This window comes from Streptomyces sp. NBC_01166, from assembly GCF_045039765.1.
Lineage (GTDB): Bacteria > Actinomycetota > Actinomycetes > Streptomycetales > Streptomycetaceae > Streptomyces.
On the sequence record NZ_CP108613.1, the window covers coordinates 2903686 to 2961356 of the forward strand.

Below are 57671 nucleotides of genomic sequence, written 5' to 3' on the forward strand. Positions count from 1 at the left end.
CGTACACGACCGCGTACCGCCGTGCGGCGGCGTCCCAGGAGACCCAGCCCTGGCGTGGCGTGACGGGGACGAACACCAGCTCCGCGCCGACGAGTTCACGCGGCGGGTAGTCGCGCGGGTTGACCTGGAGGCGGCTGCCGCCCAGCCAGCGCATGCCGGGGTTCAGCGTGTCCAGCGCGGCCGCCCAGCCGCCCTGGCTGAGCTGCCCCGCGCGCGCCACGACGTCCGCCTCGACGATCCGGCGGCGACGCGGCCAGTCCGGGAGCACGATCCGCTCCCATACCCATTCCAGCAGGTCGGCCGCCTTCCGCGGCAGGTCCTCCCGGTGGAGCCCCGCCGGGAGCGGGCCGCCCCGGGACACCTCCAGGTCGGCGCGGGCCTCCTCCGGGGAGGTCTCGCGCACCCGGGCCAGATCCTGGGCGAACGTGGTCCCGCCGGTGGGTGCGGGGGTGAGGAAGTCCGCGATCCAGTGGCCGCCGAGCCCGGTCCGTACGAGCTCCGCCGTGACCGGGTCCTCGGCCAGCCGCTCCCGGTAGGCGGGCCGGTGGGTGTCGGACCAGGCGCGTTCGGCCGGGTTCGTGGCCGCTCCGCTCTCCAGGAACTGGAGGGTCGCGGTGGCCTCGGCCAGTTCCGACACGACGAAGCGCCCGGCGGCCAGGGTGTCCGCGTTGACCTGCCACCACCCCATGGTTTCGCCTCCTCGCGAAACAGTAACGGCTGTGCGGAACCCCGGCCGAGACTTCCCGGCATGCTCACCTACCGGGAAGTGTTCCGTGTGCCGCAGTTCGGGCCCCTCTTCGCGACGAGCGCACTGCAGGGTGCCGCCTCGACGACGAGCGGGCTGGCCCTGGGTGTCCTCGTGTTCACCACGACCGGGTCGCCGCTGCTCTCCGCGCTCTCCATGTTCGGGGCCTCACTGGCCCAGTTGATCGGCGCGACCCTGCTGATGTCGGCGGCCGACCGGCTCCCGCCGCGTGGAGCGCTGAGCGGCGCGGCGCTCGCCTTCGGCGTCGGGACCGCCGTCCTGGCCGTACCCGGGCTGCCGCTGCCCGTGGTGTTCGCCGTCGTCCTCGGCGAGGGGGTCGTCGCGGCGGTGACCGGCGGGGTGCGGTACGGACTGCTCAACGAGGTACTACCCAAGGACGCCTTCCTGCTGGGGCGTTCGGTGCTCAACATGTGCTCCGGCACCATGCAGGTCTGCGGGTACGCGGCCGGCGGTGTCCTGGTGGCCGTGCTGTCGCCCCGCGGCACGCTCCTCGTCGCGGCCGCTCTGTACGCCGCCGGCGCCGCGGCGGCCTGGTCCGGTCTGGCGCGCCGCCCGCCCCGGGCGGCCGGCCGGCCCTCGGTGGGCGAGACCTGGCGGACCAACGCCCTGCTGTGGTCCTCGGCGCCCCGACGGCGTGTGTACCTCTCGCTCTGGCTGCCCAACGGACTGGTCGTCGGCTGCGAATCGCTCTTCGTGCCCTACCGGCCGGACCGGGCGGGGCTGCTCTTCGCCTGCGCCGCGCTGGGGATGCTGGCCGGGGACACGGTGACGGGCCGCTTCGTGCCCGCACGGTGGCGCGGACGGCTGGGCACACCGCTGCTCCTGCTGCTGGCCGCGCCCTATCTGCTGTTCGCCCTGCGCCCCGCGCTGCCCCTGGCCCTGGTCCTCGCGGCGGTCGCCTCCACCGCCTTCTCCGCGAGCCTGGTGTTCCAGGAGCGTCTGATGGCGCTGACCCCGGACGCGATGACGGGTCAGGCCCTCGGCCTGCACTCCTCCGGAATGCTCGCCGTGCAGGGGGTGGCGGCCACGCTCGCGGGCGCCCTCGCCCAGCGGTCCTCCCCCGCGACGGCGATCACCGTGATGGCGGCGGCCTCCCTCATGGTGACGCTGGCCCTGGCGCCGGGGCTGCGGCGGGACCGCGTACGGGCCGCGCCGCCCCACGTGACCGTCATCCGAGAGCGAGCTCCAGCAGCGGCAGTTCGCGCCCCGGGATCGAGCCGGAAGGGGTGGCGCCGATCCGCACCGCGCCCATAGCCGTGTAGAAGGGCTCGGCGTTCGGGTCGGCGTCGATGGTGAGCCGTACGAAGCCCAGCCGGCGGGCGTGCGCCATGGTGTGCCCGAACAGGAGCCGGCCCACGCCCCGGCCGATGGTGTCCGGCTCGACGAACATCATGGTGAGTGCGCCCTCGGGCGGTTCCCCGGCCAGGGTGGTGAAGCCCAGCACACGGCCGTCCTCCTCCGCGACCACCACGCGACCGCCGGCCGTGTCGCCGGGGCGGACCGTCAGTTCGTCGCGGCAGGCCGCCATGAACGCCTCGTCGTAACCCCAGTGGGCCTTGGACCGCAGGGCCAGCCCGGTCAGCGCCGCGGCTTCCCCGGGCCGCCCCGGTCGTAGCTCCATGCCTTCCTCCTGTCTCGGCTGCCGAGTACCGTACGCGTGGCCGTACATGAGGCAGCAAGGTTCCGTCCGTCCCGGCGTGACCCCGTGTGGCTTCGGTGGTCGCTCCGCGCCCACCGAGGAGCCCGCATGGCTTTCCAGCACCCGCGCCGCCGCTCGATCCTTCTGGCGACAGCCGCCGTCTCCGCCGCCGCCGCGGCACCCGCCGCCGCCTCCGAACCGCAGGGGGGCCGGAGAGGCCCGCTCGTCATCGGCCACCGGGGCGCCGCCGGGTGGCGGCCCGAACACACCGCTTCCGCCTACACCTTCGCGGTGCGGGCCGGGGCCGACTGGATCGAGCCCGACCTGGTCCCCACGAAGGACCACGTCCTGGTGGTGCGCCACGAGAACGAGATCTCCGGCACCACGGACGTGGCCCGGCACCCGGAGTTCGCCGGCCGCCGCACCACCAGGACGGTGGACGGCCGCGCCGTCACCGGCTGGTTCACCGAGGACTTCACCCTCGCCGAGCTGAGGACGCTGCGCGCGGTGGAGCGGCTCCCCCTGGTCCGTAACCGCAACACGGTCTTCGACGGCCGCGACCGGATCATGACCTTCCAGGAGGTCGTCGACCTGGCCCGCGCCCTGTCCAAGGAGCACGGCCGCCGCATCGCGGTCTTCCCGGAGACGAAGCACCCGACGTACTTCCGCTCGGCCGGCCTGCCCCTGGAGCCCGAACTCATCAGGATCGTGCGCCGCAACCGGCTGACCGCACGCGACTGCGTCGTCCAGTCCTTCGAGCCGTCCAGCCTCCGCGAGGTGGCCGCCGCGCGCCTCGGTCTCCCGCTGTGGCAGGCCCTGGGGACGAGCGGCGGACCGTACGGCCACCCGGTGACGTACGAGGAGATGAGGACGCCGGCCGGGTTGCGCGAGATCGCCTCGTACGCCGGGTGGATCGGCCCTGACAAGTCCTCGCTGGTCCCTCCGCTCACCCTGCTGGAGGACGCGCACGCCGCCGGGCTCAAGGTCGGGGCCTACACCTTCCGCGCCGAGAACCAGTACCTCCCGGCCGAGTACCGGAAGGGCACCGCGCCGAACGACTTCGGTGACGCGTTCGCCGAGTACGCCTTCCACTTCGGCCGGGGCGTGGACGCCGTCGTGACGGACTTCCCCGATCTGGCGGCGATCGCCCGCGACGCCCTCCGGTCCTAGGACGAACGGCTGATCACCTTCGGGCCCTCCTCCTGCTAGCCTGCAATTGCGAACGACTTGCAATAACCACCAGGTAGCAGTTGGAGGGTTCGAACCCATGGCCACGTACACGCTTCCGGAACTCCCGTACGACTACGCGGCGCTCGAACCGGTCATCAATCCGCAGATCATCGAGCTCCATCACGACAAGCACCACGCCGCGTACGTCAAGGGTGCGAACGACACCCTGGAGCAGCTGGAAGAGGCCCGCGACAAGGAGGCCTGGGGTGCGATCAACGGCCTCCAGAAGAACCTCGCCTTCCACCTCTCCGGCCACATCCTGCACTCGATCTACTGGCACAACATGACCGGCGACGGCGGTGGCGAGCCCCTCGCGGCGGACGGTGTGGGGGACCTGGCCGACGCGATCGCGGACTCCTTCGGTTCGTACGCCGGCTTCAAGTCCCAGCTGACGAAGGCCGCGGCGACCACGCAGGGCTCCGGCTGGGGCGTCCTCGCGTACGAGCCGGTCAGCGGCAAGCTGATCGTCGAGCAGGTCTACGACCACCAGGGCAACGTCGGTCAGGGCTCGGTGCCGATCCTGGTCTTCGACGCCTGGGAGCACGCCTTCTACCTGCAGTACAAGAACCAGAAGGTGGACTTCATCGAGGCCATGTGGCGCGTCGTCAACTGGCAGGACGTGGCGAAGCGCTACGCCGCCGCCAAGGAGCGCGCGGACGTGCTGCTGCTCGCTCCCTGACCTGACGGAGCGAACCGAGCGTCCTGCCTCGTGATCGTCTTCTCAACCTTCACCCGGCAGGCGGATCAACGGAGAACCCCCGCGAGGACATGACTCGCGGGGGTTCTCCCATGCCCGCCACCGTGCGGGTCCCGGCGGTCTCAGATCCGGAAGACGGAACCGATGAACTCGGAGAGCAGCCGCTCCTTGAGGGGTCCCGGCAGCGCGTCCAGCAGGACGAGCACGGGCGCCATCCGGCCGGGCAGTCCCGCACCCTCGCCGAGGCCGGCGAAGGCGAGGACGGCCGCGACCTCGTCCGGACCGAGCGTCTGCGGGTCCAGCCCGGCCGCGAGTCCGGCGAGACCCGGGTCCACCGTCACCGGTTCCAGGGCGCGGGCCTTCGCCAGGGCGGCCCCGAGGTCGTCGAGCAGGGCGTCGACCTGGCCGACCGTCGCCGGGGTGAGGGTGAGGTGGAGGTTTGGCGGGAGGCCGTCGAAGGAGAGCTGCGGCTGGAGGTACCAGCCGAGCTCGCGCATCTCGTCGGCGAGATGGAGGAGCAGACTGAGGTCGGGGGTGCCCCCGTCGTCCCGGCCCACGGTGAAGGCGACGAGCCCGGCGGCGGGTTCGCCGAGCACCCGTACGCCCTCGCGCGCCCGCAGCCCCGCGAGCAGCCGGTCCGACGCCTCGGCGACCCGGCCGGCCAGCGCGGTGTAGCCCTCCTCGCCCACGTACTGGAGGACCGCCCAGGCCTGGGCCAGCAGCCCGCCGGACTTGGTGCCCTGCACGGTCGGATTGACGACCGGGTAGCCGGGCCAGCCGGCGTGCGCGAAGTACTGGTGGCGGCGGAGCTCGGCATCGCAGTAGAGGACCACGGAGGCGCCCTTGTCGGCGTACGCGTACTTGTGCAGGTCGACCGAGAGGGAGGTGACGCCGGGCACGGAGAGGTCGAAGGGTTCCACCTCGCGCCCGGCGCGCCGCAGATAGGGCAGGAGCCAGCCGCCGATGCAGGCGTCGACATGGCAGAGCACCCCGCGTGCGGCGGCCGCCGCGGCGATCCCGGCGACCGGGTCGACGACTCCGTGGGCGTACGAGGGCGCGGAGGCGACCACCAGCGCGGTGCGGTCGGTCAAGGCGGCGGCCATGGCGGTCGCGTCGGCGCGGAAGGTGACGGGGTCGACGGGCACGACCACCGGTTCCAGGCCCAGGTAGGCGGCGGCCTTGTGGAAGGCGGCGTGGGCGGTGGACGGCAGCACCAGCTGGGGTTCGGTGATCCCCCGTACCGTCCGGGCGTGGTCGCGGGCGGTCTTGACGGCGAGCAGGATGCTTTCCGTGCCGCCGCTGGTGAACGTCCCCTGGGCGCCGGGGGCGCCGAGCAGGGCGGCGACCGCGCCGACCACGTCGTTCTCCAGCCGGGCCACGCTCGGGAAGACCGTGGGGTCGAGCCCGTTGACCGTCGCGAACGCGGTGTACGCCTCGGCGGCCAGCTCGTCGAGGCCGTCGAGGCCCGCGTCGTAGACGTAGGCGAAGGTGCGGCCCCCACGGGTGGGCGCGTCCGCCCCGCGCAGGGCGCGCAGCTCGGCGAGCACCTCGGCCGCGGGGCGGCCGTCGGGCAGGGCGGGATCAGTCGGCACGGGCGGGCTCTTCCTGGAGGGGACGGGACGCGACGGGTGCCGCGCCGTAGCGGTGCAGCAGCAGGAGGCTCGCGGCGGCGAGCACGGCGGGCAGCACGCTCATCCCGGCGGTGATCCCGGTCAGCGCCGCGTCCGGCTGGTCCGCCTGGTGCGCGGCGTCGGAGGAGCGGAAGCCGGTGACGGCGAGGACAAGGGCGAACACCCCCGCGCCCAGGGCGAAGGCGAGGGTCTCGGCCGCCGTCCACAGCCCGGTGAAGGTCGCCGCTCTGCGTCTGCCGGTGGTGACGGCGTCCGCGGCCAGGGTGTCCGCCAGCATCGTCAGGGGCAGCAACTGCAGCCCGGCGTAGGCGATCCCGACGAGGGCGACCGCCGCGTAGCCGACGGTGGGGCCCGCGACGCCGGTGAAGGCGAGGAGCACCGCGCCCGCCGTGTAGAGCAGCGACGCGCACCACTGGGCGTACGTCACGCCCTTGCGGCGGGCCAGCCGGTTCCACAGCGGCATGAAGAGGGCCAGTGGGCCGATCAGGCAGGCGAACAGCGGGGTGATCGCGCCCGCCGAGCCGAGGGTGTACGTCGCGAAGTACTGGACGCCTGCGAGCATCACACCGATCGCGAGCGCCTGGAGCGTCCACATCCCGGCCAGGTGGAGGAACGGCGTGCTGGAGCGGGCGGCGGCGAGCTGGGCGCGGAGGGTGGGTTCGGCCTCGCTGCGGGCGACCGCCGGGGCGCGGCGGGTGGCCGCCCACGCCCCGAACATTCCGACGCCGAGCAGCACGGCAACGACCACGCCCATCAGCCGGTAGCTCTCGGGCGTGTCGCCGTCGGCGTGCGCGATCGCGGGGGCCAGCGCCCCGGAGAGCAGGATGGCGACGCCGAGGAACCCCACGCGCCAGCCGAGGACGCGGCCGCGTTCGTGCGGGTCATCGGTCATCTCGGCGGGCATGGTCACGTACGGCACCTGGAAGACGGCGTACGCGGTCGCGGCGAGCAGGAACAGTACGGCGACGTAACCGGCCGCCGGGGCGCCCCGCAGCGGCGGCGCGGCGAAGATCAGCGCGAAGAGCGGCGGCAGGGTGCAGGCGCCGGTCAGCAGGAACGGCCTGCGCGGCCCCCCGCGCAGGCGGCTGCGGTCGGAGACCGCGCCGACCAGCGGATTGATCAGGACGTCCCAGGCCTTGGGCAGGAAGACAGCGGCGCCGGCGACGGCGGCGGGCACGGCGAGGACGTTGGTGAGGTAGTAGAGCAGGATCAGGCCCGGCACGGTCGCGAAGGTGCCGGTGCACAGGGAGCCGAGACCGTAGCCGATCCGCACGGTGCGCGGCAGGAGCGGGGCCGCGTGGTGATCCGAACCGGCAGCTGGCATGGGCAGATCATGAACGACGGTTCACGCGGTCGGCAATACCCGGGGGCCTGCGCTCTGCTCCCCTCCGCCGCCGGTGCGAGACTGGCAGGGTGACGGACCTCGGCCGGCGGACGGACCGGCGCTTGGAGCGAGCCATTCTGGAGCTGCTGGAGCGCCGTGGACCGACCGCGACGATCTGCCCCTCCGATGCCGCGCGAGCGGTGTACGAAGGGGATGGCGACGGCTGGCGCGCGCTCATGGAGCCGGCCCGCCGCGCGGCGCGGCGGCTGGTCACGGCCGGCGAGGTGGAGATCACCCAGGGCGGCCACCCCGTCCGGCCTGAGGAGGCCCGCGGTCCGATCCGTATCCGCCGCGTCGGCTGACCCGCCCGGTGCGGGCCTGGAGCCCGCACCGGCAGACGGGATCAGTCGAAGACCGGGCCCTGCGTGCGGGTCCGCTTGATCTCGTAGAAGCCGGGGATCGAGGCCACCAGCAGCGTGCCGTCCCAGAGCTTCGCGGCCTCCTCGCCCTTCGGGGCGGGGGTGACGACCGGACCGAAGAAGGCGATCTGCTCACCGTCTGCGCCGGGCACGGCGATGACCGGGGTGCCGACGTCCTGGCCGACCTTGTCGATGCCCTCCTGGTGGGAGGCGCGCAGCTCCTTGTCGTACGCGTCGGAGTCGGCGTACTCGAGGAGCTCGGCCGGCAGGCCGACGTCGGCGAGCGCGCCCGCGATCGCCTCACGGGTGGGGCCCTCGCCGTTGTTGTGGATGCGGGTGCCGAGGGCCGTGTACAGCGGGCCGACGATCTCGTCGCCGTGCTTCTGCTGGGCGGCGACGACGACGCGGACCGGCGCCCAGGCCTGGGTGCGCATCATGTCCTGGTACTCCTCGGGCAGCTCGTCGAGCCGGGGCTCGTTGAGCACGGCCAGGCTCATCACGTGCCAGCGCACCTCGACGTCGCGGACCTTCTCGACCTCCAGCATCCAGCGGGAGGTCATCCAGGCCCAGGGACAGAGCGGGTCGAACCAGAAGTCGGCCGGTACCTTGCCGGTGGCCGTGCTGTTCTCGGGCATGTCTCTCCTCATGAGGTCGGTTCTGCACCTGTGAGCCGGAACACCACGGGGCCCTCGCGCCATTCCCGCGCGCGGGCGCCGGAGGCCGCATGGGAGGATCAAAGGTCTTCGATCGAGACACAAAGGAGTGTTCCGTGCCCGGTGAGAACCTGTCCCGCGACGAGGCCCGCGAGAGGGCCGAGCTGCTGACCGTCGACGGTTACGAGGTCGCCCTCGACCTCCGCTCCGCCGTCGGTGAGCCCGACGGGGGCGACGACGCCGGTCCGCGCACCTTCCGCTCGCAGACCACGATCCGCTTCCGCGCCGGCCGTGCGGGGGCCTCGACCTTCGCCGACCTGATCGCCCCGTCCGTGGACGCGGTGAGCCTGAACGGCAAGGACCTCGACCCCGCGGCCGTCTTCGACGGCGTCCGTATCGCTCTGGAGGACCTCGCCGAGGGCGAGAACGTCCTGGTGGTCGACGCGCGGTGCGCGTACAGCCGGACCGGCGAGGGCATGCACCGCTTCGTCGACCCGGAGGACGGCGAGGTCTACCTCTACACGCAGTACGAGCCGGCGGACGCGCGGCGTGTCTTCGCCAACTTCGAGCAGCCGGACCTCAAGGCGCCCTACCGCTTCGAGGTGACGGCGCCCGAGGGCTGGCGGGTCTGGAGCAACGGTGCCGAGGAGTCGCAGGAGGGGGAGGTCCACCGGTTCGCGGAGACGCTGCCGATCTCGACGTACATCACGGTGGTCGTGGCCGGGCCCTACCACTACGTGAGCGACCTCTACACCCGTACGTTCGACGACGGTTCGAAGCTGGAGATCCCGCTCGGCGCGATGTGCCGCAAGGGTCTCGCGCGCTACTTCGACGCCAACGACGTCTTCCTGATCACCAAGCAGGGCCTGGACTTCTTCCACGACAACTTCGACTACCCGTACCCCTTCGGGAAGTACGACCAGGCGTTCGTGCCGGAGTACAACCTCGGCGCGATGGAGAACCCGGGCCTCGTCACCTTCCGCGAGGAGTACATCTACCGCGGAAAGGTCACCTCGGCCTCCTACGAGCGCCGCGCCAACGTCATCCTGCACGAGATGGCCCACATGTGGTTCGGCGACCTGGTCACCATGCAGTGGTGGGACGACCTGTGGCTGAAGGAGTCCTTCGCCGACTTCATGGGGACGTTCTCGATGGTCGAGGCGACCCGCTTCGCCAACGGCTGGATCACCTTCGCCAACAACCGCAAGGCATGGGCCTACCGCGCCGACCAGCTGCCGTCCACGCACCCGATCACGGCCGACATCCGTGACCTGGAGGACGCCAAGCTGAACTTCGACGGCATCACGTACGCCAAGGGCGCGTCGGTGCTCAAGCAGCTCGTGGCCTACGTCGGACGGGACGCGTTCCTGGAGGGGGCGCGCCGCTACTTCAAGCAGCACGCGTACGGCAACACGCAGCTGGGCGACCTGCTCTCGGTGCTGGCCGAGACGTCCGGGCGCGACATGAGTGCCTGGTCGCGCGCGTGGCTGCAGACGGCGGGGGTCAACGTCCTGACGCCGGCCGTGACGTACGACGGGGAAGGCCGGATCGCGGAGCTCTCCGTGACCCAGGAGGCCGCCGCCTCCCACCCGGAGCTGCGGCCCCACCGGGTCGCGGTGGGCCTCTACCGGCTCTCCCCGGAGGGCACGCTGGTGCGGTACGCCCGCGCGGAGACCGATGTCGCCGGCGAGCGGACCGTGGTCGCGGAGCTGGCCGGGAGCGAGAGGCCCGACCTGGTCCTGGTCAACGACGACGACCTCACGTACTGCAAGGTCCGCTTCGACGAGGGGTCCCTGGCGACCCTGCGTGAGCACCTCGGTGACATCACCGACCCCCTGGCGCGGGCGCTGTGCTGGTCCGCGCTGTGGAACCTGACGCGGGACGCGCTGCTTCCGGCACGGGACTTCGTCGCCCTGGTGCTGGCGCATGCCGGCCGGGAGAGCGACATCGGTGTCCTCCAGATGCTGCACGCCTGGGCACAGTCGGCACTGGTGCACTACGCCGCGCCGGCCTGGCGTGAGGAGGGCGGCCGGGCCCTGGCCGAGGGCGCGCTGGCGGAGCTGCGGCGCGCGGAGCCGGGCAGCGAGCACCAGCTGACGTGGGCGCGGTTCTTCGCCGCCGTCGCCGCGTCGGACGCGGACTTCCGGCTGCTGGGCGAACTGCTCGACGGTTCGGCCGTGATCGACGGCCTGGACGTCGACCAGGAGCTGCGGTGGGCGTTCCTGTCTCCGCTGGCCTCGCACGGCAAGGCCGACGAGGCCGCCGTTGACGCCGAACTCGTCCGGGACGACACGGCGTCCGGCAAGCGGCACCACGTGCGGTGCCTGGCCTCCCGCCCCTCGGCGGCGGTCAAGGCGCAGGCGTGGGCGACGGTCGTGGAGTCGGACAAGCTGTCCAACGCTCTCGTCGGCGCGACGATCGCGGGCTTCGGGCAGCCGTCGCAGCGGGAGCTGCTGGCGCCGTACACGGCCTCGTACTTCGAGGCGATCGAGCGGGTCTGGGCCGACCGCTCCATCCAGATCGGCATGGACGTGGTCAAGGGCCTGTTCCCCGGGCTGCAGGACGACCCGGCGACCCTCACCGCGACGGACGCGTGGCTGGCCTCGCACTCGGACGCGGCACCGGCGCTCCGGCGGCTGGTCCTGGAGGCGCGGGACGATCTGGCACGGGCGCTGCGGGGTCAGGAGCGCGACGCGGCGGCGTGAGATTCCGGCGCGCGCCCCGCACACGTGTGTGGGGCGTGCGCCGCACAATCCCCGTCGTGACCACCCTTTTCGGCATTCGAACTGCCGTACTTTAGGACGGCGTTGTCCTGGAATGTCGACGGGCGTGTAACACGGGTTATCGCGGCGCGAGGCTGCGGGAACCTCCCCGGCATGAACCGGAACACCCCACTCTCCTCCCGCCCCGTCCATGAAGTGACCCACCGCGTGCAGTCCGCCGCGCAGCTGCGCTCCCAGGGAGTGACCGCCGCGCGGACCGCGGCCCAGTGCCTGCCCGGCGGTCCGTGGCAGCAGCTGCTCCCCGGCGTGTACCTCCTGCACCCGGGACCGCCCACGAACGACGACCGGGTGCGCGGCGCCCTCCTGTACGCCGGGCGGCCCCCGGCCGGCGCCCGCCGGACCGAGCCGGACCGGTCGGGGCCCGGCTACGGCGAGGCCATGGTGACGGGCCTGGCGGCGCTGGCGCTGTACGGCTTCACGTCGGCTCCCCCGGTGATCGCGCTGCACCGGATCGACGTGCTGGTGCCGCGCACCAGGAGGCTGCGCTCCACCCGCTTCGTCCAGGTCACCAGGGCCACCGTCCTGCCCCGGCCGCAGCGCCGGCTCGGAGTGCCGCTGGCTCCGGTGGAGCGGGCGCTCGCGGACGCGGTGGCCTCGCTCGCGGACGCCTCGACGGTGCGCCGGATCCTGACGGAGGCGGTGCGTGGCGGGTACTGCGAACCGGCGTCCGTCGTACGGGAGCTGAACGACGCCAAGCTGCTGGGCCGCGCGCACGTGGTGGACGCCGTGGACGCGCTGCTCGTCGAGGGCCGGGCGATGGCGGAGAGCCGGCTGTACGAGATGGTGCGCGCCCACCGTCTGCCCCAGCCGCTCTGGAACGTGGAACTGTCGCTGCCGGGCGGCAGCTTCCTGGGAGGGGTGGACGCGTACTGGCCGGATCAGGCGGTCGCGCTCGAACTGGGCACCCGCTCGCCCCGGGAGGAGCATGTCGCCTTCGCCGCGGAGCGGGAACACCTGGAGCGCCTCGGGGTGACGGTGGTGCGGGTGACCCCGAAGCAGCTGCGTGACTCGACGGAGCAGCTGTCGGTGGTGCTGCGTACGGCGATGATGGCGGCCGAGGACCGTGAACCGGCCGCCTACGTGGTGGTCCTGCCCCGGTGAGCCCGGGCCGGTGGCGCAATGGCTCCGGTGGCGGATCTACGCCATGTCACTTTCTCGTCCACGCCAACTCTCCACAAACCCCTGTCATTTACGAAAGGCTGAGCGGTCATCGGGTACCGAATTCCGGACTCTCTCTTTCTTTCACAAAACAGGGATGCTGATGACCAAGGAATCCCCCAGCTCCATACCCGGGGCGAGACGCGCGGCACGCATAGCGGCCGCAGCCGGTCTGGCGGCCGCGCTGGCCGCCTCCGGCGCCGCGCCGGTCTTCGCCGCCGACGACCCGGCGGCTTCCCCCGTGAAGCCCGCCGCCGCGAGTGCGAACGGCGACAAGCTGGGCGAGGCCGACGCCGATGTGCTGGCGAAGGCCGAGGCCAAGGGCGAGAAGAACATCACGATGATGGTCGCCACCACCCCTGGTGCGACCGAGAAGGTCGCCGACCAGCTGGACGCCGTCAAGGGGTCCGTGCTGGGGCAGACGTACGACAAGCTCGGCTATGTCCGGGCGACGGTGCCGACCGCGACCGCCGAGGCCACCATCAAGGCGGCGCAGAAGCTGTCGTCGGTCCAGGGCATCGATCTCAAGCAGGAGATCAAGCTCGACGACCCGACGCCCTCGGGCGACCGGGCCGCCGGCGCGAAGCAGACGAAGTCCACGGGAAGTTACCCGGCGCCCGGCAAGAACACGCCGGCGAAGAACCCGTACAACCCGTCCTTCGAGACGGGGGCGGTCGACTTCGTCAAGCAGCACCCGAAGGCCGACGGTCGCGGGATCACCATCGGCGTCCTGGACTCCGGTGTCGACCTCGGCCACCCCGCGCTCCAGAAGACCACCACCGGCGAGCGCAAGATCGTCGACTGGGTGACGGCGACCGACCCCGTCAGCGACGGCGACGGCACCTGGCTGCGGATGGACCAGGCCGTGTCCGGCCCGACGTTCACGAGCGGCGGCACCACGTACTCCGCACCGGTGGGCTCGTACGGCTTCAAGGTGTTCAAGGAGTCCGCCACCCGTGGCGGCGACATGGCGGGCGACCTCAACCGTGACGGTGACACCACCGACGAGTGGGGCGTGCTCTACGACCCCGTGGCCGGCACCGCCCGCGTGGACCTGAACAGCGACGCCGACTTCCGCAACGACGCCGTGCTCAAGCCGTACAAGGACAAGCACCAGGTCGCCTACTTCGGCACGGACAACCCGGCGACGCAGATCGTCGAGCGCATCCCGTTCGTCGTCGAGACCCGCAAGGATGTCGTCTACAACGCGGCCGGCGCCAAGGCCGACTTCGTCAACATCGGCGTCATCGAGAGCGAGCACGGCACGCACGTCGCGGGCATCACCGCGGCCAACGGCCTGTTCGGCGGCAAGATGAACGGCGCGGCGCCCGGCGCCAAGGTCGTCTCCTCGCGTGCCTGCACCTGGTCCGGCGGCTGCACCAACATCGCGCTGACCGAGGGCATGATCGACCTCGTCGTCAACCGCGGTGTCGACGTCGTCAACATGTCGATCGGCGGCCTGCCGCCCCTCAACGACGGCAACAACGCGCGCGCCGAGCTCTACAAGCGGCTCATCGACATCTACGGCGTCCAGCTGGTCATCTCGGCCGGCAACGACGGCCCGGGCGTCAACACCATCGGTGACCCCGGCCTCGCCGACCACGTCATCTCGGTCGGCGCGTCCATCTCCAAGGAGACCTGGGCGGCCAACTACGGTTCGAACGTCACCAAGAAGTACGACATGCTGCCCTTCTCCTCGCGCGGTCCGCGTGAGGACGGCGGCTTCGCGCCGATCCTGACGGCGCCGGGTGCGTCCATCAACACCACCCAGACCTGGTTCCCCGGCGGTCCGGTCAAGGAGGCGGGCTACTCGCTCCCCGCCGGCTACTCCATGCTGCAGGGCACCTCGATGTCCTCGCCGCAGGCCGCCGGTGCGACCGCGCTGCTGCTGTCCGCCGCGAAGCAGAAGAACATCGAGCTGCCTCCGGCCGACCTGCGGACCGCTCTGACCAGCACCGCCACCCACATCGACGGTGTGCCCGCGCACGCCCAAGGTTCCGGGCTGATCAACATCGTCGGCGCCTGGAAGCAGATCGAGAAGAAGGGCGCCGCGGCGCACGAGTACGCCGTGAAGGCCCCGGTCGACACCGCGATCGACTTCGCGCTGAAGACCCCGGGCTTCGGCACCGGCCTGTACGACCGTGAGGGCGGCCTGAAGGCCGGCCAGAAGAAGTCGTACGACGTCACCGTCACCCGCACCACGGGCCCGGACAAGGCCGTGAAGCACAAGCTGTCCTGGAAGAACAACGACGGCACCTTCTCGCTGACCGGTTCGAGCACCGTCTCGCTGCCGCTCGGCAAGCCGGTGACCGTCAAGGTCCAGGCGAAGCCCCGCACGGCGGGCGTCCACAGCGGGATCCTCGTGGTGGACGACGCGAAGACCACCGGCGTGGACCAGCAGATCCTCTCCACGGTGGTCGTCGCCAAGGACCTGGTGAAGCCGGGCTACGCGTTCTCGACGACCGGCTCGGTGCAGCGCAACGGCACCACGTCGTACTTCGTGAACGTCCCCGAGGGCGCCGAGACCCTCGAGGTCGCGCTGAGCGCCCTGCGCTCGGGCAGCCAGACGCGGTTCATCTCCCTGCACCCCTACGGGGTCGCGGTGGAGGACAGCTCCACGGTCTACTGCTACCCGAACTACGAGAACCCGGCCAACACCTGCCGCCCGGACACGCGCTCCTACAAGGACCCGCAGCCCGGCGTCTGGGAGATCGAGGTCGAGTCCCGCCGTACGTCGCCGCTGCTGGACAACCCGTACAAGCTGGATGTCTCGCTGCTCGGCGCCACCTTCGACCCGGCGGTGCAGACCATCGCCGAGGCGAAGATCGGCACCCCGGCCGCGGTGGACTGGACGGTCACCAACAACGCGGGCGACCTGGAGGGCTCCCTGAAGGGCGGCTCGCTGGGCTCGGCCGACGTCGAGCGGCCGTCGATCGCCACGGGTGGCAAGTACACCAAGACGGTCACCATCGGTGAGGGCGTCGAGAAGCTGGACGTCGCCATCGGGAACACCTCGGACGCCAACGCCGACATCGACCTGCGTGTCCTCAAGGGCACGACCGAGGTCGGTGCCTCCACGTCGGCCGGTTCGGAGGAATCGGTCAGCCTGGTGAAGCCGGCGGCCGGTACGTACACCATCGTCATCGAGGGTTACTCGGTCCCGGCCGGGACCACCGAGTACGACTACCGCGACGTGTACTACGCGCCGTCGCTCGGCGAGATCAAGGTCGACGAGTCCAAGGCCGTGAACCTGGCCAACGGCGCGTCCGCCCAGGTCGGGGCCGAGGTCGTGGTCGCCGGAGCGGCTCCCGAGGGCCGGCAGTTCTTCGGCGAGGTCCAGCTGGTGAACGCCCGCGGCACCGCGGCGGGCACCGGCAGCGTCGTGATCGAGAAGGTCACGCCGTAGCCGTAGCGACGGTGTGATCCGCACGACACCGGAACACCGTGGGGCGGGGGCTCGCAAGGGCACCCGCCCCACAGTGCTGCGCGCGGCCTGTCCGCCTGCCGGACAATGGATTGGACATGGGGGCCATGGACATAAGCATCATGGACCGGCAACCGTGCCCGTTCGCACATCCGTGAGGGAGTCCCAGTGAAGGTCGGAATCGTCGGCGCCACCGGTCAGGTCGGCACAGTCATGCGCAGGATCCTGGCCGAGCGGAAGTTCCCCGTCGCCGAGCTGCGGCTCTTCGCCTCCGCGCGTTCCGCGGGCTCCACCCTCGCGTACGAGGGCACGGACATCACCGTGGAGGACGCCTCCACGGCGGACTACACCGGGCTGGACATCGTGCTGTTCTCCGCGGGCGGCGCGACCTCGAAGGCGCTGGCCGAGAAGGTCGCCTCCCAGGGTGCCGTCGTGATCGACAACTCCTCCGCCTGGCGCAAGGACCCCGAGGTCCCGCTGGTGGTCTCCGAGGTCAACGCGCACGCGATCAAGAACCGGCCCAAGGGCATCATCGCCAACCCGAACTGCACCACGATGGCCGCCATGCCCGTGCTGCGTCCCCTGCACCAGGAAGCGCAGCTCGACGCGCTGACCGTCGCCACGTACCAGGCGGTGTCCGGCTCCGGTGTCGCCGGTGTCGCGGAGCTGCACGGCCAGGCGTCCAAGGTCGTCGCCGACGCGGACAAGCTGACGCACGACGGCGACGCGGTCGACTTCCCTGAGCCGGGCGTCTACAAGCGTCCGATCGCCTTCAACGTGCTGCCGCTCGCCGGCTCGATCGTGGACGACGGTTCCTTCGAGACGGACGAGGAGCAGAAGCTCCGCAACGAGTCCCGCAAGATCCTGGAGATCCCGGAGCTCAAGGTATCCGGCACCTGCGTCCGGGTCCCGGTCTTCTCGGGCCACTCCCTCCAGATCAACGCCCGTTTCGCCCGCCCGATCAGCGTCGAGCGCGCCTACGAGCTGCTGAAGGACGCCGAGGGCGTGGAGCTCTCGGAGATCCCCACCCCGCTCCAGGCGGCCGGCAAGGACGCCTCCTACGTGGGCCGCATCCGGGCCGACGAGACCGTCGAGCACGGCCTCGCGCTGTTCGTCTCCAACGACAACCTGCGCAAGGGCGCCGCGCTGAACGCGGTCCAGATCGCGGAGCTGGTGGCGGCGGAGCTCAAGGGCTGAGCCCCTTCACTCCCGTAAAGGGCGGCCACCGGTTTCCGGCGGCCGTCCTTTCGCGTGCTCCTGCCCGCCTCAGAGCGCGAGGTGCCTACGCAGGGCGGCGTCGATCTCACCCATGCGCTGACGCGGCACGGTGCCGACGCGCCGGAGGAACCGCTCATGAGCCATGGCACGCACCTGCTCGCACTGCACTTTGGAGTCCTTGGGCAGACCGGACTCATCCGCCTGCAACAACACCTGGAAGGGATAGACCCGGGAAGTGTTGGAGGTCAGCGGCACCACCGTGACCACGCCCCGCCCGGTCCGGTCCACCACGGCGTTCGCGCCGTCGTTCGAGACGATCACCGAGGGGCGGGCATTGTTCGCTTCACTGCCTCGCACCGGTTCGTACTCGACCAGGTAGATCTCACCGCGCTTCATCGGTCAACCCATCCCCGGAGAACTGGTCCCAGAACGTGGCATCCTCACTCGCGTCCCACTCCGCGAAAGCCGCCTCGTAGTCGGCCTCCAGGTTGGAGGCGCGCAGCAACTCGATGGCGGCGTGTATGACCGCCGACCTTGAATCCGCCTCGGTCTTCGCTGCGTACTCGTCGACGAAGGCGACATCCTCCTGCGGCAAGCTCACACTGATCTTCATGCCACCCATGCTACCGCGAGTAGGAAGATGTTGGCTACCGGAGTCCTACCGTTGCGGCCGACCGGCCCGCACCTCGAAGTGGAAGCACCCGTACTCCACGGCCCGCACGTGCACCAGCGCCACCTCCGGGTCCGCGAAGGCTTCTGCGAACGCCTCGCCGTACCCCCTCTCCTCGTCGGCCGGGATCTCCAGCAGCCGGCCGCCCACGATCTCGCCCTCCGCGTTGTAGCGCCGGACCGTGCGCAGGGCGCCTGCCCGCGAGAACGGGTAGCCGGCCCGGTCATCCGACGGGCCCTCGCAGTCGTCGGCGTGGATGAACACCGGCCCCTGCTCGTCGTACGCCCCCGGGCGCGCCCAGGTCTCGGCCGCCCAGCGCCGCAGCGGCGCGTAGGAGACCAGGGCGATCCGCTCCCCCGGCTCGGCGCCGCGCAGGCAGCAGCGCAGGGGGTCGCCGCCTTCCACGGCCGTGTACGGGACGCAGGGGCGTCCGGCGTCGTCGGCTGTGCGGAGCTCTTTCAGGGTCCCGGGCCCGATGGCCCGTGCCTCGTAGATGGTCATGGTCCGAGGGTGGCCCGGATGCCTGCGCCGGTCCGGCGGAAAACGGACATCGCGCTGCGCCTGCCCCACGTGGAAGGATGACCAAAAACGTCGCATATCAAGGAGATGACCGCGTGCCTGGCACGAATCTGACCCGCGAAGAGGCACAGGAGCGGGCGCGCCTGCTGACCGTGGACGCGTACGAGATCGATCTCGACCTCTCCGGCGCGCAGGAGGGCGGCACCTACCGGTCCGTCACCACCGTGCGCTTCGACTCCGCCGAGGCCGGTGCGGAGACCTTCATCGACCTGGTCGCGCCGGCCGTGCACGACATCGTGCTGAACGGCAAGGACCTGGACATCGCCGCCGTGTTCCGGGACTCCCGGATCGCGCTGAAGCATCTCCGGGCCGGCGCCAACGAGCTGAAGGTCGTCGCCGACTGCTCGTACACGAACACCGGCGAGGGCCTGCACCGGTTCGTCGACCCGGTGGACGAACAGGCCTATCTGTACACCCAGTTCGAGGTGCCTGATGCCCGCAGGGTGTTCGCCAGCTTCGAGCAGCCCGACCTCAAGGCGACCTTCCGGTTCACCGTGAAGGCTCCGTCCGGGTGGACCGTGATCTCCAACTCGCCGACCCCGGAACCCGAGGGCGACGTCTGGTCCTTCGAGCCGACGCCGCGCATCTCCACGTACATCACGGCCCTGATCGCCGGCCCGTACCACGCGGTGCACAGCAGCTACGAGAAGGACGGCCAGTCGGTGCCGCTCGGCATCTACTGCCGGCCGTCGCTCGCCGAGTACCTCGACGCGGACGAGATCTTCGCGGTCACCCGGCAGGGCTTCGAGTGGTTCCAGGAGAAGTTCGACTACGCGTACCCCTTCGCCAAGTACGACCAGCTCTTCGTACCGGAGTTCAACGCCGGCGCGATGGAGAACGCGGGCGCGGTCACCATCCGCGACCAGTACGTGTTCCGTTCGAAGGTCACCGACGCGGCGTACGAGACGCGCGCCGAGACCATCCTCCACGAGCTGGCCCACATGTGGTTCGGCGACCTGGTCACCATGGAGTGGTGGAACGACCTGTGGCTGAACGAGTCGTTCGCCACGTACACCTCCATCGCGTGCCAGGCGGACGCCGCGGGCTCGAAGTGGCCGCACTCCTGGACCACGTTCGCCAACTCCATGAAGACGTGGGCCTACCGCCAGGACCAGCTGCCCTCGACGCACCCGATCATGGCGGACATCCAGGACCTCGACGACGTCCTGGTGAACTTCGACGGGATCACGTACGCGAAGGGCGCCTCGGTCCTGAAGCAGCTCGTGGCGTACGTCGGCAAGGACGCGTTCTTCCAGGGTGTCCAGGCGTACTTCAAGGCGCACGCCTTCGGGAACACGCGTCTGTCGGACCTGCTGGGCGCACTGGAGGAGACCTCCGGCCGTGACCTGAAGACCTGGTCGAAGGCGTGGCTGGAGACGGCCGGCATCAACATCCTGCGTCCGGAGATCGAGACCGACGAGAACGGCCACGTCACCTCGTTCACCGTCCTCCAGGAGGCCCCCGCGCTCCCCGCAGGGGCGAAGGGCGAGCCCACACTGCGCCCGCACCGGATCGCCATCGGCTGCTACGACCTCGACGCGGCCGGGAAGCTGGTCCGCACGGACCGGATCGAGCTGGACGTCGACGGTGAGCGCACCACCGTGCCGTTCCCGTCCGGCACGGCGCGCCCGGCGGTCGTCCTGCTCAACGACGACGACCTGTCGTACGCGAAGGTCCGCCTCGACGAGGAGTCGCTGCGGGTCGTCACCGCGCACCTGGGTGACTTCGCCGAGTCCCTGCCCCGCGCCCTGAGCTGGGCCTCGGCCTGGGACATGACGCGCGACGGCGAGCTGGCGACGCGCGACTACCTGGCGCTGGTCCTCTCCGGCATCGGCAAGGAGACGGACATCGGCGTCGTGCAGTCGCTGCACCGCCAGGTGAAGCTGGCCCTGGACCTCTACGCCGCCCCGGAGTGGCGCGAGGCGGGTCTGAACCAGTGGACCGAGGCGACGCTCGCGCACCTGCGCGCGGCGGAGCCGGCCAGTGACCACCAGCTGGCGTGGGCCCGCGCCTTCGCCGCGACGGCGCGCAGCCCGCTCCACCTGGACGTGCTGCAGTCGCTGCTGGACGGCACCCAGGAGATCGAGGGTCTGGCCGTCGACACGGAGCTGCGCTGGGCGTTCGTGCAGCGCCTGGCCGCGACGGGCCTCATCGACGAGGAGGAGATCGCCGCCGAGTACGAGCGTGACAGGACGGCCGCGGGTGAGCGCCACGCGGCGTCCGCACGCGCTGCCCAGCCCACCGAGGAGGCGAAGGCCGAGGCGTGGGCGTCGGTCGTCGAGTCGGACAAGCTGCCGAACTCCCTGCAGGAGTCGGTCATCGGCGGCTTCGTCCAGACCGAGCAGCGTGAGCTGCTGGCTCCGTACACGGAGAGGTTCTTCGCGGCGGTCAAGGACGTCTGGGACTCGCGCAGCCACGAGATGGCCCAGCAGATCGCGGTCGGCCTGTACCCGTCCCTCCAGGTCTCGCAGGAGACCCTGGACGCCACGGACGCCTGGCTGGAGTCGGCGCAGCCGAGCGCGGCCCTGCGCCGGCTGATGTCGGAGTCCCGGTCGGGCGTGGAGCGTGCGCTGAAGGCCCAGGCCGCGGACGCGGCGGCGGCCACCGCGTAGCGGGACCCGCACAGCGAGGGGGCGTCTCCGCCGGGAGGCGCCCCCTTCCGTACCGGCTAGGTGAGCGGTTCCTCGGCCCGGCGCTCCTCCGCGTCCTGCGGATACCAGCGCAGCTCGACGGTGTTGCCGTCCGGATCCTGTACGTAGACCGACTGCGCCCGGCCCCGGGCGCCGAACCGCTCCCCCGGGCCGTCGAGCACGGTGAAGACACCGGAGTCGATGACCTGCTGCCAGTCCAGGGGCTCGACGACCAGGCAGATGTGGTCCACGTTGGACTCGCCGCGGGGACCGCTGAGCAGGTCGATGATGGTGGTCGGGCTGACCCGTACCGAGGGGAACGGGACCTCGCCGGAGCGCCACTCGTCCACCCGGACCGGCTCCAGGCCGAGAGGCCCGCAGTAGAACTCCAGCGCCCGCTCGACGTCCCGCACATTGAGCACCAGATGGTCGAAGGCCTTGACGCGCAGCATGGGCCGCCCTTTCGGTGTTGACGCCGCCGGTTCTCGCTCGTTGCCGGACATCCTCCCCCGAGGGGCCCTCGCGCCGCTGCCCGAATGAGAACCGCCCGGCGGACGGGCGCCTGATGCGCAGCCGTCCGCCGGGCGGGAGTTGTGGGCGTCCGGGCGTCAGCCCCTGGACTGCTCGTAGCGGCGGGCCAGTTCGGCCGTGCCCGCCTCCGTCGGCGAGCCGTGGAGGCGCATCCTGGCCACGCCCCCGTCGGGGTAGGCGTCCAGGCGTACGTGGGTGACCACGGCCTCGGTGTCGAGGACGAAGCGGTGCAGGGTGTCGGGCTGGAGCCGGGTGCGCGGGAGGATCTCGAACCACTCGCCGCTCTCGCCGTCGCGGCCCTGGAGGCCGATCCAGCCGGCCGCGTTCCCCTTGAGATAGGCGGTGTCGATCTCGACGGCGCGCACCGCGCCCTGGGCGGGCAGCCGGAAGCGCACCCAGTCGTTCGTGCCGCGGACCCGGCGGCGGCGGTTCTCCCAGCCGTCGTCCATCTTGCGGGAGGTGCCGGGCAGGATGATCTGCGCCGGCGACGAGTAGAAGCGGTCCGAGGCGTCCTCGTACATGCCGCCGTTCAGGATCGAGATCAGGTCGATCGTGCCCAGCGCCGCGAGCCAGGCCGGGTCGGGGACGACCTCGCCGTGGACGCGGAGGCGGGCGATGCCGCCGTCGGGGTGCTGGCAGATCCGCAGGTGGGTGTAGCGGCGGCCGCCCGTGACCTCGAAGCCGTTGGCCGCGTGGCCGCGTACGGGGGTCGGCGGGACGAGCTCCTCCCACTTCACGTCGTCGGCGAGGAGCTCCTCCGGCCCGGGGGCGCCTTCCACGGCCGTCGCCTGGACGGAGACGCGCTGCGGGTAGTTGCCGCGGAAGTGTGCGGTGTCGACGACGATGCCGCGGATGATTCCGGGTGTGCCCAGCCGGACGATCGCCCAGTCGTGGTCCTCGGGGGCGGGGAAGGGGTGGTCCGCGTCCACGCCCCGGCGGCGGCGGGTCTCCCAGCCGTCCATGATCTTGCCCTTGTGGCCGAAGCGCTCGGGGTCGAAGACGGCGGGTTCGCGGATCAGGAGGTTCTCGCGCTCGGCGAAGAACTCGTCGTTGGCCGCGATCACCCCCGCGCCGAGGCGACGGTCCGCGAGGTCGACCAGTTCGGTGAAGGGGAAGTCACCGGTCCGGTAGTCGGCGTAGGGGTCGCCGCCGCCGTAGGGGGCCGCGTCGTTGGCGTGCGGGTCGGTGGAATGGGGCTCCGTCTGGATCTTGTCGGTGGGCATGCCCCCACTGTGCTGCCGCGACACCGATCAGGTCCATCGAAAGTTTTCGCACGGTTCTTTCAGTTCTTCTGAACGTTCTGCTGGACGATCCGCTCCGCCGCCCGCTGGAGCGCCCCCAGCACCCGCGCGACCGCCGGCCCGCGCTCCGCCCCCTGCCGCACCGCCGCGACGACATGGCGGTAGGGCCGGTCCTCCCCCAGGACCCGCATCACCACGCCGTCGCGCGGCCGGTCGGAGGCCGACACCATCCGGGGGACCAGAGCGACGCCCATGCCGGCTCGGACCATGGCCAGGATCGCCGTCCAGCCGGCCGCGCTGTGGGCCTGCTCGGGGACGAATCCCGCGGCCTCGCACGCGGCGGTGGTGATCTCCGACCACGGGCCGGACCCGCCGAAGATCCAGGCCTCCCGGGAGAGGTCGGCCAGCCGCAGGGCGGGCACCCCGGCAAGGCGGTGACCGGCGGGCAGCGCCACGTCCAGCGGGTCGGCGAGGAGCGGCAGCAGGGCGAAGCGGGGGTCCCGGGCCGTGGGGGCGTGTGCCGCCAGGGACAGCGCCAGGTCCACCTCGCCGGCCGACAGCAGCTCGTACGCCTGGGCCGCCTCCGCCTCCCGTACGCGCACCTGGGGGCCGGGCCGGTCCCCGGCCTCCAGCAGCCGCACGGCCGGTACGACGAGGGCGGGAACGGCGGTCGAGAAGGCACCGACCCGCACCTGGCCCGCCTCTCCCCGCAGGTAGCCGGTCAGCTCGGCGTCTGCCCGCTCCAACTGGGCGAAGACGGCCTCGGCATGGCGCAGCACGAGATGGGCGGCGTCGGTGAGCCGGACGCGGCGGCCCTGTGCCTCCAGCAGCGGTACGCCGAGCTGCCTGGAGAGGTTGGTGAGCTGCTGCGAGACGGCCGACGGGGTCATGAGAAGCGCTTCGGCCGTGGCGGTGACCGTGCCCCGGTCACGCAGGGTGCGCAGGATGCGGAGCTTCTTGACGTCCCACTCGGTCATGGCCGAAACCTACCCGTCGCCCGGACATGCCGATGCGCCGCGCGGTACGTCGTACCGGGCGGCGCACTCGGAAGAGCTAGGCCTGCTTCTTGGACTTGTCGAGGACCATGACGAGTCCCGCGATCACCAGGAACAGGACGATCGGGAGTGCGACGTAGAGGCCGAGGGTCTCCAGCACGTTCAGCCCCGGGCCCGGGTCGTCACCGTCGTCGCGGGTCAGCGCGAGCGCCGGGGACGACATGAGCAGCATCATCAGCGTCGTACCGGCCGCGACGGCGCCGGCGCGCATAGCGTTCTTCTTGTCCACGGTGCAAACGTAGCGAACGCCTACGAGGGGCGCGCGCCCGGGGGTGCCGTACGGGACTCGTGGCCATCCGTCAGGACGGCCATGAGCCGGTGCAGCCGGGGCGAGGCGGTGATCTCCTCCAGCGTGACGGGGTGGCCCTCCGCGTCGGCGATGGGCAGGCGCCAGTTGGGGTACTGGTCCCAGGTCCCGGGGAGGTTCTGCGGCCGGCGGTCGCCCACGGTGTCCGGGAGCCAGACCCCGGCCATCCGGGCGGGGGTGCGCCGCAGGAAGCGGTGTACGGCGCGGACGGCCGCCTCCTCGTCGCCGTCGCCCTCGGGCAGCAGCCGGAGCCGGGCCAGGTAGGCCAGCCACTCGGCGGTGTCGGCGGCGTCCTCGGCCAGCTCCTGCTCCAGGCTCCGGGTGAGCAGCCCCAGCCGGTGCCGGAGCGTCACATGATCACCGGTCAGGCGGGCGGCGGTGGACGGCAGATCGTGGGTGGTCGCCGTGGCCACGCAGTCCTCGCGCCACTTCTCGGGGGCCAGCGGGCGCCCCGTGCCGTCCCAGTCGCGCTCGAACCAGAGCACGGAGGTGCCGAGCACCCCGCGCCGGGCGAGCGCCTCGCGTACGCCGGGCTCGACGGTGCCGAGGTCCTCCCCTATGACGACGGCACCGGCCCGGTGCGCCTCCAGGACCAGGACGGCGAGCATCGCCTCGGCGTCCTGGCTGACGTAGGCGCCCTCGGTGGGCGGGCGCCCCTCGGGCACCCACCAGAGCCGGAAGAGGCCCATGACGTGGTCGATGCGCAGCGCCCCGGCGTGGGCGAGGAGGCCGCGCAGGAGGTCGCGGTAGGGGGCGTAGCCGGACGCCGCGAGGGCGTCGGGGCGCCAGGGGGGAAGCCCCCAGTCCTGGCCGTGGGCGTTGAAGGCGTCGGGGGGCGCGCCGACGGACATGCCGTGCGCGTAGGCGTCCTGCTGGGCCCAGGTGTCGGCGCCGTCGGGGTGGACGCCGACCGCGAGGTCGTGGACGATCCCGACGGTCATCCCGGACTCCCGTGCGGCGCTCTGGGCCGTGGCGAGCTGGGTGTCGGTGAGCCAGGCGAGCCGGCAGTGGAAGTCGACCCGGTCCAGCAGTTCGGTGCGGGCGCGGGCGCTCTGCGGGGAGCGGGGGTCCCGCAGCCCTTCGGGCCAGGCACGCCACAGGGGGCCGTGCACCTCTGCCAGGGCGCACCACAGGGCGTGGTCCTCCAGGGCCTGTCCCTGCCCGGCGAGGAAGTCGCAGTAGGCGGCGCGGCGGCCAGGGGTCAGGGGGACCTCGTGGACGATCTCCAGGGCCTGCTTCTTGAGCGCCCAGACGGCGTCCCGGTCGATCAGCGCGCCCTTGTTCAGCACGGCCTCGCGCAGGGCCGCGGCCTCCTGGCGCAGGTCGTCCAGGGCCGCCCTGCCGGGCTCGGCGACGTGGCCGTACTCCGGGATCGACTCGATGTGCAGATGCACGGGGTCGGGGAAGCGGCGGGAGGAGGGGCGGTACGGGGACGGGTCGGTCGGGCTGCCCGGTACGGCTGCGTGCAGCGGGTTGACCTGGACGAAGTCACTGCCCAGGGTCCGCCCCGCCCAGGCGGCGAGGTCGGCCAGGTCCGAGAGGTCACCCATGCCCCAGGAATGGGCGGACAGCATCGAGTAGAGCTGGACGAGGAATCCGTGCGTGCCGGCGGGCGGCTGGGGTACGCGGTCCGGAGCGACGACGAGCGTGGCGGTGGCGTAGCGGCGGTCCGCGGTACGGACGGTCAGCCGGTGGACGCCCAGGGGCGGTTCGGTCCACCAGGTGGGCGTCGTCGGTGTGTTCGCGTCGGGGGCGGGGGCGGGGAGCACCCGCATGCGCAGGGGCGACCGTGTGTCGGTGGCGCCCGGCTCGGGGGCGACCGTCAGGAGCGCGCCGGGCGGCAGCGCGGTGAGCGCGGCCGGCAGCGGCTCTCCCGACCAGGCCACCACCGTCGGCGGGAGCAGTCGGGAGGCCGCTGCCGATTCGGCTGCGGTGAGTGATCTCCGTACCTCCGCGGGAGTGTCGGCGTCGACGCCCAGGGCGGCGAGCACGGCCGTGACCGTGTCGTCGGGGACGGACACCGTGACATCCGCGGACGGGGAGAAGGAGGTGGCGACGCCGTGCAGTGCGGCGAGCCGGGACAAGCCCATTCAGACTCCTGGGGACTCCATGCCCCCTGCGGTGCCGGGTGCTGTCGGCTCGCTGGTCAGAGGGGCGACGGCGGCGAGCGGTGGCTCGCTCGTGAGGGGTGTGGCGTCGGCGAGCGGAGGCTCGCTGGTGAGCGGGGGTTCGCTGAGGAGCGGGGCGCTGTCGGCGGACGCGGGTTCACCGATCAGGTGGGAGACATCGGCGAGCGGCAGCTCACTGATCATCGGAGGGGCGGTGAAGGTCGGGGACTTCTTGCCCGCCGGCGGATCGGAACCCATGGGGCTAGGCACCTGTTTGGAGAGGGCGGGGAGCAGAAGCTGCGCAGAAGCAGGCATGTTGGCCTCCTGGCCGTGGACAACAGGACACAGCAGACCTACCCAGCGGGCGCGGGAGCAGACGTGGACGTGACATACGCGTTATGACAACGATTCCAACGTGCCGTAGGTCACACTTCGTTCCCCGGCGCGTCAGGTATGGGCCGTTTTCAGCCACTCGGCCGCGCCTTCCCTCGCGGCAAGGGCGTCCCACACCGTTGCCCGGCCGCGCCCGCCGGGCCGTCACCGCGCTCACCCGGCCGGGTGACGCGGCGCCTCCGATACGTCGATGGCCCGGTTCCTCAGGCGGAAACGCCGTCGATCCGGGCCATCACGTCGTCCGCGCCGAACGGCTGCAGATAGGGCAGCCAGCGCGGGTCCCGGTGCCCGGTCCCGATGATCCGCCAGGCGAGACCGCTGGGCGGCGCCGGCTGGTGGCGCAGCCGCCAGCCGAGCTCCGGCAGATGGCGGTCCGCCTTGACGTGGTTGCAGCGGCGGCAGGCCGCCACCACGTTGTCCCAGGCGTGCTGCCCGCCGCGGCTGCGCGGGATGACGTGGTCGACGCTGGTCGCGGCGGCCCCGCAGTACATGCAGCGGCCACCGTCCCTCGCGAAGAGCGCCCGGCGTGTGAGCGGGACGGGCCCCCGGTACGGGACCCGCACGAACCGCTTGAGGCGGACCACGCTGGGCGCCGGCACGGCACGGGTGGCACTGTGCATGAAGGCGCCGGACTCCTCGAGGCAGATGGCCTTGTTCTCGAGGACGAGGACGAGCGCGCGGCGGAGAGGTACGACGCCGAGCGGCTCGTACGAAGCGTTGAGAACCAGGACGTGCGGCACGGTGGATGCCTCCTTGTACGCCGGCGACGCGTGGCTCGCGCCGGGACGATCCGATCTCAGTCTCTCCTCATGCCTGGTCCGAGCGCCACCACGTGCGGGTAACGGGCCGGAGGGATTTTTCTCACCGTTCGGCCGTACGCACGCCCCGGGCACATCGGAACAGGTGTTTGAACGGGGCCGCGGGCCCCCTGTGGAATCGGCCACACCCCTCGTGACCCCGGGTGAGACGTGTCTCTCCCCCCTCGACGGCAACGAACCGGCCCCCCGCCTTCGTTAGTGTGGTTGGTCTGCTGTCGCCCCATATGGAGGTCCCCGTCGTGTCCCTGTCCGCCCTCCTGGCCGCGGCTCCGTCCCCCGGGGCCGCGGGCTCGCTGGACGAAGCCGCCGAGCGGGCCGGGAACGCCGCAGGCTGGGTCGAGGAGAACTGGTCCACCTGGCTGAACACCGGCCTCCGGATCATCCTCATCGCCGCCATCGCGATCGTGCTGCGCTACCTGATCCGGCGCGCCCTGACCAACCTCATCGACCGGATGAACCGCAGCGCCCAGGCGGTGGAGGGCACGGCCCTCGGCGGCCTGCTGGTCAACGCGGAACGCCGCCGCCAGCGCTCCGAGGCCATCGGCTCCGTACTCCGCTCGGTGACGTCGTTCCTGATCCTCGGCACCGCGGCCCTGATGATCCTGGGTGCCTTCCAGATCAATCTGGCCCCCTTGCTGGCCTCCGCGGGAGTCGCCGGTGTGGCACTGGGCTTCGGCGCGCGCAACCTCGTCACCGACTTCCTCTCCGGCGTCTTCATGATCCTGGAGGACCAGTACGGCGTCGGGGACCAGATCGACGCGGGTGTGGCCTCCGGCGAGGTGATCGAGGTCGGTCTGCGGGTCACCAAGCTGCGGGGCGACAACGGCGAGATCTGGTACGTGCGCAACGGCGAGGTGAAGCGGATCGGCAACCTCAGCCAGGGCTGGTCCACGGCCGGTATCGACGTCACGGTCCGCCCGACGGAGGACCTGGAGTCGGTCCGCAAGGCGATCGCCGGCGCCGGCGAGACCATGACCAAGGAAGAGCCCTGGTCGGAGCGGCTGTGGGGCCCGGTGGAGGTCCTCGGCCTGGACGCGGTGCTGCTCGACTCGATGACCCTGCGGGTCACGGCGAAGACCATGCCCGGCAAGTCGCTGGGCGTCGAGCGCGAGCTGCGCTGGCGCATCAAGCAGGCCCTGGACGCCGCCGGGATCATGATGATCGGCACCATCCCGCTCCAGACGGACGGGGAGGCAGCCGCCGACCCGACCGCGGCCGTGGCGGCCCCCTCGGCGTACGCGTCGGCGACGTCCCCGCAGTCCCTGGCGGCGACCCCGATACCGCCCGCCAACCTCACGAAGTAACCGGCTACGGACGTCCGGTGCGCGCAGCGCCCCCGCAGGTAACGCTTTGGTTGCCTCGGGGGCGCTTCCCATTGACGCCCCGGTGACGCCGCCATACCTTCCTCTCACCGATAGGAAAGTTTCCTAACAGAGGCAGGCGCGTCGCTCATGGCCGGAACCACCCCAGGCACCCCCAGCGTTCTGCGTGCCATGAACGACCGGGCGGCGCTCGATCTCCTCGTCACCCAGGGGCCCCTCACCCGCACGCGCATCGGCGAGCTGACCGGGCTCTCCAAGCCCACCGCCTCCCAGCTGCTGGCGCGTCTGGAGGAGGCGGGCCTCGTCCGCTCGACGGGCAGCCAGAGCGGGCGCCCCGGACCGAACGCCGTGCTCTACGAGATCGACCCGGCCTCGGCCCACGTGGCGGCGCTCTCCGTCGGGCCCACCGGGATCGACGCCGTGATCGCCGACATCACCGGCGCGGTGGTCGGCTCCTGCCGTGTGGAGGCCGAGGCGGTCGCGGAGGACGTACGGCACCGCACCGCCCAGCTCGTCGCCGAGGCCGTGGACGGGGCCCTGCGGCCGACCGGTCTCGGCCACGACGACCTCGCCGCCGTGGTGGTGGGCACTCCGGGCGCGATCGACCCGCACACCGGGCAGCTGCGCTACGCGCCCCATCTGCCCGGCTGGCACTCCCGCACCCTGCTCGCCGACCTCGCCGAGGTGGTCGGCAGGCCGGTCGTCATCGAGAACGACGTGAATCTCGCCGCCGTCGCCGAGCAGTACGAGGGTGCCGCGCAGGACCACGACCACTTCGTGCTCGCCTGGGTCGACGAGGGCGTGGGCGCCGCGATCGTGCTGGGCGGCACCCTCCTGCGCGGCGCCACCGGCGGCGCGGGGGAGATCGGCTACATGCCGCTGCCCGGCGCCCCGCTCGCCCGGGGCGGCGCCGCCGACTGGGCGGGTCCCGACGCGGGGGGCGGCTTCCAGAGCCAGGTCTCCTCCCCCGCCGTACGCGATCTGGCCGGAGGCAGGCCGCTGGCCGAAGCCCTCGCCGACGAGGCCGTGTCCGCCGAGGTCGCCCGCAGACTCGCCACCGGCCTCGCCTCCGTGGTCGCCGTGGTCGACCCGGAGCTGGTCGTGCTCTCCGGCTCCGTGGCCCAGGCCGGCGGGGACGACCTGCGCAGGCGGGTCGAGGCCGAGATGACCGGACTGGCACTGCCCAGGCCGCTGCTCCGCATCAGCGACATCGAGGGCGACCCGATACTGACCGGCGCACTGCGCACCGCCCTCGCCCAGGCGCGCGACAGCACCTTCGACACCGCCTGACCCCTTCCGACGACCCGCCGTACCGCCCGTGCCCGGTGGTCCGTACGGCACCCCCTTGCCCGGTGAGCTCCTGCGCGCCGCGGTTCCGAGCCGTACCTCCACGCTTCACCGCCCGTCCCCTCTCCCCCGCGAAGGAAGTCCGCCATGGCGCTACGGCGCATTCGTACCCGCGTGCCCCTGGCGCTCGGCGCAGCGGCCCTGCTGCTGTCCGGCTGCGCGAATCCGAGCACCGGCAGCAACACCGACGACCCCACGAAACCGGTCACGCTGAAGTTCTGGCACGGCTGGTCGGCGCCCGGCGAGGTCAAGGCGATCAACGAGAACATCGCCCGGTTCGAGAAGCTCCACCCCAACATCGACGTCGTCTCCACCGGCAACGTCAGCGACGAGACGATCAACCAGGCGCTGCGGGCCGGCGGCGGCGACGCACCCGACGTCGTCACCTCGTTCACCACCAACAACGTCGGCCAGTACTGCTCCTCCGGCATGTGGGCGGATCTCGACCCCTTCCTGAAGAAGAGCGGGATCGACAAGGCGAAGGTCTTCCCGAAGACCCTGCTGGACTACACGCGGTACGAGGGCGTCCAGTGCGCGACGCCCCTGCTCGCCGACGCGTTCGGCATGTACTACAACAAGGACGCCTTCGAGGAGGCGGGCATCAGCCGGCCTCCTCGCACCATGTCCGAGATGAAGGCCGACGCGGTCAAGCTGACGCGGAAGAAGAAGGACGGCTCGCTCGAGCGCGCCGGCTTCATGCCGAACTTCCAGCTCTACCAGAACTCCCCCGACCGGATGTTCGCGCAGTGGGGCCCCGAGTACTTCGACGGCGAGGGCAAGGCGAAGCTCGCCGACGAGCCCAGGACCGAGCAGTTCTTCACCACCATGCGCGGGATCTCCGACGCGCAGGGCGGCTACAAGGCCATGGAGCGGCTGCGCGCGACCTTCGGTGACGAGATGTCGTCCCAGAACGGCTTCCTGACCGGAAAGCTCGCCATGCACCTGGACGGCGAGTGGCGCGGCCTGATGCTCGACGAGGCCAAGGCGAAGTTCGACTGGGGGGTCGCCCCTCTGCCGGTCCCCGACGACCAGGCCGACACCTACGGGCGCGGCTATCTGACGGGCACCGTCGCCGGCATCGCGCACAGCAGCCGGCACCAGAACGCGGCGTGGGAGCTGGTGAAGTACCTGACGACCGACACCGGGGCGGTCGTCCACTTCGCCAACGCGATCCACAACGTGCCGTCCACCTTCGACGCGCTCGAGTCGCCCGACCTGGACGCCGACCCGGCCTTCCGCGCCTTCATCAAGATCGCGCAGAACCCGCACAGCCAGGCCGTCCCGCCCTCGAACAACGGCGGTCAGTACATCACCTCGTTCCGCGACTTCTCGCAGTCCGTCGAAGCGGGCCGGACCAAGGACCTGCACCGGGCCTTGAAGGAACTCGACGAGCAGATCGACGCCGACAACCTCCAGTCGGAAAACTGAGGAGCCGAGTCATGGCACTTTCCCTCTCCACCCCGGCGAAGTCCGCCGGACAGGGGACCGAACCGGCCCCCCGCAACTCCCCACTGCGGCGCAAGCGGAACCGCGAGCGGCTGCGCACCCTGGGGTTCCTCTCGCCCTGGCTGGTCGGCTTCTCGGTCTTCTTCGGCTACCCGCTGATCGCCACCGTCTACTTCTCGTTCATGCACTACAACCAGATCAAGGCGCCGACCTTCGTCGGGCTGAAGAACTGGAAGTACGTGCTGGAGCAGATGCCGCTGTTCGGCCCGGCCCTGTGGAACACGCTGTGGCTGGTCGTGGTGATGGTCGCGCTGCGCGTGGTGTTCGGTCTCGGTATCGGCCTGCTGATCACGAAGATCAAGACGGGGGTCGGGCTGTTCCGCACGGCCTTCTACATCCCGTACCTGGCACCGCCGGTCGCGGCCACGGTCGCCTTCGTCTTCCTGCTCAACCCGTCCACCGGACCGGTCAACGAGGTCCTCTCGTGGATCGGCCTGCACGGCCCGAGCTGGTTCAACGACCCGAACTGGTCGAAGCCCTCGCTGGTGCTGCTCTCCCTGTGGGGCATCGGCGACCTGATGGTCATCTTCATGGCCTCGCTGCTGGACGTGCCGAAGGAGCAGTACGAGGCCGCGGACCTGGACGGCGCGGGATCCTGGGCGAAGTTCCGCTACGTCACCTGGCCCGCCATCACGCCGATCGTGCTGTTCGCCGTCGTCACGGGCGTCGTGCAGACGATGCAGTACTACACGCAGGCCCTCGTCGCGGGGAAGCTCGCCTCCGGCGTCTCCATCGGCCCCGGCACCGTGATCCAGCCCGGCTACCCGGACCACTCCACCCTGACGGTGCCGCAGCTCGTCTACTCGATGGGCTTCCAGAACTTCAACACCGGGGCCGCGTGCGTCCTCTCGCTCGTGCTCTTCGCCATCGCCATGACCGTCACCCTTCTGCTGATGCGCAAGAGCGTCGGCCTCATCCCGGCGGAGGACTGAGATGACCACCACCACCCTGACCAGGCCGGACACCGCCGTGGCGCGCCGCCCGAGCGGCCCCGACGCCGCCAGGCACCGCCGTAAGCGCATCCTGAACTGGATCGCGGTCCACTCCGTGGCCGTCGCGCTCGCCCTGTTCTTCGTCCTGCCGTTCGTCTTCGTCCTCCTCACCTCGGTGATGAGCGACGACCAGGCGATGAGCGGCGATCTGTGGCCCGACTCCTGGAACTGGTCGAACTACTCGACGGTCTTCCACACCCCGGGATTCCTCAGCTGGTGGCGCAACTCGCTGATGTACGCGCTCCTGGGCACGGTGTTCACGGTGTGCTCGTCGGTGCCGGTCGCCTACGCGCTGGCCAAGTTCCGCTTCCGCGGCCGGCGTACGGCGATGATCCTCGTCATCTCCACGATGATGCTTCCGCCGCAGGTCATCATCATCCCGATGTACCTGGTGTGGGCCCAGCAGTTCCACCTGTCGGGCTCGCTGTGGCCGCTGATCATCCCCATGGCGTTCGGCGACGCCTACTCGATCTTCCTGCTGCGGCAGTTCCTGCTCACCATTCCGCAGGAGTACATCGAGTCGGCGAAGGTCGACGGATGCGGTGAGTTCCGCACGCTCCTCAAGATCGTCGTGCCGATGGCCAAGCCCGGCATCGCGGCCATCGCGCTCTTCCAGTTCTTCTACTGCTGGAACGACTACTTCGGACCGCAGATCTACGCCGCGCAGAACCCGGGCGCCTGGACCCTGAGCTACGGCCTGGAGTCCTTCAAGAGCGCCCACGCGGTCAACTGGAACCTGACGATGGCCGCGACCCTGCTCGTCATGGCGCCGGTCATCATCGTGTTCTTCTTCGCACAGAAGGCCTTCGTCGAAGGCGTCACCCTCACCGGAGTAAAGGGCTGAGAAGCATGAAGCTCGCAGTAGTTGGCGGCGGGTCCACCTACACCCCCGAACTGATAGACGGTTTCGCGCGGCTGCGGGACACCCTGCCGGTCGAGGAGCTCGTGCTCGTCGACCCGGCGGCCGACCGGCTGGAGCTGGTCGGCGGCCTGGCGCGGCGGATCTTCGCCAAGCAGGGCCACCCGGGGCGGATCGTCACCACATCCGACCTGGACGCCGGGGTCGCCGGCGCCGACGCGGTGCTGCTCCAGCTCCGCGTCGGCGGGCAGGCCGCCCGCAACCAGGACGAGACGTGGCCGCTCGAATGCGGCTGCGTCGGCCAGGAGACCACCGGGGCGGGGGGTCTCGCCAAGGCGCTGCGCACCGTCCCGGTCGTCCTCGACATCGCCGAGCGGGTACGCCGCGCCAACCCCGACGCCTGGATCATCGACTTCACCAACCCGGTGGGGATCGTCACCCGGGCGCTGCTCCAGGCCGGGCACAAGGCCGTCGGTCTGTGCAACGTGGCGATCGGCTTCCAGCGGAAGTTCGCCGCGCTGCTCGACGTGACGCCGGGCGAGGTCCACCTCGACCATGTCGGGCTCAACCACCTGACGTGGGAGCTCGGGGTGCGCCTGGGCGGCCCGGACGGCGAGGACGTCCTGCCGAAGCTCCTCGCGGAACACGGTGACGCGATCGCCGGCGACCTGCGCATGCCCCGGCAGATCGTCGACCGCCTCGGCGTGGTCCCCTCGTACTACCTGCGGTACTTCTACGCGCACGACGAGGTCGTACGGGAACTCGGCACGAAGCCGTCCCGCGCGGCCGAGGTCGCAGCGATGGAGAAGGAGCTCCTGGAGATGTACGGCGACCCGGCCCTGGACGAGAAGCCCGCACTGCTGGGCAAGCGGGGCGGTGCCTTCTACTCGGAGGCGGCAGTCGACCTGGCGTCCGCGCTGCTCGGCGGGGGCGGCTCCGCGGTGCAGGTGGTCAACACGTACAACAAGGGGACGCTGCCCTTCCTGCCGGACGACGCGGTGATCGAGGTCCAGGCCCGGGTCGACGGCACGGGCGCGACACCGCTCGCGGTGCCCTCCCTGGACCCGCTGTTCGCCGGGCTGATCGGTCACGTCACCGCGTACGAGGACCTGGCCCTGGACGCCGCGCTCCGCGGCGGCCGCGACCGGGTGTTCAAGGCCCTGATGGCCCACCCCCTGATCGGGCAGTTCGAGTACGCCGAGGCGCTCACCGACAAGCTGATCGCGCACAACCGGGAGCACCTGGCGTGGGCCTGACCGCACATGTGCTCGCGATCGACGCGGGCAACAGCAAGACCGACGTGGCCGTGATCGGCGCCGACGGGACCGTCCTCGGCACCGGGCGCGGGGGTGGCTTCCAGCCGCCGGTCGTCGGGATCGGCACGGCCGTCGACGGGCTGGCGGAGGCGGTCGGGCCGGCCCTCGCGCAGGCGGGGGTCGACGGCGTCGACCATGTGTCGGCCTGCCTGGCCAACGCCGACCTCCCGGTCGAGGAACGGGAGTTGGCCGAGGCGCTGGAGGGCCGCGGCTGGGGCGGCACCGTGGAGGTGCGCAACGACACCTTCGCGATCCTGCGCGCGGGGGTCGACGAGCCCCGTGGCGTCGCCGTGGTGTGCGGTGCGGGGATCAACTGCGTCGGCATGCGGCCGGACGGAGCGACCGCCCGCTTCCCCGCGATCGGCCGGATATCCGGTGACTGGGGCGGCGGTTCGGGGCTGGCCGAGGAGGCGCTGTGGTTCGCGGCGAGGGCCGAGGACGGCCGCGGCGAGCCGACCGAGCTGGCGCGGACCCTGCCGGGGCACTTCGGGCTCGACTCGATGTACGCGCTGATCGAGGGGCTGCACCGGGGGCGCATACCGTACGCCCGCCGGCACGAGCTGACACCGGTGCTGTTCTCCACCGGTGCGGCCGGCGACCGGGTCGCGCGCGACCTCGTGGACCGGCTGGGCGACGAGGTGGTGGCGATGGCCGCCGTCTCGCTGGCCCGGCTCGGCCTGCTGGAGGAAGAGGTGCCGGTGGTGCTGGGCGGCAGCGTGCTGGCGGCCCGCCACCCCGCTCTGGACGCCCGGATCGGCGAACTCCTCGCCGTGCGCGCGCCGAAGGCGGTGGTCCGGGTCGTCTCGGCTCCGCCGGTGCTGGGCGCCGGGCTGCTGGGTCTCGACCACACGGGGGCCGCCACCGCGGCGTACGACAGGCTGCGGACGCAGTACGCCTGAGAGGGCCGGAGGCGTCGGGCGTCCCGTGGCTGTGCCGCGCGGGGCGCCCTTCGCGTACGGGAACCGATCAGCTGTCCCGGACGTGTTCATGGTAGGGAGATCAGTCTGCTCGGAGGCCCGCCCGGCGGATCGCCTTGATCGCTCGCGCTCGGCCTGATCGAATACGGGGGGCGGGGGCGGGATCCGGGCATTCCTGGTGGACTGCGGCCCCTGGGGCCATACTTCTGGCCAGGACGAGTCGTCCCCCGATCGGCCGGGGGGCCGGGCCGTCGTCATGACCGAGGGGGAGGTCAAGTGACATACCCGCCGAGCGGGGCCGCACTGCGGGAGCCCGAGCCGGATGTGCCGTCCGCGCCCGTGACCGTACCCGCGCAGCGCCGTGGTGCCCCGTCCGTGGCCGTCGACCGGCTGCGCGCCGCTGCGACGACCGAGCCGGGCAGGCTGCAGATCTTCGGCGCCGTACTGGCCCTGCTGGTCGTGGTGTTCGGCGCGGTCACCGTCACGGAGATCTCCGGACGGTCCTCGTCCGCCGACGACGTGGTGAACCGCAGTCAGCCGCTGAGCGCGGCCGCGGCGAGCATCTACCGTTCGCTGGCCGACGCGGACACGATGGCCGCAAGCGGCTTCCTGGCGGGGGCTCAGGAGCCCAAGGACGTGCTCGCGCAGTACGACGCGGACATCAAGGAGGCCTCCCGGCTGCTGGTGAAGGCCGCGGCGAACACCGACGCCTCGACGTCGTCGCACCGGGAGATCACCACGCTGGGCGAGCTGCTTCCCGAGTACACGGGGCTGATCGAGCGCGCCCGGGCCAACAACCGGCAGGGGCTGCCGCTCGGCGGCGCCTATCTCCGGTACGCCAACCAGAAGATGACGAACGAGATCCTCCCGGCGGCCGAGCGGCTGTACGCGGCGGAGACCGGCCGGCTCTCCACCGACTCGGCCGACGCGCGGCGTTGGCCCTTCCTCTCGCTGGCCACCGGGATCGTGGCGCTGGCCGCGCTGGTGTGGATGCAGCGGCGCAACTACCGCAGGACGAACCGCGTCTTCAACCACGGGCTGCTCGCGGCGACGGCAGCGGCCACGGTGGTGCTGCTGTGGCTGGCCGTGGGGCACACGGTGGCCAGGGCGGAACTGCATAGCGCGATGGTGAACGGGCAGCAGTCACTCGACGTCCTCAACAAGGCCAGGATCAATTCGCTGAAGGCACGGGCCAACGAGAACCTCACGCTGGTCGCCCGGGGCGCGGTCCTGACCCCGGACGGCAAGCAGGACAAGTACGAGACCGACTACAGCACGGGTATGAAGGCACTCGGCACACAGCTCGAGAGCGCGGAGAAGCTCGCCGGCGACGACTCCGGGGGGAGTGAGCCGGTGGAGGCCGCCATCAACAGTGTGTCCGAGTGGCAGGACCGCCACAAGAAGGCCAGGGCGACGGACGACCAGGGCGATTACGACAGCGCGCTGCTGCAGATCATCGACCCGAAGAACTCCACGGGTGAGTCCTTCGAGAAGGTCGACGACGCGCTGGAGACGGCCCTCGCGCATGAACAGGACCAGTTCGACGCAGCGGCCGAGGACGGCCGCGGAGCGCTGGGCGGGCTGCCGGCCGGGGCCGCCGTCCTCGCCGTGCTGGGTGCGGTCGCCGCGATAGTCGGGGTCAACCGCAGGCTCTCGGAGTACCGGTGAGGGGACGAGCGATGACCAGGCCGAAGGGCTGGGCCGCACGCGGCAGACTGCGCGGCTGGGGCGGTGTGACGGGCATGGCGGTGGCCTGTGCCGTCACGGCCTCGCTCACCCTGCTGCCGCTGGCGCACGGCGAGGGGACGCTGGGCGGGCTGCACACGGGGCCTGGGGCCACCTCGGCGGTGCCCGCGAAGGCCGACGAGGAGTGCAAGGACCCGGAGGCGAGCCTGCCGGCGTCGAGCGCCGACGGCCCGAGCATCGAGAAGATCAGGAAGCGCGGCAAGCTGATAGCCGGTGTCGACCAGAACAGCTTCCGGTGGGGCTACCGGAACCCGGAGGCCGAGTCGGGCACGCTCGAAGGCTTCGACATCGACCTGGTGCGGGCCATCGCGGAGAACATCCTCGGCGACCGCGACGCGGTGATCTTCCGTGCCATCCCCACCAACCAGCGCATCGCCGCGCTGGAGAACGACAAGGTCGACGTCGTCGTGCGCACGATGACGATCAACTGCAAGCGCGCCGAACAGGTCGCGTTCTCCACGGCCTACTTCCAGGCGGGCCAGCAGGTCCTGGCGCCCAAGAAGTCGGCGATCACCGGCTACGACGAGTCCCTCAAGGGCAAGCGGGTCTGCACGGCGGAGGGCTCGACGGCGTACGACGCGCTGAACGAGAAGTCCTTCGGCGCGGTCTTCGAGGACGAGCACGACGACACCGAGCTGGACGAGGACCAGCTGACCGTCCCCAACCAGCTCGACTGCCTGGTGCGGCTGCAGCTCGGTGAGGTCGACGCGGTGGTCACGGACAACGCGCTGGCGGCCGGCCAGGCGGCCCAGGACCCCGCGGTGGAGCTCAAGGGCGACAAGCCGTTCACCACCGAGTACTACGGCGTGGCCGCGAAGCTCGGCGCCGACGACCTGGTGGCGCGGGTCAACCAGGTGCTGGCGGAGTACCGCCAGGGCGGTGCGGACAGCCCCTGGATGAAGTCCTACCGGACCTGGCTGGCTGAGGGGCTGCCCGGCATCGAGGGCCCCCCGGCACCCAAGTACCGCAGCAACTGAACCTGTCCGGGCCCTGGGGTCCGGCGGACGGAACGGAGAGGTGATCGATGGGCGTGGCGGGATCCTTCCCCGGTTTCGCGGGGAGGCCCCCCGGCCCGGTCATGGACCGGGACGAGGCGGACCGTGCGCTGGCCCGGCTCGGTGCGGAGCACGAGGCCATCGAGACCTCGCTCCTCGCCCTGCAGGACCACGCCGGCCGCCGGCTCCTGGAGGGTGCCGATCTGACCGGCGTCACCAAGGGACGCTGGGCCACGACCGAGCAGTCGATCACACTGCTGTGGGGGTACTTCGACGCCTACGCGGGGGCTCTCGCCAGGGCCCGGGAGATCCGGGCCGGGCGCCGCTACCCCGGCAAGGACGACCTGGCGGCCCTCACCGACATCCTGCGCGGTGACAGCGTGACCGTCGCGAACCCGGGTGCGGTCAGCCCGGGGCCCTCCGGCGGCGGGCCGGCCAGACTCTCCGAGCGGTTCACGCTGGAGGAGCTGGTCGCCCGGATGAACGACCTGTACGCCCGTTCGCTGGACATGGTCGTCGCCGCGGACTCCGTGTGGTCGGCGCTGCCCGCCCGGATAGACCTGCTCGCCGCGGAGCTGCGCCGCACGCGCTCCCTGGCGCACTCCGTAGGGGTGCGCCCCGGAGAACATCCCGCCGGGGACGACCTGGAGTCGATCACCGAGGAGCTGACCGCACTGCGGGTGCAGGTGATCTCCGATCCGCTGGCGTTCTGGATGCCGGTCCCCGGCAGTGCCGCGCCCGGCGGAGGACGTCCCGACACCACACGCTACGACCGGGCGGCCCGCGCCCTGGAGGACGTACGGCGGGAGATCGAGGCGGTGCTCGCGGTCCGGCAGGACGCCGAACAGCGCCTGGTCCAGCTGCGCGACGTCCTGTCCCGCGCGGACCGTACGCTCTCGGAGGCCCGGTCCGCGCGCGGCGAGGTGCTGGCGAAGATCGCCGCCTCCGAGGTGCCCGCGGTCAGCGGCCCGCCGACCGCTCTGCAGGAAAGGCTGGCCGCCGCCTCCGAATACCGCAGGCACGCCCAGTGGAACCGGCTGTCGCCGCTGCTGGACTCGCTGGAGCGGGAGGCCGAGGACGAACTGCTGCGCGCCCGGGACTCTCTGACGTCCGTCACGGCGCCGCTCGCGGTCCGTGCGGAGCTGCGCGGCAGGCTCGACGCCTACAAGGCGAAGGTGGCCCGGCACGGCCTCGCGGAGGACCCGTTCCTCATCGAGCGGTACGACGTGGCCCGCCGGATGCTGTGGAGCGCCCCGTGCGATCTGCGCGTCGCCGAACAGGCGGTGCTGCGCTACCAGCAGGCCGCCACCGATCTGCTGACACCGCGCCGTCGGGGCGAGTACGACGGACAGGGGGAGACATCATGAGTACGGAGTGCCAGCGCCCCACGTGCGAGGGCAGCTACGAGGACATGGGCGGCGGCGAGCTGTACTGCGACACCTGCGGCCTCGCGCCGGTCGTGTCACCGACGGGCATGGTGAGTTCACCGCCCACCGGCATCGCGGGCGGTGGCAGGGCGGCGGGCGGCCGGGGAAGCGGCAGCACCTCGCAGCGGACCGGCTCGCAGGCGTCCGCCCGGTCCTCGTCCCGCTCGTCGACCTCCCGGCGCTCGGTGTCCGGGCGGCTCTCCCGCTCCCTGTCCGGAAGCTCCACGTCCCGCTCGGTGTCGGTGCGTTCCTCGGGCGTCTCGACGGGCTCCTCCTCCGGGCGCGGCCGGCTGGGCGCGGGCCTGGTGCTCGTGCCCGACGTGCCGCGGCCCGACCCGCAGACGGCGGTGATGGCGAACCCCGAGGTCCCCGAACGGAAGCGATTCTGCTCGCGCTCCGACTGCGGGGCGCCGGTGGGCCGGGCCCGTGGCGAGCGGCCGGGCCGTACCGAAGGGTTCTGCACCAAGTGCGGTCACCCGTACTCCTTCGTGCCGAAGCTGCGCGGCGGCGACATCGTGCACGGGCAGTACGAGGTGGCGGGCTGCCTGGCGCACGGCGGGCTCGGCTGGGTCTATCTCGCGGTGGACAGGGCGGTCTCCGACCGCTGGGTGGTCCTCAAGGGACTTCTGGACACCGGGGACCAGGACGCCATGGCGGCGGCCATCTCCGAGCGGCGCTTCCTCGCGGAGATCGAGCACTCCAACATCGTCCGCATCTACAACTTCGTGGAACACCTGGACCAGCGCACCGGTTCGCTGGACGGCTACATCGTCATGGAGTACGTCGGCGGGAAGTCCCTCAAGGAGATCGCCAACGAGCGCCGCACACCGGTCGGCAAGCGGGACCCGCTGCCGGTGGAGCAGGCCTGCGCGTACGGCATCGAGGCGCTGGAGGCGCTCGGCCACCTGCACAGCCGCAACGTGCTGTACTGCGACTTCAAGGTCGACAACGCGATCCAGACCGAGGACCAGCTCAAGCTCATCGACATGGGCGCGGTGCGCAGGATGGACGACGACGAGTCGGCCATCTACGGCACCGTCGGCTACCAGGCGCCCGAGGTGGCCGAGGTCGGCCCGTCCGTCGCCTCCGACCTCTACACGGTCGCGCGGACCCTCGCGGTGCTGACCTTCGACTTCCAGGGGTACACGAACGTCTTCGTGGACTCGCTCCCCGACCCGGACAACATCGAGGTGTTCCGGAGGTACGAGTCGTTCTACCGGCTGCTCGTGCGGGCCACGGACCCGGATCCGGCCCGCCGGTTCTCCTCGGCCGCGGAGATGGCGGAGCAGCTGACGGGTGTGCTGCGGGAGGTGGTCGCCCTGCAGACGGGGCGTCCGCGCCCGGCGCTCTCGACCCTGTTCGGTACGGAGATGCGCGTCACGGACACGGCGTTGTTCGCGGAGCTGACCGGTGACGTGTCGCGGCTCGGCGCCCGGACGGGCCCGTCCGGCGGCGCGGGACGCGTCGGACGCCGGCGGCCGGCGGCGGCCGTCCCCGCGGCCACCCTCCCCGCCCCGTCGCTGACGGCCGCCCCCGCCGTCGCACCGGCGCCGCAGGGCCCACCGCCCGGAGCCGCTCCGCTGTACGCGCCCGACACCCATGTCCGGGGAAGCGCGGGAAGCGGCGCGGTGGTGTATCCGCAGCCCCGGACAACCGTCCCGGCGCCTCGCTCGCCGGTCCAGGGGCCAGGGGCGCTTCCGGCCGTGTACCCGGGTGCCGGCCCCCGGCTCGCCACGTTCGACGCGAGGGCGACCTCGCTGGCCCTTCCCGTGCCCCGGGTCGACCCGAACGACCCCAACGCCGGTTTCCTCGCCGGGGTGATGACGTCGGCGCCGGCGGAGCTGATCTCCGCCTTGCACTCCGTGCCCGCCGCCTCGCTGGAGACGCGGCTGCGGGAACTCCGCGCCCGCCTGGAGATGGGTGAACTCGACTCCGCGGTAAGGGCGCTGACGGCGGTCGAGGCCCAGCACCCGGACGACTGGCGGGTGGTCTGGTACCGCGGGATCACCTCGCTGGTGACCGGTGACCACGAGAACGCCGCGCTGTCCTTCGACGCGGTCTACGACGCCTTCCCGGGCGAGCCCGCGCCGAAGCTCGCGCTGGGTGTCTGCGCGGAGGTGCTGGGGCAGCTGGACAACGCCGCGGAGTACTACCGCCTGGTGTGGGAGACGGACCCGAGCTTCGTCAGCTCGGCGTTCGGTCTGGCCCGGGTGCAGATCGCCGCGGGTGACCGGCCCGCCGCCGTGCGCACCCTGGAATCCGTGCCCGAGTCGTCGATCCACTACACGGCGGCCCGGGTCGCCGCGGTGCGGGCCCGGCTCCGTGAACGGGCCCCGCACGAGCCGCTGATCAACGATCTGTCGGCCGCCGCGGACCAGGTGACCGCGCTGCAGGGCTACGGCCTGGACGCGGTGAGACGCGAGCAGTTGTCGACCGAGGTACTCGGCACGGCGCTCGACTGGGTACTCTCCGGTAGTCCCACGGCTCAGCCGTCGGCTCAGTCCTCTCCCGCAGCCGCGGGGCCGAGGACGGTGCTCGGCAGCGAGCTGGACGAGCGGGGCCTCAGGTTCGGCCTCGAACGCTCGTACCGGATGCTCGCCCGGCTCGCGCAGCGGGGCGACGAGAGGATCGAACTGGTGGAGCGGGCCAACCGTTTCCGCCCCCGGACCTGGGTGTGAAGATGTCACAGAGCCACCAGCAGGCCTCCTTGCCGGGGTGCCCCAGCTGCGAGGAACCGCTGGAGCCGGGCGACCTGTTCTGCGGGGCGTGCGGGTACGACCTCTCGGCCGTGCCGGCGCCGCCCGCCGACCGTCCGACGGTCGCCATCACGGTGCCCGGACAGGGCGCCGCAGCGCCCGTCGGCGCCGGCCTGGTGGAATGGCCCTCCGCCTCCGCGACGGACAGCTCCGACCTGCCGGCGCCCACGCACCGCCCGGCCGATCTCCCGGGGGTGGACTCGGGCGGCAAGCCCCTGCCCGCCGCGGAGGGGGCCGCGGTCCGCTACGACGAGCCGGACTCCCCGGAGGGGGCAGCCCAGCCCGCTCGGGCCGACGCCGCCGGCGACTTCGAACTGGCCGCCCCCGACCCCCGTACCGCGGAGCACGCCGCCGCCGGTGGGGCGGCGTCCGGCGCCAAGGTCTGTGTGGCCTGCCGCTCGGGCCATGTGGACACCGACGGCTACTGCGAGAACTGCGGCCACGCCCAGCCCCGCGAGCGCGACCACATGGAGCAGGAGCTCGGCTCGGTGGCCGCGGTCAGCGACCGTGGTCTGCGCCACCACCGCAACGAGGACGCGTTCGCGGTGTCCTCCACGGCGCTGCCGGACGGTTCACCGGCCGTCGTCGCCATCGTGTGCGACGGCGTCTCCTCGGCGAGCCGCCCCGACGAGGCGTCGGCCGCGGCGGCGAGCGCCGCCAACGAGTCGCTGCTGGAGTCGCTGCCGCGCGGCACGCACGCGCAGCAGGCGATGCACGAGGCCATCCTGGCCGCGTCCGAGGCCGTCAACGCCCTGGCCCAGGACCCCGGTCAGGCGTTGGAGCACGATCAGCACCGCCATCAGAACGCCCCGGCCTGCACCCTGGTCGGCGCGATCATGGCGGGCGGTCTGCTGGTCGTCGGCTGGGTCGGCGACAGCCGTGTCTACTGGGTGCCCGAGGACCGCTCCCACCCGCCGGCCCGGCTCACGGAGGACGACTCCTGGGCGGCGCAGATGGTGGCGACCGGCCTGATGAACGAGGCGGAGGCGTACGCCGACGAGCGCGCCCACGCGATCACGGGCTGGCTCGGCGCCGACGCGTACGAACTGGAGCCGCACACCGCGTCGTTCAAGCCCGACCGGCCCGGCCTGGTGGTGGTGTGCACCGACGGCTTGTGGAACTACGCGGAGGCGGCGGCGGAGATGGCCGCGGCCGTGCCGGCCGACGCGTTCGAACGGCCGTTGCACGGCGCCCAGGTGCTGGTCGGTCATGCCCTCGACGGCGGGGGCCACGACAACGTAACAGTGGCGCTGCTGCCGTTCGCCGTGGCGGCTCGAGGGGCAGGATCGGCCTGAGCCGCTCGCGGTCCGCCGGCTGCCGGCCGGCGTTCCGCCCTGTCCCGCGCCCTGCTCGTCCCGCGCCCCGTGCACGCGTCCTACGCCCTGAACTCTGTCCGCCCACCTGTCTTCTTCCGACATATGTGGAGCATCGAGGAGCCGATCAGATGGCCAACTTCTCCAAGTCCAGCGTGCCGCAGTTCTCCGTCGAGGTGTACCAGAACGAATACCTCCCCGAGGGCGGCCGCGAAGTCAACGCGATCGTCACCGTCACGTCCACGGGCGGGGGGACGACCGGCGGTGTGCCGCTGGCCGACGGTGTTCCGGCATCGGGTCACCTCCCGGGGCAGGCGCCGGAAGCCGCGGTGGTGCTCATGGTCGACTGTTCGGGCTCGATGGACTACCCGCCCACGAAGATGCGCAACGCCCGCGACGCGACGGCGGCGGCCATCGACACCCTGCGCGACGGCACCCGGTTCGCCGTGGTCGCGGGGACGCACGTGGCCAAGGACGTGTACCCGGGCAACGGGCAGCTGGCGACGGCCGACCCGGGGACCAAGGCCCAGGCGAAGGAGGCCCTTCGCCGGCTGAGCGCGGGCGGGGGCACCGCGATCGGGACCTGGCTGCGGCTGACCGACCGGCTGCTCGGAGCCGCAGAGGTGGACATCCGGCACGGCATCCTCCTCACCGACGGCCGCAACGAGCACGAGTCCCCGGAGGATCTGCGGGCCGCCCTGGATTCCTGTGCGGGCCGGTTCACGTGTGACGCGAGGGGTGTCGGCACCGACTGGGAGGTGAAAGAGGTCACAGCGATCGCCTCCGCCCTGCTCGGCACGGCGGACATCGTCGCCGACCCCGCGGGGCTTGCCGCGGACTTCACACAGATGATGGAGAACGCGATGGGCAAGGAGGTCGCGGACGTGGCGCTGCGGCTCTGGACGCCCGTCGGTGTGGAGATCGTTTTCGTCAAGCAGGTGGCCCCCACGGTCGCCGATCTGAGCCACCGCCGCACCGAGGCGGGACCGCGTGCGGGCGACTACCCGACCGGTTCCTGGGGCGACGAGTCCCGGGACTACCACGTGTGCGTCAGGGTTCCGGAGGCCGGGATCGGCCAGGAGATGCTGGCGGCCCGGGTCTCGCTGATCCTGCCGCCTCCGTCCGGCGGCGGCGCCCCGCAGACCCTTTCCCAGGGTCTCGTGCGGGCCGTGTGGACGGACGACATGGTCGCGTCCACCTCGATCAACCCCCAGGTGGCGCACTACACAGGACAGGCAGAACTGGCACAAGTCATCCAGCAGGGACTTGATGCGCGTAAATCGGGAGACTTCGACGGCGCGACAGCCAAACTGGGCCGTGCGGTGCAGCTCGCGTCGGGCTCCGGAAACGCGGATACTGCGAAACTGCTTTCGAAGGTGGTCGACGTCGTCGACGCGGCGACCGGTACTGTGCGACTGAAAGCGAGGGTCGCGGAAGCGGACGAGATGACACTCGAAACGCGCTCGACCAAGACAGTTCGCGTCAAGAAATAGCGACACGGACGACAGTGAACCGACCGTACGGAGAGCCGCCCGGCCGACCGGACGGTGTACCGAACAGCATGGCGGCCTCCGGGCCGGACGAGGAGAGGGGGAAGCGCCGACATGCCGACCTGCCCGAACGGACACCAGTCGGGTTCCGAGGACTGGTGCGAGGTCTGCGGACACCGCATGGCCGGGACGGGCGCGCCCACGGGCGCGGTCCCGCCGCCGCCTCCCCCGCCGCCCGCACGCGGTTACGGCTACCCCCCGGTGCCCGGCACCGGGGAGCCGACCGCACAGGCCGAGCTCTGCCCGCAGTGCCGCACCCCGCGTGAGGCGATGGCGCCGTACTGCGAGGAGTGCCGCTGGAACTTCCTCACGAACACGGCGACGTCGTACACCCCGCTGGCCCCGCAGGGCGGCGTGGGTGGCCCGGTGCCGGGCCTGAATCTGCCGCCCGGCTTCCAGGCGCAGCAGGGCCCGCCGCCGCAGCAGCGGGACCCGTTCGAATACCAGGGCTCCCGGCCTTCGCAGATGAACCGGCCGGCCGAACCGCTCTCGCCCGACCAGGGCAGCCGCCCGGGCCCGCCGCCGCCCCCGCCCTCCTTCCAGCAGGGGCCGCCGCCTCCGCCGTCGTTCCAGCAGCAGTCGCCGTCCCCGTTCGAGTCGCAGGGGCAGCAGGGTCCCGGCTCGCAAGGTCCGGGCTCGCAGGGGCCCGGCCAGCAGGGCTCCCCTTCGCCGTTCGAGCCGCAGGGCCGGCCGGGGGGGCAGCAGGTCCCCGGACAGCATGGTCCCGGCCAGCAGGGCCCGGGGCCCCAGGGTCCCGGCCAGCACGGCGGTCAGCAGGGCCCGGGCCCGCACGGCCCCGGTCAGCAGGGCGGCCCGCCGTCGCCGTTCGAGCCGCAGCGGCAGGGGCCGCCTCCCCCGCCGTCGTTCCAGCAGCAGTCCGCGCCCCCCGCGCCTCAGCGGCCGCAGGCGCCGCAGCCGGGCGGCGACGACGACTGGATGCTGCCGCCGCCCTCGCAGCAGCAGCATCCGCAGGCGTTCCAGCAGGGCCCGCAGACGCCGCAGGCACCTCGCGCGCCGCACTCCCCGCAGCAGCAGTTCCCCGGTCAGGGCCCCGCCCAGGGCGGACTGGACCAGGGAACGGTCAGCTGGAAGGCCGTCATCGGCCCGGACCGTGACTACTTCCTGGCGATGATGCAGCGCAGCGGCCCCGAGGCGACCGGGCTCAACCTGCCCGCGTACTCCCCGGAGCAGCACCTTCCGCTCACCGGCAACCAGATCACCATCGGCCGCCGCCGGCACAGCACCGGCGAGTCCCCCGACATCGATCTCGCCGTGCCGCCGGAGGACCCGGGCGTCTCGCACCAGCACGCCGTGCTGGTGCAGCAGCCGGACGGCACCTGGGCCGTCGTCGACCAGAACTCCACCAACGGCACCACGCTCAACGGCGCCGAGGAACCGATCCAGCCCTATGTCCCCGTCCCCCTCCAGGACGGTGACCAGGTGCACGTGGGGGCCTGGACGACGATCACGGTCCGCCGCGACTGAACCGCCGGAGCGGGCCGGGGTCAGGAGTCCTAGGACTCCTGACCTCGGCCGCTGTGTCTGCGACGATGGACGGGTGACAGAGATTCCGCGCGACACGCTTCAGGAGCAGACCTTCTACGAGCAGGTCGGCGGCGAGGAGACCTTCCGGCGCCTGGTCCACCGCTTCTACCAGGGCGTCGCGGACGACCCGCTGCTGCGACCGATGTACCCGGAGGCGGATCTGGGTCCCGCCGAGGAACGGTTCACGCTGTTCCTCATGCAGTACTGGGGCGGGCCACGCACCTACAGCGACCAGCGGGGGCACCCTCGGCTGCGGATGCGGCACGCCCCGTTCCAGGTGGACCGGGCGGCGCACGACGCCTGGCTCGGCCACATGCGGGTGGCCCTCGACGAGCTCGGCCTCCCCCCTGAGCAGGAGCGGCAGTTGTGGGAGTACCTCACCTACGCGGCCGCCTCGATGATCAATACCGCGGGCTGAATAATGTGCGGAATCCGGTACTCCAGAGCCGCATAACGGTCACGATCGCGTCAAGGTGCGCCCACAAGCGGTTTCCAGGAGCCCGTGCACTCTGAAAGCATCCGGTACACGCCGGGGGGCGTGCGAGGCGTGCGGCTGCTGAGGGTTCGGGGGATCAGGTGACGGGGTTCGTCCTTCTGCGGGTGCGCGCGCACCGGCTCCTGCTCGCCGCCGCCGTCCTGGCCGTGCTGCTCACCACCTGTGTGCTGGCCGCGCTCACCGCGTTCTCGGGTTCCATAGGCGACGCCGCGCTACGGCACACGCTCACCCACCGTTCCGCCGCGCAGGCCTCGCTCCTCGTCTCCGCCGATGTGGACCGCGAGCAGCGGGGCGAGGCCGACGCCGAGGTGCGCCGGGCGGCCCGCGACACCTTCGACGGGCTTCCGGTGACCGTACGGAAGCTGGAGAGTTCGGGGTCGTACGCGCTGCCGGACGGTCTCCAGGCGCCCGCCGCGCGGCGCGACGAGCCCGATCTGACGCATCTCGCCTCGCTCGACCGGAGCCGGATCCGTCTCACCGCGGGGCGCCTGCCGGACGCCGGGGCGGCTGACGCGAAGGAAGGTGTGCGGGTCGCGCTGCCCCGCGCCGCCGCCGAGGCGCTGAAGCTGAAGCCGGGTTCCCGCCTCACCCTCACCGACCGGCTGAAGGAGACGTCGCTGCCGGTCGAGATCACCGGCCTCTACGAGCCGGCCGATCTGGACGACCCGTACTGGCAGCTGGACCCGCTCGGCGGGCGCGGCGCCCGCAAGGTCGTCTTCACCACGTACGGCCCCCTGCTGGCCGACCCCGCCGTGCTCGCTTCCGGCCGGGTCAGCGCCGGTCCGGTGTCCTGGCTGGCCGCCGCCGACTTCCGTACGGTGACGACCGGCCGGACCGAGGCGCTGCGCAGGGCGTCGACGGACGGGCCGAAGGCGCTGTCCGCCTCCCCGGTCTTCGGGGACGGTGCCACGGTGCGGACCTCGCTGCCGACCGTCATCGACCAGATCGACCGGGCCCTGCTGGTGTCCCGCTCCACGATCATGATCGTCGCGGTGCAGCTGGTCCTGCTCGCCGGGTACGCCCTGCTGCTCGTGGCCCGGCTGCTGAGCACCGAGCGTGGCGGCGAGACCGAACTGCTGCGGGCCCGGGGCGGGTCCAGGGGCCGCATCGCCTCCCTGGCCGCGATCGAGGCGCTGCTGCTCGCGGTGCCCGCCGCGGTCGTCGCGCCACTGCTCGCCGGTCCGCTGACCCGGCTGCTCGCGGCCCGGAGCGAGCTCGGCAGGATCGGGCTGCGGCTCGACGGCGGGGTGGACGGCACGGTCTGGCTGGTGGCGGGCGCCGTCGCGCTGGTGTGCGCGCTGGCCGTGGTCGCACCCGCCCTCACGGCGGGCGCTGGGGGCCGCCGTGGCACCCGGGCCGCGGCGCTGCCCACGCCGGTGCGGGCGGGCGCCGACATCGGACTGCTGCTGATCGCCGGGGTGGCGTACTGGCAGCTGGACCGGCAGACCGGGGCATCCGGGAGCGGTGCGCTCAGCGGCGACCGGGAGGGTGACCTGGGCATCGATCCGCTGCTGGTCGCCGCTCCCGCGCTGGCCCTGCTCGCGGGCACCGTCCTGACTCTGCGTCTGCTGCCGCCCGCGGCCCGGCTCGCGGAGCGCCGTGCGGCGGGCGGGCGGGGGCTGTCCGCGGCCCTGGCGGGCTGGCAGTTCAGCCGTCGGCCGCTCCGGGGCGCGGGCCCTGTGCTGCTGCTGGTCCTGTCGGTCGCGATGGGCATGCTGGCCATCGGCCAGAGCGCGTCCTGGGACCGTTCGCAGGGTGACCAGGCGGACTTCAGGTCGGGCGCGTCGGTGCGCATGGTGGGAACGCTGTCGGGCGACCCGTCGAAGGCCGCCGCCTACACGGATCTTCCGGGCGTACGGGAGGCGGCTCCGGCCTTCCGTACGACGGCCGATCTCTCCGGCGGCCGGACCGCCGAGGTCCTCGCCCTGGACACCGCGCACGCGGACGAGCGGATGCTGATGCGGGAGGACCTGTCCGGCACGTCTCCGCAGGAGCTGTTCGACGCGATCGCGCCGCCGAGGACCGCGCGGACCGGGGTGGTCCTGCCCGAGGGCAGCGAACGGGTGCTGTTCGATCTCCGGGTCCGTGACACCTCGGCGCCCGGCGGGAAGTCCCCGTCCTCCTCGACGGCGCTGGTCAACGTGCTGCTGGAGGACCGTTACGGCGTCGGGTACCGGATCGGGGCGGGGACCGTGCCCGTCGACGGCCGCGCGCACAGCGTGTCGTTCCCCGTGTCCGCCGCGGGTGAGCTGGCGGTGACCGGCTTCGAGCTGGACGGGGACGTGCCCGAGAGCCGCTCCGAGGAGCGGCTGGTCGCCGTGACCAGGCTCAGGGCACTCACCACGGGCGGCGGCAAGCAGCCGGTCTCCGGCTCTGTCGGAGTGCGCTGGCAGGCGGGGGTGACCACGGAGGAGCAAGCCGGAGAGACGCCCGAGGCAGTGACGGGCTCCGGCCCGTCACCGGCCTTCCGATACGGGACCGGCTACACGCGCCCCGACGGCGGCTCCTACGGCGACCCGGTGAACACCCTCCGGATCACCGCCGTCCGTCCCGCGGCCCCCGTGCTGAAGGCGGTGGCCACCGACGCGTATCTGACGTACGCGGGGGCGAAGCCGGGGCAGGAGATCGACCTCACGCTGGCGGGCAACACGGTCCGGGTGAAGCTGGTGAAGTCGGTGCGGCAGCTCCCGACCACCGGCCCCGGGGCGTCCGCCGGTGTGCCCGAGGGCGCCTCGGAGGAGTCGTCCACGAAGCCGGGCGGCAGCCTGCTGCTGGACCTGAAGGCCGTGTCGGAGGTGCTCGCCCACCGGGCGGGTGCCACCCTCGTGCCCACCGAATGGTGGCTGAGCGCCGCCCCCGGCGACGGCCCGAAGGTGGCGGCGGGGCTGCGTGCGCTGCCGGGCACCGATCCGGCACAGGTGCGGGTGCGCGACGAGGTGGCGCGGGAGCTGGCGGACGACCCGCTGGGGGCGGGGCCGCAGTCCGCGCTGCTGGCCGTCGCCGTGGTGGCGGCCGCGCTGGCGGCGGTCGGATTCGCCGTCGGCCTGGTGGGCTCGCAGCGCGAACGGGCGGCCGAGTTCGCGGTGTTGCGCGCGCTGGGCGCACCTCGTCGACGGCTGGCCCGGACCGCGGCCGCCGAACAGGGCGTCCTGATCACCTTCGCCCTGCTGATCGGGCTCGCCCTGGGGGCGTTGCTCACCAGGGCCGTCGTACCGCTCGTCGTGCTGACCGGGCAGGCCGCGAGGCCCGTGCCGGACGTACTGGTGCTGCTGCCGGCCGGACAGGTCGCGGTCCTGCTCGCCTCGGTCGCCGCGGTGCCGCTGCTGACCGTCGCCGCGATCACACTGCGCCGCGCCGATCCCGCGGTGTCGCTGCGCCACCAGGGGGACAACTGACATGAACGCCGCCAAGATCCCCGCCGCGTGCGCCCCCTGGGTGCGTACGCGGCTGCGCACGGCCCCCGGTATCTCCGCCGCCCTCGCGGTCCTGGTGTTCCTGACCGCTTTCCTCGCCGCCGCCTTCCCGCGTTCCGTGGACGCGTACGAGACGAAGGCGCTGCGCCATGACGTCACGACGGCGGCGCCCGGGCAGAGTGTGCTCGAAGTGGCCACGCCGCCGCCCTCGCTCGCCGCGCCGCGTCCGGTGCGGGAGCAGGCCATGCGGGAGAAGTCCCTGGCCGGGATCGACCGCGCGCTGGTGAAGGCGCTTCCCGACCCCGTGCGGGCCGATCTCCCCCTCTCCTCCTACGGGGTGCACACCACGAAGCCGATCGTCGCGGAGGAGGCCTGGCTGCCCCGTCCCAACGCGATGCCTCCCCAGCTGCACTACGCCGTGCCGTCGGCGCTCGGCGAGCACAGCGAGCTGGCCGCCGGGCGCTGGCCCGCCTCCCACGGCGAGGTGACCGCAGCCGCCGGTGAGGTGGAGGCGGCCGTCACCGAGGAGACCGCGGCGGAGCTGAAGATGAAGCCGGGCTCCACGCTCACGGTGCCCACCCAGGGCGGCAAGCCGCTCACCGTACGCGTCACGGGCATCGTGACGCCGCTGCACCCGAAGAGCGGCTACTGGTCGGTCGATCCCCTCTACCGCGCCCCGTCCCTGATGCAGGACCCGGGCTCCCCGACGCCGGTCCTCTACTGGACGGGGACGCTGCTCCTGCCGCCCGGCACCGGGCCGGCGCTGCTCGACACGATGGGCGAGCCCGAGCTGTACTGGCGCCTCGCCCCGGACCCCTCCGGACTCACCGCGGCCGACGTCCCCCGGCTTCGCGACGCGGTCGCCGGGCTGGAGAACGGCCCGGCGCTGCTGAAGCTGCGTGCACTGGTGGGGCCCAACACGACGCTCACCACGGACCTGGACGCGATCCTCGACGCGTACACGGCGATGCGCGCCGCCATCGGCCCCGTGGTCACGGTGGCCGCCGTGGGAATCGGCGCGGTGGCCGCCGTCGTCCTGCTGATGACGGGCGGGCTGATCGGCGCGCGCCGCCACCACGAACTGGCCCTGCTGCGCTCCCGGGGCGGCTCGCTGCGGGGCATCGGCGGGCGGTTGCTCGCCGAGACGGCGGTGGCCGTGCTCCCCGCTGCCGCTCTCGGGCTGCTGCTGGCCGTCCTCCTCGTCGGCGAGGCCCGGTTGCTGCCCGCCGTGGCGGGTGCGGCCGCCGTCGCGGTGCTCGTCTGCCTGATGCTGCCGCTCCGCACGGCCCTGCACCACCGCAGGCCGCTGCTGCACGGAGCCCGCGACGACATGGTGGACGCCAGGCCCACCCGCCGTCGTACGGTGGCCGAACTGACCCTGCTCGTCCTGGCGGTCGGCGCCGTCGCCGCGCTGCGCCGCCGTGGCACGTCGACGGGCTCCGGCGCCGATCTGCTGGTCAGTGCCGCGCCCGTCCTGGTGGGGCTGATCGCCGCGCTCGTACTCGTACGGCTGTATCCGCTGCCGCTGCGCCTTGCGGCCCGCCCGGTGGCGCGGCTGCGCGGTGCGGTCGGCTTCCTGTCGCTGGCCCGTGCGGGCAGGGCCTCGTCGAGCGGGACGCTGCCCCTGCTGGCCCTGCTGATCGCGCTGACCACCGCCGCGTTCGGCGGCTCGGTGCTCGCGGGGGTCGCGGACGCCCGTGACGAGGCGGCGCTGCGGGCCGTCGGCGCGGACGCCCGGATCAGCGCGGAGGGCGGGCTCTCCCCCCTCTCCGAGGGCTTCGTCCGTGAGGTGCGGGCGGTGGACGGCGTCGAGGACGTCGCCCCCGTGCGCATCGAGTACGGCACCCCGCTGGCGGCCGGCCTGGACGTCAGGTCGGACACGAAGCGCGCGACGCTGATGGGCGTCGAGCCGGAGTCGTACGCGCGACTGGCGCGCGGCACCGGGCTGCCGGCCTTCCCCGTGGCCACGCTGGAGAGCGGGCCGAGGCAGGACGAGGTGCTTCCCGCGCTCGTCTCGCCCGGGCTCGGTGAGCGGCTCGGCGAGCGGCCGCACACCATCCGGTCGCAGGCGGGTGACATCAGGGTGCGGGTCGCCGGGGTGCTGACGCGCACCTCCGCCGTGAGCGATTCCGAGTTCCTGATCGTCGACGCGAAGGGGCTCGCCCAGCCGGATCCCACGACCCTGCTGGTCACCGGTTCCTCGCTCGACGGGCGCCGGCTGACGGCGGCCGCGCGCGACGAGGGGCCGGAGTTCGGGGTGCGGCTGCGCTCGGCGGAGCGCGAGAGGTTCGTGGACACCCCGATGCAGTCGGGCGCCGAACGGATCTACGGGGCGGCGGTCGTGGCGGGCACCGGATACGCGCTGCTCGCCGTGGGTCTCTCCCTGCTGCAGACCGCCCCGGAACGCACCACGCTCCTGGCCCGGCTGCGCACCATGGGGCTCACGACGCGGCAGGGGAGGCGGCTGCTCGCGTTCGAGGCGATGCCGCAGGCGCTGCTGGCCGCGTTCGGCGGGCTCCTCGTCGGCTGGGCGACCATCGCCCTGCTGGCACCGGGCGTCGATCTGGGCGCGCTGGCACTGGCCGGCGGCGACCCCTCGACGCCTTACACCGCTTCGCTGCGGGCCGACATCCTGTCGCTGGCGCTCCCGGCGGCCGGGGTGGTCGTCCTCGCCGCCGCCGTGGCCGGCGTCCAGGCGTGGTGGGCGAGCCGTCGTGGATCGATCAAGGAACTCAGGGCAGGAGACACCCGGTGACATCGTCGACAGAGACCACCCTGGCGGAACTCGAACGACGGGCCGCGGCGCGCCGTGACCGGCCCTCGTACGGGCACGACGCCCTGATCGCCTGCGACCGGCTGGTGCGCATCTTCTCCACGGACGGCGTGGAGGTGCAGGCGCTCCAGGGCCTCGATCTGCTGGTCACCGAGGGCGAGTTGATGGCCCTGGTCGGTGCCTCGGGCAGCGGGAAGTCGACCCTGATGAACATCCTGGCGGGCCTGGACGTCCCCACGGCCGGGTCGGCGAAGGTGGCGGGCTGCGACCTGCTGGCGATGGGGCAGAAGGAGCGGCTGCGCTACCGCCGCGACGTCGTCGGGTTCGTCTGGCAGCAGACCTCCCGCAATCTGCTGTCGTATCTGACCGCCGTACAGAACGTCACGCTCCCCATGCAGCTGCGTGGCGGCGGCCGGAACCGTGAACGGGCCGCGCGTGCCGAGTCGTTGCTGGAGATGCTGGAGGTCGCGGACTGCCGCGACCGCCGCCCCGCCCAGATGTCCGGCGGCCAGCAGCAGCGGGTGGCGATCGCGGTGGCCCTGGCCAACAACCCCTCGGTGCTGCTCGCCGACGAGCCGACCGGTGAGCTGGACTCCGCGACCGGCGAGCAGGTGTTCGCCGCGTTCCGGCGTGCCAACGAGGAGCTCGGCACGACGATCGTCATCGTCACCCACGACCAGGCGGTGGCGAGCGAGGTGCGCCGCACGGTGGCGATCCGCGACGGCCGTACGTCGTCCGAGGTGCTGCGGCGCACCGAGGTGGACGCGGCGACGGGGCAGGAGTCCCAGGTGGCGCGGGAGTACGCGATGCTCGACCGGGCGGGGCGTCTGCAGCTGCCGGCCGACTACACGGAGGCCCTGGGGATGGAGCACCGGGTGATGCTGGAGCTGGAGCAGGACCACATCGGGGTGTGGCCGGACGCGCCGAAGGAGTAGGTGCTCCCGCTCGGAGCGAACCGCTCGGAGCGAACCGTTCGGAGCGAACCGTCCGGAACAGGCCGTTCGGGTCGGGCCGTTCGGGTCACGCCGTTCGCGTCACGCCCTTCGCGTCAGGCCGTTCCGACCGTCACGGCGAGCGCGCCGAGGCCGGCACCGCCCGCGCCGCGCAGCGCGATCGAGCCGAACGGTGTGCGCAGCCGCAGCCAGGATCCCGCCGTGAGCAGCGCGACGGGGAAGTCGGGCGCCGGGCGGAGGAAGCCGAGGGACTGGGCGGCATGGACGGCGCGCAGCGGGAGCTCCGTGTCCCCGACCGTCCGGGACCAGATGTCGTGACCGATCAGGTCGCGTTCCGCCCGGGTGCGCCGGTCCTCGGGCAGCGCCGCGTCACGGGACCGGAACTCGGCCACGGCGTCGGTGAGCCGGGTGCGCAGGTCGACGGGGCCCGGCAGCCCGGGGCGCTCCTGCCAGCCGCTCCGCGGCGGCAGCAGCCCGGCCCACGGAGGCCCGGTGACGGGCGCGGGCAGGGGGCAGGCCGCTTCGCCGGCCCCTTCCGTGTCGAGCGCTTCGAGGAGCTCACCGGCCGAGACCGTGACGTCGAAGTCGTGCGCCCCGGACAGCCGGGCCGTCCGGATCGCGAGGACCTCGAACGACGGCGGCCGGCCGAAGACGGCCAGCGCGCCGCCGCCCGCCTGGAGACGGACGGCGGCGGCCCGGTCGTAGTGCAGGAGCCGACCGAGGAAGGCGGCGAGATCGGCCGCCTCCCTCACGTCGGCGAACCGCGCCGACCGCACAGGCACTGTCATGCGACGGCGGGCTCCTGGTCGAGGTACTCCTGCAGGAAGAGCTTCTCCTCGGCGGTGATCCGCCGGGGCCGCTCCTCGGCCAGGTTGTACGGCACGACGACCGTCGACGCCCGTACGTACACCTGCTCGGGGTCCTTGACCTCGTAGGCGATCGTCAGCGATGCCGCGGTGATCTTCGTGACCCAGGACTCGATGGTCACCGGGGCGTGCCGGTGGACCAGCGGGCGCACGTAGTCGATCTCGTGCCGGGCCACGACGGACCCGCCGGCGAAGGACGGCGAGCCGTCCCCCGGCGCCAGCCGGAACATGAAGTCGATGCGCGCCTCCTCCAGGTAGCGGAGGAAGACCACGTTGTTCACGTGGCCGAAGGCATCCATGTCCGACCAGCGCAGCGGGCAGCTGTAGATGTGACGGGCCAAGTCGATCAGCCTCGCGTGAGCTTCTTGTAGGTGGCACGGTGCGGGCGGGCCGCGTCCGCACCGAGACGCTCGACCTTGTTCTTCTCGTACGACTCGAAGTTGCCCTCGAACCAGTACCACTTGGAGTCGCCCTCGTACGCCAGGATGTGCGTGGCGACGCGGTCCAGGAACCAGCGGTCGTGGGAGATGACCACCGCTGCTCCGGGGAACTCCAGCAGCGCGTTCTCGAGCGAGGACAGGGTCTCGACGTCGAGGTCGTTGGTGGGTTCGTCGAGGAGCAGCAGGTTGCCGCCCTCCTTGAGCGTCAGCGCCAGGTTCAGGCGGTTGCGCTCACCACCGGAGAGGACACCGGCCGGCTTCTGCTGGTCCGGGCCCTTGAAGCCGAACGCGGAGACGTACGCCCGCGAAGGCATCTCGACCTGGCCGACGTTGATGTAGTCCAGCTCGTCCGACACGACGGCCCAGAGGGTCTTCTTCGGGTCGATGTTGGCGCGGGACTGGTCGACGTACGAGATCTTGACCGTGTCGCCGACCTTGATGGCGCCCGAGTCCGGCGTCTCCAGGCCCTGGATCATCTTGAACAGCGTGGTCTTGCCCGCACCGTTCGGACCGATGACGCCGACGATGCCGTTGCGCGGCAGCGTGAAGGACAGGTCGTCGATGAGGACCTTGTCGCCGAAGGCCTTGGAGAGGTTCTCGACCTCGACGACGATGGAACCGAGCCGCGGGCCCGGCGGGATCTGGATCTCCTCGAAGTCCAGCTTCCGCATCTTGTCCGCCTCGGCCGCCATCTCCTCGTAACGGGCGAGACGTGCCTTGGACTTGGTCTGCCGGCCCTTGGCGTTGGAGCGGACCCACTCCAGCTCTTCCTTGAGCCGCTTGGCGCGCTTCTCGTCCTTGCGGCCCTCGACCTTGAGGCGGGTGGCCTTCTTGTCGAGGTACGTGGAGTAGTTGCCCTCGTAGGGCAGGGCGCGGCCTCGGTCGAGCTCGAGGATCCACTCGGCGACGTTGTTCAGGAAGTACCGGTCGTGCGTCACGGCGACGACGGCGCCCGCGTACTTCGAGAGGTGCTGCTCCAGCCAGTTCACCGACTCGGCGTCGAGGTGGTTGGTGGGCTCGTCGAGGAGGAGCAGGTCCGGGGCCTCGATGAGGAGCTTGCAGAGCGCCACACGGCGCTTCTCGCCGCCGGAGAGGTTGTTGACGGGCCAGTCGCCGGGCGGGCAGCCCAGGGCGTCCATGGCCTGCTCCAGCTGGGCGTCGAGGTCCCAGGCGTTGGCGTGGTCCAGGTCCTCCTGGAGCTTGCCCATCTCGTCCATGAGCGCGTCGGAGTAGTCCGTGGCCATGAGCTCGGCGACCTCGTTGAAGCGCTTGAGCTTGCCCATGATCTCGGCGGCGCCGTCCTGGACGTTCTCCAGGACGGACTTGTTCTCGTCGAGCTTCGGCTCCTGCATGAGGATGCCGACACTGAATCCGGGCGACAGGAAGGCGTCACCGTTGGACGGCTGCTCCAGGCCCGCCATGATCTTCAGCACCGTGGACTTACCGGCACCGTTGGGTCCCACGACACCGATCTTCGCGCCGGGCAGGAAGTTCAGGTTGACGTCATCGAGAATCACCTTGTCGCCGTGCGCCTTGCGCGTCTTGCGCATGGTGTAGATGTACTCAGCCAAGAGAAACCGTCCGGCAGCAATAGAGGTGTGGGCAGATACACCCATCTTGCCTGACGTCCGCACCCGGACGGAAACCCGTCCGGGTGCCGGTACGGGCCCGGCCCGTGCCGGGCGGCCCGGCCGGAGGGGTCCGGGGAGCACGAAAGGCCTGGTACGGAGGTCCGTACCAGGCCCTTCACCGGCGCATTCCCGCTGCGCCTGTGCTCAGTCACTCACCGCTGGTCTGCGGCTTCTTCCGGCGGAGCAGGAAGACCGCGCCGCCGCCGAGGACGACGAGGGCGATGGCGACACCCG

General features: G+C 72.0%; 46 protein-coding genes (2 of these 46 only partly in view). 27 read left to right on the forward strand and 19 right to left on the reverse strand.

Annotated elements, in window-relative coordinates; translation table 11 throughout:
* Positions 1–688 carry the 5' portion of an ArsR/SmtB family transcription factor gene (locus OG379_RS13465; protein ID WP_405662392.1) on the reverse strand. It extends 278 nt beyond the left edge of the window, so 688 of the gene's 966 nt are visible here — the first part of the coding sequence; its start codon is at positions 686–688; its stop codon lies beyond the left edge, outside the window.
* A 60-nt stretch (positions 689–748) separates the two neighbouring features.
* Here OG379_RS13465 and OG379_RS13470 point away from each other — a divergent pair, with 60 nt between their 5' ends.
* A complete protein-coding gene (locus OG379_RS13470; protein WP_405662394.1) occupies positions 749–2020 on the forward strand; it encodes an MFS transporter in 1272 nt (423 codons plus the stop codon).
* Here OG379_RS13470 and OG379_RS13475 read toward each other — a convergent pair.
* Entirely contained in the window at positions 1935–2387 is a 453-nt protein-coding gene (locus OG379_RS13475; protein ID WP_405662396.1) for a GNAT family N-acetyltransferase, read from the reverse strand. The genes OG379_RS13470 and OG379_RS13475 overlap by 86 nt on opposite strands.
* A 126-nt stretch (positions 2388–2513) precedes the next feature.
* On the opposite strand from OG379_RS13475, the gene OG379_RS13480 reads away from it, so the two are divergent.
* Positions 2514–3575, forward strand: a complete 1062-nt coding sequence (locus tag OG379_RS13480; protein WP_405662398.1) for a glycerophosphodiester phosphodiesterase family protein — start codon at positions 2514–2516, stop codon at positions 3573–3575.
* 97 nt (positions 3576–3672) lie between these two features.
* A complete protein-coding gene (locus OG379_RS13485; RefSeq protein ID WP_393759367.1) occupies positions 3673–4314 on the forward strand; it encodes a superoxide dismutase in 642 nt (213 codons plus the stop codon).
* Positions 4315–4454: 140 nt separating this feature from the next.
* Here the strand turns inward: OG379_RS13485 and OG379_RS13490 are convergent, their stop codons facing one another.
* Positions 4455–5924: a pyridoxal phosphate-dependent decarboxylase family protein gene (locus OG379_RS13490; protein ID WP_405662400.1), complete on the reverse strand. Its 1470-nt coding sequence runs from the start codon at positions 5922–5924 to the stop codon at positions 4455–4457.
* A complete protein-coding gene (locus OG379_RS13495; RefSeq protein WP_405662402.1) occupies positions 5914–7287 on the reverse strand; it encodes an MFS transporter in 1374 nt (457 codons plus the stop codon). Before OG379_RS13495 ends, OG379_RS13490 begins: the two co-directional genes overlap by 11 nt.
* Before the next feature lie 89 nt (positions 7288–7376).
* Here OG379_RS13495 and OG379_RS13500 point away from each other — a divergent pair, with 89 nt between their 5' ends.
* Positions 7377–7649, forward strand: coding sequence for a DUF3253 domain-containing protein (locus OG379_RS13500; protein ID WP_405662404.1), 273 nt, complete (start codon positions 7377–7379; stop codon positions 7647–7649).
* Positions 7650–7690: 41 nt separating this feature from the next.
* Here OG379_RS13500 and OG379_RS13505 read toward each other — a convergent pair whose 3' ends face one another.
* On the reverse strand, positions 7691–8341 hold the full coding sequence (locus OG379_RS13505) for a DsbA family protein (RefSeq protein WP_401623566.1): 651 nt from the start codon (positions 8339–8341) through the stop codon (positions 7691–7693).
* A 134-nt stretch (positions 8342–8475) separates the two neighbouring features.
* On the opposite strand from OG379_RS13505, the gene pepN (OG379_RS13510) reads away from it, so the two are divergent.
* The 4 genes from pepN (OG379_RS13510) to OG379_RS13525 all read left to right on the forward strand — a co-directional run bounded on the left by pepN (OG379_RS13510) (position 8476) and on the right by OG379_RS13525 (position 16921).
* Positions 8476–11064, forward strand: a complete 2589-nt coding sequence (gene pepN / locus OG379_RS13510) for an aminopeptidase N (protein WP_405662406.1) — start codon at positions 8476–8478, stop codon at positions 11062–11064.
* A 171-nt stretch (positions 11065–11235) separates the two neighbouring features.
* The gene (locus OG379_RS13515; RefSeq protein ID WP_405662408.1) at positions 11236–12243 is read left to right on the forward strand and encodes a hypothetical protein; all 1008 of its coding nucleotides are present in this window, start codon (positions 11236–11238) and stop codon (positions 12241–12243) included.
* A gap of 154 nt (positions 12244–12397) precedes the next feature.
* A complete protein-coding gene (locus tag OG379_RS13520; RefSeq protein WP_405662410.1) occupies positions 12398–15706 on the forward strand; it encodes a S8 family serine peptidase in 3309 nt (1102 codons plus the stop codon).
* Positions 15707–15892: 186 nt separating this feature from the next.
* Positions 15893–16921, forward strand: a complete 1029-nt coding sequence (locus OG379_RS13525; RefSeq protein WP_393759351.1) for an aspartate-semialdehyde dehydrogenase — start codon at positions 15893–15895, stop codon at positions 16919–16921.
* A gap of 69 nt (positions 16922–16990) precedes the next feature.
* Here the strand turns inward: OG379_RS13525 and OG379_RS13530 are convergent, their stop codons facing one another.
* The 3 genes from OG379_RS13530 to OG379_RS13540 are packed head-to-tail and all read right to left on the reverse strand — an operon-like array spanning position 16991 to position 18113.
* Positions 16991–17338 carry a type II toxin-antitoxin system PemK/MazF family toxin gene (locus OG379_RS13530; RefSeq protein ID WP_405662413.1) on the reverse strand — a complete coding sequence of 116 codons (348 nt, stop codon included), beginning with the start codon at positions 17336–17338 and terminating at the stop codon, positions 16991–16993.
* Positions 17325–17555, reverse strand: a complete 231-nt coding sequence (locus tag OG379_RS13535) for a type II toxin-antitoxin system ParD family antitoxin (RefSeq protein WP_393759347.1) — start codon at positions 17553–17555, stop codon at positions 17325–17327. Before OG379_RS13535 ends, OG379_RS13530 begins: the two co-directional genes overlap by 14 nt.
* A gap of 45 nt (positions 17556–17600) precedes the next feature.
* Entirely contained in the window at positions 17601–18113 is a 513-nt protein-coding gene (locus tag OG379_RS13540) for a DUF1203 domain-containing protein (RefSeq protein ID WP_405662415.1), read from the reverse strand.
* A 113-nt stretch (positions 18114–18226) separates the two neighbouring features.
* Between OG379_RS13540 and pepN (OG379_RS13545) the strand changes: the two genes are divergently transcribed.
* Entirely contained in the window at positions 18227–20803 is a 2577-nt protein-coding gene (pepN, locus tag OG379_RS13545; protein WP_405662417.1) for an aminopeptidase N, read from the forward strand.
* A 56-nt stretch (positions 20804–20859) separates the two neighbouring features.
* Here pepN (OG379_RS13545) and OG379_RS13550 read toward each other — a convergent pair whose 3' ends face one another.
* From OG379_RS13550 to OG379_RS13580, 7 genes are all read right to left on the reverse strand, one after another.
* Positions 20860–21273, reverse strand: a complete 414-nt coding sequence (locus OG379_RS13550) for a VOC family protein (protein WP_405662420.1) — start codon at positions 21271–21273, stop codon at positions 20860–20862.
* 156 nt (positions 21274–21429) lie between these two features.
* Positions 21430–22575, reverse strand: coding sequence for an allantoicase (gene alc / locus OG379_RS13555; RefSeq protein ID WP_405662422.1), 1146 nt, complete (start codon positions 22573–22575; stop codon positions 21430–21432).
* Between the two features lie 59 nt (positions 22576–22634).
* Positions 22635–23570 carry a LysR substrate-binding domain-containing protein gene (locus OG379_RS13560; RefSeq protein ID WP_405662425.1) on the reverse strand — a complete coding sequence of 312 codons (936 nt, stop codon included), beginning with the start codon at positions 23568–23570 and terminating at the stop codon, positions 22635–22637.
* A gap of 76 nt (positions 23571–23646) precedes the next feature.
* Positions 23647–23859, reverse strand: coding sequence for a hypothetical protein (locus OG379_RS13565; RefSeq protein ID WP_015577166.1), 213 nt, complete (start codon positions 23857–23859; stop codon positions 23647–23649).
* A 38-nt stretch (positions 23860–23897) separates the two neighbouring features.
* Positions 23898–26045 carry a 4-alpha-glucanotransferase gene (gene malQ / locus OG379_RS13570; RefSeq protein WP_405662427.1) on the reverse strand — a complete coding sequence of 716 codons (2148 nt, stop codon included), beginning with the start codon at positions 26043–26045 and terminating at the stop codon, positions 23898–23900.
* Positions 26046–26378: a hypothetical protein gene (locus OG379_RS13575; RefSeq protein WP_405662430.1), complete on the reverse strand. Its 333-nt coding sequence runs from the start codon at positions 26376–26378 to the stop codon at positions 26046–26048.
* Between the two features lie 281 nt (positions 26379–26659).
* Positions 26660–27196, reverse strand: a complete 537-nt coding sequence (locus tag OG379_RS13580) for an HNH endonuclease (protein WP_104785722.1) — start codon at positions 27194–27196, stop codon at positions 26660–26662.
* Between the two features lie 317 nt (positions 27197–27513).
* Between OG379_RS13580 and OG379_RS13585 the strand changes: the two genes are divergently transcribed.
* The 18 genes from OG379_RS13585 (at position 27514) to OG379_RS13670 (ending at position 54482) form a co-directional block, all read left to right on the forward strand.
* Positions 27514–28578 carry a mechanosensitive ion channel family protein gene (locus OG379_RS13585; protein WP_104791669.1) on the forward strand — a complete coding sequence of 355 codons (1065 nt, stop codon included), beginning with the start codon at positions 27514–27516 and terminating at the stop codon, positions 28576–28578.
* 147 nt (positions 28579–28725) lie between these two features.
* Positions 28726–29886, forward strand: coding sequence for an ROK family transcriptional regulator (locus OG379_RS13590; protein WP_405662432.1), 1161 nt, complete (start codon positions 28726–28728; stop codon positions 29884–29886).
* Positions 29887–30030: 144 nt separating this feature from the next.
* Entirely contained in the window at positions 30031–31371 is a 1341-nt protein-coding gene (locus OG379_RS13595; protein ID WP_405662435.1) for an ABC transporter substrate-binding protein, read from the forward strand.
* Between the two features lie 11 nt (positions 31372–31382).
* On the forward strand, positions 31383–32381 hold the full coding sequence (locus tag OG379_RS13600; RefSeq protein ID WP_405662437.1) for a carbohydrate ABC transporter permease: 999 nt from the start codon (positions 31383–31385) through the stop codon (positions 32379–32381).
* A gap of 1 nt (position 32382) precedes the next feature.
* Positions 32383–33285 (forward strand): carbohydrate ABC transporter permease, encoded by a 903-nt coding sequence (locus OG379_RS13605; protein ID WP_405662440.1) that lies wholly within the window; start codon positions 32383–32385, stop codon positions 33283–33285.
* Between the two features lie 5 nt (positions 33286–33290).
* A complete protein-coding gene (locus OG379_RS13610) occupies positions 33291–34556 on the forward strand; it encodes a 6-phospho-beta-glucosidase (RefSeq protein ID WP_393759320.1) in 1266 nt (421 codons plus the stop codon).
* Positions 34547–35515, forward strand: coding sequence for an N-acetylglucosamine kinase (locus OG379_RS13615; protein ID WP_405662443.1), 969 nt, complete (start codon positions 34547–34549; stop codon positions 35513–35515). The genes OG379_RS13610 and OG379_RS13615 overlap by 10 nt, the downstream gene beginning before the upstream one ends.
* A 294-nt stretch (positions 35516–35809) precedes the next feature.
* The gene (locus OG379_RS13620; RefSeq protein WP_405662446.1) at positions 35810–37201 is read left to right on the forward strand and encodes a hypothetical protein; all 1392 of its coding nucleotides are present in this window, start codon (positions 35810–35812) and stop codon (positions 37199–37201) included.
* Positions 37202–37212: 11 nt separating this feature from the next.
* A complete protein-coding gene (locus OG379_RS13625; RefSeq protein WP_405662448.1) occupies positions 37213–38256 on the forward strand; it encodes a glutamate ABC transporter substrate-binding protein in 1044 nt (347 codons plus the stop codon).
* Between the two features lie 47 nt (positions 38257–38303).
* Positions 38304–39641 carry a hypothetical protein gene (locus OG379_RS13630; RefSeq protein WP_405662449.1) on the forward strand — a complete coding sequence of 446 codons (1338 nt, stop codon included), beginning with the start codon at positions 38304–38306 and terminating at the stop codon, positions 39639–39641.
* On the forward strand, positions 39638–42379 hold the full coding sequence (locus OG379_RS13635; protein WP_405662451.1) for a tetratricopeptide repeat protein: 2742 nt from the start codon (positions 39638–39640) through the stop codon (positions 42377–42379). Before OG379_RS13630 ends, OG379_RS13635 begins: the two co-directional genes overlap by 4 nt.
* A 2-nt stretch (positions 42380–42381) precedes the next feature.
* A complete protein-coding gene (locus OG379_RS13640; RefSeq protein ID WP_405662453.1) occupies positions 42382–43752 on the forward strand; it encodes a PP2C family serine/threonine-protein phosphatase in 1371 nt (456 codons plus the stop codon).
* 149 nt (positions 43753–43901) lie between these two features.
* A complete protein-coding gene (locus OG379_RS13645) occupies positions 43902–45263 on the forward strand; it encodes a vWA domain-containing protein (protein ID WP_405662455.1) in 1362 nt (453 codons plus the stop codon).
* 111 nt (positions 45264–45374) lie between these two features.
* Positions 45375–46805 (forward strand): FHA domain-containing protein, encoded by a 1431-nt coding sequence (locus OG379_RS13650; RefSeq protein ID WP_405662457.1) that lies wholly within the window; start codon positions 45375–45377, stop codon positions 46803–46805.
* Between the two features lie 73 nt (positions 46806–46878).
* Positions 46879–47283, forward strand: a complete 405-nt coding sequence (locus OG379_RS13655) for a globin (protein WP_362937074.1) — start codon at positions 46879–46881, stop codon at positions 47281–47283.
* 158 nt (positions 47284–47441) lie between these two features.
* Positions 47442–50756, forward strand: coding sequence for an FtsX-like permease family protein (locus OG379_RS13660; RefSeq protein WP_405662461.1), 3315 nt, complete (start codon positions 47442–47444; stop codon positions 50754–50756).
* Between the two features lies 1 nt (position 50757).
* Entirely contained in the window at positions 50758–53529 is a 2772-nt protein-coding gene (locus OG379_RS13665) for an FtsX-like permease family protein (RefSeq protein WP_405662463.1), read from the forward strand.
* Complete coding sequence (locus tag OG379_RS13670) at positions 53526–54482, forward strand: ATP-binding cassette domain-containing protein (protein ID WP_405662465.1); 957 nt, start codon at positions 53526–53528, stop codon at positions 54480–54482. Before OG379_RS13665 ends, OG379_RS13670 begins: the two co-directional genes overlap by 4 nt.
* 113 nt (positions 54483–54595) lie before the next feature.
* Here the strand turns inward: OG379_RS13670 and OG379_RS13675 are convergent, their stop codons facing one another.
* The 4 genes from OG379_RS13675 to OG379_RS13690 all read right to left on the reverse strand — a co-directional run.
* Positions 54596–55288, reverse strand: coding sequence for a hypothetical protein (locus OG379_RS13675; protein ID WP_405662467.1), 693 nt, complete (start codon positions 55286–55288; stop codon positions 54596–54598).
* Positions 55285–55707, reverse strand: coding sequence for a thioesterase family protein (locus OG379_RS13680; protein WP_362926592.1), 423 nt, complete (start codon positions 55705–55707; stop codon positions 55285–55287). Before OG379_RS13680 ends, OG379_RS13675 begins: the two co-directional genes overlap by 4 nt.
* Positions 55708–55712: 5 nt before the next feature.
* Positions 55713–57377, reverse strand: coding sequence for an energy-dependent translational throttle protein EttA (gene ettA, locus OG379_RS13685; RefSeq protein WP_104785750.1), 1665 nt, complete (start codon positions 57375–57377; stop codon positions 55713–55715).
* Positions 57378–57585: 208 nt separating this feature from the next.
* On the reverse strand, positions 57586–57671 hold the 3' portion of the coding sequence (locus tag OG379_RS13690) for a Cys-Gln thioester bond-forming surface protein (RefSeq protein ID WP_405662469.1). 1390 nt of this gene lie beyond the right edge of the window; the window shows 86 of its 1476 coding nt (coding positions 1391–1476); its start codon lies off the right edge, out of view — the gene reads right to left on this strand; it ends in the stop codon at positions 57586–57588.

What these genes read in the sequence shown, in the direction of transcription:
- OG379_RS13470 (WP_405662394.1), top strand. Translation starts at nt 749, where the DNA reads ATGCTCACCTACCGGGAAGTGTTCCGTGTGCCGCAGTTCGGGCCCCTC.
- OG379_RS13475 (WP_405662396.1), bottom strand. Translation starts at nt 2,387, where the DNA reads ATGGAGCTACGACCGGGGCGGCCCGGGGAAGCCGCGGCGCTGACCGGG.
- OG379_RS13480 (WP_405662398.1), top strand. Translation starts at nt 2,514, where the DNA reads ATGGCTTTCCAGCACCCGCGCCGCCGCTCGATCCTTCTGGCGACAGCC.
- OG379_RS13485 (WP_393759367.1), top strand. Translation starts at nt 3,673, where the DNA reads ATGGCCACGTACACGCTTCCGGAACTCCCGTACGACTACGCGGCGCTC.
- OG379_RS13495 (WP_405662402.1), bottom strand. Translation starts at nt 7,287, where the DNA reads ATGCCAGCTGCCGGTTCGGATCACCACGCGGCCCCGCTCCTGCCGCGC.
- OG379_RS13505 (WP_401623566.1), bottom strand. Translation starts at nt 8,341, where the DNA reads ATGCCCGAGAACAGCACGGCCACCGGCAAGGTACCGGCCGACTTCTGG.
- OG379_RS13515 (WP_405662408.1), top strand. Translation starts at nt 11,236, where the DNA reads ATGAACCGGAACACCCCACTCTCCTCCCGCCCCGTCCATGAAGTGACC.
- OG379_RS13520 (WP_405662410.1), top strand. Translation starts at nt 12,398, where the DNA reads ATGCTGATGACCAAGGAATCCCCCAGCTCCATACCCGGGGCGAGACGC.
- OG379_RS13530 (WP_405662413.1), bottom strand. Translation starts at nt 17,338, where the DNA reads ATGAAGCGCGGTGAGATCTACCTGGTCGAGTACGAACCGGTGCGAGGC.
- OG379_RS13535 (WP_393759347.1), bottom strand. Translation starts at nt 17,555, where the DNA reads ATGAAGATCAGTGTGAGCTTGCCGCAGGAGGATGTCGCCTTCGTCGAC.
- OG379_RS13540 (WP_405662415.1), bottom strand. Translation starts at nt 18,113, where the DNA reads ATGACCATCTACGAGGCACGGGCCATCGGGCCCGGGACCCTGAAAGAG.
- OG379_RS13550 (WP_405662420.1), bottom strand. Translation starts at nt 21,273, where the DNA reads ATGCTGCGCGTCAAGGCCTTCGACCATCTGGTGCTCAATGTGCGGGAC.
- alc (WP_405662422.1), bottom strand. Translation starts at nt 22,575, where the DNA reads ATGCCCACCGACAAGATCCAGACGGAGCCCCATTCCACCGACCCGCAC.
- OG379_RS13560 (WP_405662425.1), bottom strand. Translation starts at nt 23,570, where the DNA reads ATGACCGAGTGGGACGTCAAGAAGCTCCGCATCCTGCGCACCCTGCGT.
- OG379_RS13565 (WP_015577166.1), bottom strand. Translation starts at nt 23,859, where the DNA reads ATGCGCGCCGGCGCCGTCGCGGCCGGTACGACGCTGATGATGCTGCTC.
- malQ (WP_405662427.1), bottom strand. Translation starts at nt 26,045, where the DNA reads ATGGGCTTGTCCCGGCTCGCCGCACTGCACGGCGTCGCCACCTCCTTC.
- OG379_RS13575 (WP_405662430.1), bottom strand. Translation starts at nt 26,378, where the DNA reads ATGCCTGCTTCTGCGCAGCTTCTGCTCCCCGCCCTCTCCAAACAGGTG.
- OG379_RS13590 (WP_405662432.1), top strand. Translation starts at nt 28,726, where the DNA reads ATGGCCGGAACCACCCCAGGCACCCCCAGCGTTCTGCGTGCCATGAAC.
- OG379_RS13595 (WP_405662435.1), top strand. Translation starts at nt 30,031, where the DNA reads ATGGCGCTACGGCGCATTCGTACCCGCGTGCCCCTGGCGCTCGGCGCA.
- OG379_RS13600 (WP_405662437.1), top strand. Translation starts at nt 31,383, where the DNA reads ATGGCACTTTCCCTCTCCACCCCGGCGAAGTCCGCCGGACAGGGGACC.
- OG379_RS13605 (WP_405662440.1), top strand. Translation starts at nt 32,383, where the DNA reads ATGACCACCACCACCCTGACCAGGCCGGACACCGCCGTGGCGCGCCGC.
- OG379_RS13610 (WP_393759320.1), top strand. Translation starts at nt 33,291, where the DNA reads ATGAAGCTCGCAGTAGTTGGCGGCGGGTCCACCTACACCCCCGAACTG.
- OG379_RS13625 (WP_405662448.1), top strand. Translation starts at nt 37,213, where the DNA reads ATGACCAGGCCGAAGGGCTGGGCCGCACGCGGCAGACTGCGCGGCTGG.
- OG379_RS13630 (WP_405662449.1), top strand. Translation starts at nt 38,304, where the DNA reads ATGGGCGTGGCGGGATCCTTCCCCGGTTTCGCGGGGAGGCCCCCCGGC.
- OG379_RS13635 (WP_405662451.1), top strand. Translation starts at nt 39,638, where the DNA reads ATGAGTACGGAGTGCCAGCGCCCCACGTGCGAGGGCAGCTACGAGGAC.
- OG379_RS13640 (WP_405662453.1), top strand. Translation starts at nt 42,382, where the DNA reads ATGTCACAGAGCCACCAGCAGGCCTCCTTGCCGGGGTGCCCCAGCTGC.
- OG379_RS13645 (WP_405662455.1), top strand. Translation starts at nt 43,902, where the DNA reads ATGGCCAACTTCTCCAAGTCCAGCGTGCCGCAGTTCTCCGTCGAGGTG.
- OG379_RS13650 (WP_405662457.1), top strand. Translation starts at nt 45,375, where the DNA reads ATGCCGACCTGCCCGAACGGACACCAGTCGGGTTCCGAGGACTGGTGC.
- OG379_RS13665 (WP_405662463.1), top strand. Translation starts at nt 50,758, where the DNA reads ATGAACGCCGCCAAGATCCCCGCCGCGTGCGCCCCCTGGGTGCGTACG.
- OG379_RS13675 (WP_405662467.1), bottom strand. Translation starts at nt 55,288, where the DNA reads ATGACAGTGCCTGTGCGGTCGGCGCGGTTCGCCGACGTGAGGGAGGCG.